Raw genomic sequence first — 57,671 nt, forward strand, 5'->3', positions numbered from 1 at the left:
ATCCAGAATCCATAGTTTCTGTTCACTTAACCATAATCTCGCCAAAGCCACACGGCGTTGCTGCCCTGCTGATAATTTAGCTACTGGAACATCTTCTCGCCCTACTAATCCAACCTGTACTAATGCTTGGTAGATATCATCTTTGTTGCTTTTCGATGAGTGAACAGATTGATAAAAATGAAGATTCTCAAATGCGGTAAGTTCACGCTTGATACCCGTTTGATGTCCCAAAAACAGCAGATCCGAATGATAGCTCTCTCTGTCTTCTTCGATATTCACGTTATTCCAATAAATCTCACCTGCATCTCGGTCAGCAAGCCCCGTGATAATACGAAGTAGCGTGGTTTTACCCGTACCATTTCGACCTTCAATCTGAACCAGTTCGCCTGCGTCAATATTGAATGATAGATGCTCAAACAGCACCTTTTCATCACGGATTGCAGTGAGATTGTTAACTTCCAGCATGAGCTTCTATATAACAAATTAGGGGTTGCTATATTAACACACCACCGTTTAGACAAAATAGAAGAAGGGTATTACGAATCACGAAACTAAGTAAGAATCTGTTAATTTTTAGCGATTTGTTTTTTCTTTTACCACTTTGTGGTTACAAATGGGTATTTGCTAAAACGAAAAAAGGAAGCTGTATGCTTCCTTTTTACTTATGAGCTCTTAATTAACGGGATTGTTTTCTGACTGGCGGTCTGTTAGGAACTACTCGTGTTTTACCTTCTGGATGACTCGATAATGGCGGAATCGCCTCTTTGCCTTGCAATTTGTTCTGCAAAGACATCATCAGCTCAGCTTCGGCTTTTGGTAACTCGCATTCTTCAATTAATTCATTGAGATCAGCGCCCAGTTTCACCATTTTGCTCGCTCTACTGTATAAGCGAGCGTCAGTGTCAGCATTTTCAAGCTCTTTCAATCTGTCGTTTAAGTGCTTAATAATGTCTTGCTGATCGTTGACTGTTTTTCCGAGTCCAATAACAACCGAGCGTACCTCTAGCATTTGTTTGCTAACTTTTTGCTGCTCTTTATCGGCATTTCGAAGTTGTTGCCTGAAATAGTCTGCTTGACGGACCATGGCTCGGCGCAGGCTAACCCATACCAAGCCAATCAGCATTACGATCAGTGCAACACCACCTGCTAACAAGGGAGATGCATAAGACATCAACTCATTCATTATAGATGAGCCATTTCATCCCATTCATCATCAGAAAGCAGTTTGTTCAGGTCAACCAAGATGAGAAGTTTGCCGTCACGGTTACTTACACCTTGAATAAACTTAGAGCTTTCATCAGTACCAACACTTGGGGTGGTATCAATTTCAGAAGAACGTAGATATACAACTTCAGCAACGCTATCTACAAGGATACCAATCACTTGACGCTCAGATTCAATGACAATAATACGAGTATTATCACTTGTTTCACCCGGCATCAGACCAAAGCGTGCACGAGTATCGATAACAGTTACAACGTTACCACGCAGGTTAATAATACCCAAAACATAATCTGGCGCACCTGGTACAGGAGCGATTTCAGTGTAACGAAGTACCTCACGCACTTGCATTACGTTGATGCCATAAGTTTCTTCTTCTAGTTGGAACGTCACCCACTGAAGTACTTCATCCTTCGAGTGTTCTTTTCTAACTTCGACTCCGTTAGCTTGAGACATACCTTTTCCTCTCTAAGTCGTTACCGACAAAATAATATTTTATCCAGAGCTATTTATCTAATGCTTTTACATCAAGCCCTGCATTTAGCATAGCTATCAATGCTTCAACATGAATCAAAGCACACATTTTTTCTTTAACCATACCAGCAAGCCAAGGGCGTTTACCTACTTGCTCTCGCCAGCGAATCTTTTCACTGCTTAGCGTTTCTGTCCCCAACAGCTGAGAACATGCTAAACCCCACATGCTCTCACCCAACATAACAATATATTGGTACGCCTCTTTATAACTGTCATCACGCAGTTTTTCAGCCATGACCCACTTGGCAGTATCTACGACATCAAGCTGAGAGTCACGGTTAGTTTGTAAACCTAAGTACCATGCTGGACGACCAATTAAATGGTTGAGTTCAGCTTTGCGATGAATTCCACCCAGCTCATCTAAAGGAACAGCGAAAGTCACACCATTTACATCAAAGTATAGAACTTGGAAATTCTGTGCTCTGATAGGCGTTTCCCATGTGCCTAACGCAGCCATACCTGATTGCGTTTGTGGTGTAACCGCAACTTGTTCTTCAACTACGATTTCAGGTGCTATATCTACACTTACTTCTGGTAATTCGACCTCAATCGTTTCAACTTTAGCTTCAAGTTCAACTTCTGTGATGTCAGTTGTCACATCCCATTCTTGAATCTCCTCAACCATAGGTTTTGGTTCTTGAATAATCTGTTGTTCTACCACAGTGGGTTGAGTAGCGACTTGAATATCAATGGTATTTTGTTCTAGCACCTGTTCGAGTTCTGCGACTGGATTGCTAGCTTCCATCTGGCTTAACAAACGCTGAACATCTTCCAGATTAGGCATATCCAGCTCTTGTAAACCGTCTAGCGGATCATCTAAATAGCTTTTTTCTGGAACAGATTGAACCATAGGAGCCAGTTCTAGCTCCTTTTCTACAGGCTGCTCTATCAGCTCTTCTTCTAGAAGAGCTGTAAAATAATCATCTAATGCTTGTTCACTTGATAGTGAATGGCTACTACTCATTGATAGCAAGCCTCTCCAAATACAATAGCAACTGTTTATAAGCAAATACGCCGCGACTACCGTCGGCGAAATGGGATGCGGGTAAGCGCTTCAGACTCGCATCTCTAAATTTTGTATCAATCGGTACTGCTGAAGACCACACTTGATCTGGGTAGTCTTTCTTTAGCTGCATCAATGTCTGCAATGACGCGCGGGTACGTTTGTCATACATCGTTGGCACTATGGTAACTTTGAATTCTCGGCTACGTGACTTTTGCATAATAGCGAGTGTACGAACCATGCGTTCTAAGCCTTTCATCGCCAAAAACTCAGTCTGTACAGGAATAAGAATACGGTCACTCGCTGCCAGAGCATTCACCATCATAACACCCAAAATCGGTGGACAATCGATGAGGACATAGTCATAACGCTGACGCAAAACCATTAGAGCGCGCTTGAGGATCAATCCCATACCGCTGCGGTTGCCCATCACTCGGTCTAATGTCGCCAATGACATGTGTGCTGGGATCAGGTCGATGCCGTCAACATCTGTTTTCAATATTAATGGTTTAACGTTTTGCTCGTTAAATTCTTTTAATTGAAACAAGTCGAATAAGCTGGTTGGAACGCTATCTGAGTCATAGCCCAGATAGGTCGTTAACGATGCATGTGGGTCAGTATCCACTAGCAATACACGTTTTCCCTGTTTACTTAACAAACCGGCTAACGTAATCGTTGTTGTAGTTTTACCTACGCCACCTTTTTGGTTTGCAACGCTCCAAACAATCATTAAATATCCTTATGCAAGACCTACTTCAACCAGCATTCTTTCAGCAATGCGGTCTAGTGGTAGATCTTCAGATGAAATACCTGACTTTGCAACAGCTTGCGGCATACCATAAACCACACAGCTTGCTTCATCTTGTGCCCAAATGGTTGAACCCGCCGATTTCAGCATGCGAGAACCTTCTCGTCCATCAGCACCCATGCCGGTCAGGATCATTGACAAGACTTTGTCGTTGTATACTTTTGCTGCTGAGCCAAACGTCACATCCACACATGGCTTGTAGTTCATACGTTCACCACCATCGAGAATACGAAGCTTTGCAGCACCAGGGCGTCCCTCTAGCATCATTTGCTTGCCACCTGGTGCCAAATAAGCAACGCCTGGACGCAACATATCGCCATCTTCTGCTTCTTTCACCTCGATTTTACACAATGAATTCAACCGACTAGCAAAAGCAGCAGTAAAAGTCGCGGGCATATGCTGAACGAGAACAATAGGATGGGGATAATTGGCAGGCAACTTAGTCAGAATCTTTTGCAACGCAACTGGTCCACCAGTAGAAGTACCAATAGCAGTTAACTGATAGCTTTTACCGGAAGATTTAAAACGTGCCGCTGTCACGGTTGGACGAGCAGCAGGCGTTGCTGGAGCTGACGTTACGGCCGTTCTTGCTTGTGTACGCTCAAATGGACTGGTGGTCGATGCCGCTGTTGAAGCTGCTGCAGGTCGAGCGGTAGCCAATGGGCGACGCATAAAACTCTTTTTCGCCGCAATTTGAATCACGCGTTGCTGCAATAAGCTCACCGCTTCATCACGGTTTCTCGCAATATCTTCAAACTTCTTTGGCAAGAAATCTAAAGCACCCGCATCTAATGCGTCTAATGTAGCTTTAGCACCTTCTTGAGTTAACGAAGAAAACATCAAAATCGGTGTTGGATTAGATGCCATGATTTGACGGACGGCTGTAATACCATCCATCACTGGCATTTCAATATCCATAGTGATCACATCTGGCTTTAGACGTTCAGCTTTTTCAACTGCCTCTTTACCGTTAGTTGCTACATCGATAACTTCAAGGCGTGATTCAGCGTTTATAATTTCGCTTACTCGGCGTCGGAAAAAACTTGAGTCATCTACAACTAATACTTTAATCGCCATAGTTTTCCTTAAATTTTATACTCTTATTTAGACTCTTGAAGCTGCTGCGTAGCGTTTCAGCAGGTCTGGAACATCAAGAATCAAAGCGATATGACCGTCACTGGTAATCGTCGCACCAGCCATACCTGGAGTACCTTGCAGTAATTTATCCAATGGCTTGATAACCACCTCTTCTTGGCCAATTAGAGTGTCGACAACGAAACCAACTCGTTGACTGCCTAACTGAACGATAACGACATGCCCGTGACCTTTACGCGCCTGCACTTTACCCGCTTGTGGTGCTAACCAGTTTTGCAGATAGAAAAGTGGGATCGATTTCTCGCGAACGATGATAGTCAATTGTCCGTCGACAACGTTAGTTCTGCTCAAATCTAAATGGAAAATCTCATTCACACTTGCCAATGGCAGAGCGAATGGATGGCCAGCGATACCTACCATCAATGTTGGTAGAATAGCTAGCGTTAGCGGTACTTTAATCGTGATCTTAGTACCTTTACCTAATTCTGAATCAATATCGATTGAACCATTTAGAGTGTTGATTGCTGTCTTAACAACATCCATCCCCACACCTCGACCTGAGATGTCAGAGATTTTCTCTTTACTAGAGAAGCCAGGCATAAAGATCAGGTTAAAACACTCTTTGTCGGTTAAACGAGAAGCCGCATCTTCATCCATCATCCCGCGCTTAACAGCGATGGAACGTAGCTTCTGAGGATCCATACCCGCACCATCATCAACGATAGCCAGTTCAATATGGTCGCCTTCTTGAGAAGCAGAAAGAATGACTTTACCCGTAGGAGATTTCCCCGACTTGGCACGCTCGTCAGGCATTTCAATACCATGGTCAACAGAGTTACGCACCAAGTGAATTAATGGGTCCGCTAGGGCTTCAACCAAGTTTTTGTCTAGATCAGTCTCTTCACCGCGCATTTCAAGCACGATATCTTTATCTAAGCTACGCGCGAGGTCACGAACCACTCGAGGGAAGCGGCCGAATACTTTCTTAATTGGCTGCATGCGCGTTTTCATCACTGCGCCTTGCAGATCTGCTGTGACTACATCGAGGTTTGCCACCGCTTTAGACATTTCTTCATCGTTGCTATTTAAGCCCAGACTCAGCAATCGGTTACGAACCAAGACTAACTCACCCACCATGTTCATGATGGTATCAAGAGTGGATGTATCCACACGGACCGTAGCTTCCGCTTGTGCCTGTGGTTTCTTAGCCGCCGCAACTTCACGTTTTTCAGCAGGTTCTTTCACTGCTGGAACTGCTGCTTTCTCTGCTGGTGCCACTTTAGGTGCCATGACTTTTGCTGCTGGAGCTTTTGCCGCAACTGCAGGGGTCACAGGCTGTGGGTTAGCAGCTGCTGGTCGAGTGGCTAAATCCAATTCTTCAACTGATGGACCTTTACCTGCACCGTGCAGTTCGTCTAACAGTTTTTCAAATTCTTCATCTGTCATTAAGTCGCCTTCAGCGCCAGCTGTACTTGATGCTGCTGGTTGAATAGGCTTACTCGGAGTGGTGGTTGGTTTAATGGGTGCTTGAGGAACGCTGCTATTGGTCGGGCTCTTACCCTTACCATGAAGTTCATCAAGGAGCTTTTCGAACTCATCATCCGTAATATCACCGCTTAAATCAGAACTCACAGCAACGCTTGGCTGAGCGGGAGTAGGTATAGCAACAGGTTCTGACTTAGCGGTTGGGCTCTTACCTTTACCGTGTAGTTCGTCCAATAATTTCTCAAATTCGTCTTGAGTAATTTCGTCGATTGAATCCGCAGACAATTTGCCCTGTTCAGAGAGAGATTGAACTGGAGCTTCCATCACTGGCTCTTCAATAACCACTTCTTCTACAATAGGCACTTCGACAATGGCCGTTGGCGCATCTTCAGATTCTGGTTTGCATAAGTCATGTAGTTCATCTAGTAACGCAGGATCGGCTGGAGTAAGTGGTTCACCATCTTGAACTGCACGGAATTGTTCATTCACTGTATCAAGTGAACGAAGCATAGTATCCATAAGGCTTGGGGTAACACTGCGTTGACCATTGCGCAGTATATCGAACACGTTTTCTGCACCGTGACAGGTTTCAACCAGTTCAGAAAGCGTTAGGAAGCCAGCACCACCCTTTACTGTGTGGAAGCCGCGAAAAATTGCGTTTAAAAGGTCTTTGTTTTCAGGGTCATTTTCTAACTCTACTAATTGCTCAGAAAGCAATTCGAGGATTTCACCTGCTTCAACCAAAAAGTCTTGAAGAATGTCTTCGTCTAAATCGTAGCTCATACGTTACCCCTAAAAACCAAGACTCGATAATAAATCATCTACTTCGTCTTGAGATGCGACTGCATCTGCTCTCTCATGAGGATTCAATATTGGTCCTTCAGCTTGAGAGGATGCCTTTTTCTCGCTAACTATTTGTTTCTGTTGTTCTGATTGTTCTTTACCAAACGCCGTCAAAATGTCGACCAAACGTTGTTCGACTTCGTTGACCAAAGTAATCACACGACGAATGATTTGACCGGTTAAATCTTGGAAGTCTTGTGCCATCAGTATTTCAGTTAATTGACCACGCAACTCGCTACTGTCACCTTCAACTTGTGACAGCAGGTCATCAACACGATGGCATAACGCTTTGAATTCACTTAACTCGATTTGACCACGCATAAGTTCGTTCCACTGAGGACGAACAAGCAATAATGTTTCATGTAAGCTGTCTGCAATAGGCATACAACGGTCAACAGCATCCATGGTTTTGTTTGCTGCCACTTCCGTTTTTTCTATTACGTAATTCAACCGAGTCCTTGCATCAGGAATCTCATCCTTAGCAATTTCTGTAATTCGATCGTCAATTTGGAACTGCTTAAGTGAATCATGCAGATCTCGGGTCAGTTCCCCGATCTCGTTAAACATCGGGTTACGTTCAGACTCAAAGACTCGCTTTAGAAGTAGATTCGCTTCGTCTTGCAATCCATTCTCTAGCAATTCAACGAGTTCTTTGGCTTGTTCTAATGAAATCATTCTGATGTAGCCTTACACGCGTTATGAATAGAGCACCTTCGTCCTAGCAAAAGTGTTTATAGACGTTCGAATATTTTTTCTAATTTTTCTTTAAGAGTTGCTGCGGTAAATGGTTTAACAATGTAACCATTAACGCCTGCTTGAGCGGCTTCGATGATCTGCTCACGTTTTGCTTCTGCAGTAATCATCAAAACAGGAAGATGCTTCAATTGGTCATCTGAACGAATGTGCTTCAACAGATCGATGCCTTGCATACCAGGCATGTTCCAGTCTGTTACAACAAAGTCAAACTCACCCTTTTTGAGCATTGGCAATGCCGTCAAACCGTCGTCTGCTTCTTGTGTATTATTGAAACCCAAATCACGAAGTAGATTCTTTACGATACGGCGCATTGTTGAAAAATCATCAACAATAAGGATCTTCATGTTTTTATTCAAAATTGCCTCCACTGAGTTCGAAATCAGTGATATTTAGTCATTTTGTGTCCAAGAACTTAACTTTGTTCTTAGACGTTGCATAGATTGGCTTAGTATTTGGCTGACTCGGGACTCACTCACACCAATTACTTCACCAATTTCTTTCAAGTTTAACTCTTCATCATAATAAAGCGAAAGCACTAAGGCTTCACGCTCCGGAAGTGATTTTATTGACTCAACCAATGCTTTACGAAACGATTCATCAGCAACACCTTTGAATGGTGAGTTGTCCTCATCATCATCCAACGGGGAAATAGCGTCGTCCGAAACACCTAAGTCATCAATGCCAACAATTCGAGAACAATTAATGTCGCTTAACACGGTATGGTACTGGTCAAGCGGCATATTTAAGTGCTTTGCGACTTCGGCATCGGTTGGATCTCGATTTAGTATTCCTTCTAATTCAGAGATCGCCTGGCTAATTTCTCGGTTGTGTCTATGAACCGAGCGCGGTACCCAGTCACCGCGTCGAATATCATCGAGCATAGCTCCACGAATTCGAATTCCTGCATAGGTTTCAAAGCTAGCGCCCTTACTCCCATCGTAATTCTTTTGAGCTTCCAGCAGACCAATCATCCCGGCTTGGATTAAGTCGTCAATCAAAACGTTGGGCGGTAATCGTCCAATCAAGTGATGTGCAATACGCTTAACCAATACAGAATATTGCTCAAGAAACAGCTGTTGGCTGTTTAAAGCTCCATATTGATTGTAAGTAAGCGCTTTATTCACCAAATGGTTCCTCTACTGTTTCTGTTCGATTAAGTAGCCGCTCAACAAAAAATTCTAAATGGCCACTCGGCGTTTTCGGTATCGGCCACGTTGTTGCTTTGTTCGCCAATGAGCTAATAGCTAAAGAAGCTGGCGAACGTGGGAATGCATCAACCACGTTTCGCTGTCTCTTCACAGCCTGACGAACATTATCGTCCAGAGGAATACATGCTACGAGTTCAAGACTCACATTCAAGAACCGTTCTGTGACTAATGTCAATTTAGCAAATAATTCTCGACCTTCACGATAACTTCTCACCATGTTTGCAACAATCTTAAATCGTCTAACGTGGTGTTCTCTACTTAAAAGTTTGATCAACGCATATGCATCAGTGATTGACGTTGGTTCATCGCACACTACCACCACTACATCTTGAGCGGCACGAGCAAAGCTGACAACCATATCAGAAATACCGGCTGCTGTATCGACTAAAAGAACATCCATCTCGTCTTCCAGCGTACCAAACGCTCGAATTAAGCCCACATGTTGGGCATGTGACAGTTCTGTCATCGACTGTGTGCCTGAGGTTGCCGGAATAATTTGAATTCCGTGCGGTCCTTCAGTTATAGCATCTTTAAGTTCGCACTCGCCAGCAAGCACGTGCCCAAGGTTACGCTTAGGACGAATACCGAGCATTACGTCGATATTAGCAAGGCCAAGGTCTGCATCCAGCACCATGACTTTCTTGCCTTCGCGAGCCATACAGATAGCCATGCCTAAGGTCACGTTTGATTTGCCCACACCACCTTTACCACCAGTCACGGTAATGACTTTAGTTAGTGATGGCTGAGATAAGCGACGTAAGCCGCTTGCTTGGTCATATATCATTTTATTCGTCATATCTGTACGCCGCCTAGAATCTCTCTGAATCACTATTCCAATAGTGAGGTTCATTTTCTGTCGACTTCTCTAGTAATTCGTTTGCCTTCGCCACCATATATTTAGGCTGAGCAAGCACAATATCTTCTGGAACACGCTGTCCATTTGCGATGTAAGCAACAGGTAATGAGTTTTGCACTACTACACTGACAAACTCGCCTAAGCTCAAACATTCATCGAGCTTAGTCATGATGCAACCCGAAAGAGGAATTCGTCTAAAGTGTTCTATGGTTTCCTGCAATACCTTTCTCTGCGCTGTAGAAGGTAAAACAAGGTAACTATGAATCACTTCTCCACTCTCTTGCATCAAAGTATCAAGCTGTTCGGATAAGCGAACATCACGTTGCCCCATACCAGCGGTATCGACCAAAACGAGTCGGCGATTTCTCAACTGATATATTACTTCGGCTAACTCTTTGGAATCTTTAGCGACTCTTACAGGACAACCCATAATTCTTCCGTAAATCGACAACTGTTCATGTGCGCCGATACGGTAGGTATCTGTCGTTACTAAGGCAACATTGTCAGAACCAAACTCCATTGCAGCACGTGCTGCGAGCTTAGCAACAGTGGTCGTTTTACCCACACCTGTCGGGCCTAGCAGTGCAACGACGCCACCACGTTTTAATATGTCTTGTTTCACCACTGGAATTTGGTCAGAAACCAAGCCTAGTAAGGCTTTCCAAGCTTTAGGTGGTGGTGTATCTTCCGGAATATAACAAGCAAGTTGGTCGGCCAAATCAAGTGACAAACCCATACGCTCTAGACGCTTAATCAGCATTGCTCGCAGAGGTTCACGACGTTCAACTTCTTGCCACATAAGACCAGAGACTTGATGTTCTAAAAGACGACGGATTGAGGTCATCTCTTCGCGCATATTTTCTAAATCTTGCGCAGAAACTTTTGCTTCGTCAGGATGCTGGCGTTCATAGCGAGACGGATCTAAACGCAGTTTGCGTTGATCACGGTTCACTTCTTCTTCCTCAGCCCAACGACTCACCTTAGATTGTGGTGAGCTGGTGTTTTCTCTTTGGCGCTGTAATAAAGCCGATAGGGAATCTTCATTTTCTGCACGGCGCTCCTCCTGCTCAGGCATAGCACCATTGCTATACTGCTTAAGCATATTAGCGAAACGTTGCGTCATCGAACGGCCTTCCGCCGCACTCGCCTGTAGGCTAACACGATCGTCTTCCAGTTCGCGTCGAGCTGGCTGTCGTGTCAAAGATTGAGAAACCTGACTGTTACTGAATCTTGGTTGGGAGCTGTAAGGTTGTTGAGTTCTCTGCTGTGATACAGCTGGAGCCGCTGCGGATGGTTCTCCATCCACTGCCGCCACGATTTCGACACCACCAGCGACTTTTTTATTCGACATGATCACCGCATCCGCACCCAACTCTTCTTTCACTTGGAGCAGCGCAGTTTTCATATCTTTGGCAAAAAATCGTTTTATTTTCAAAGCTGATATCCGTCTTTAACGTGAGGCGAACTAATTATCTAACAACAGTTAATTACCTACCGCCTGCACAATTCGAATTTGTTTCTCGTCAGGTATCTCTTGGTACGAAAGGACACGCAAGTTAGGAATGGTATTCTTCACAAACTTAGCTAGTGTCGAGCGGAGAACACCCGAAGTGAGCAATACTGCTGGCTCACCTTTCAATTCTTGTTCTTGCGTTGCGTGGCTTAATGCCATCTGCAACCTTTCAGCAAGTCCCGGTTCAATACCTGCAGACTCACCGCCAGAAGCTTGCATGGTTTGATGCAATATTTGTTCCAGCTCAGGTATCAAAGTAATAACTGGCAACTCAGGCTCTATCCCATTGATTTCCTGAACGATTAGTCGTTTCAACGATATACGTACAGCCGCTGTAAGGATGTCAGGTTCTTGACTCTTACTTGCATATTCAGAAAGTGTTTGAACGATAGTGCGAATGTCTCGAATTGGAATCGCTTCATTGAGAAGGTTTTGAAGAACTTTCACCACAACACCTAAGGAAAGCTGATCAGGTACAAACCCTTCTATCAGTTTCGGTGTTGAGCGACCAAGCATCTCAAGTAGATTCTGTACTTCTTCATGACCCAGTAACTGGGAAGCATTATTGGTTAGCAGTTGACTTAAATGTGTCGCCAGTACGGTTGATGAGTCAACAACTGTGTACCCTAGAGCCTGAGCATGTTCACGTTGCTCTTCTCGAATCCATACAGCTTCGAGGCCAAACGCCGGATCAAAGGTGCGCTCACCATCAATCATGCCGTACACTTGACCAGGATTGATCGCGAGTTCTTGATCAGGACGAATCTCCGCCTCACCCGCAGCAACACCCATTAAGGTAATGCGGTAACTGTTTGGCGTCAGTTCTAAGTTGTCGCGAATATGGACGGCTGGAATAAGAAAGCCGAAGTCTTGCGATAACTTCTTCCGCACTCCTTTCACGCGTTCAAGTAACTCACCACCTTGGTCTCTGTCCACTAGAGGGATCAGACGATACCCGACTTCTAAGCCAATGATATCAACGGGTTGAACATCATCCCAAGAGAGCTCTTTCTGCGAAGGAGCTTCGCCATCCAAGGTCGCTGGTAGTTTCGTTGATTCTTCTTTAGCTGTTTTCTGTTTGCGTTGAATCCAATACGCAGCACCACCAGCGATTGAAGCCAGTAGCAAGAAAGAAAAATGTGGCATCCCCGGTACGATGCCCATAACACCTAAGATGGCCGCCGTAATCATGAGCGCTTTAGGGTTATCAAACAATTGGAAGATAACTTGCTCACCCATATCCTCATCGGTATTTTGACGCGTTACCATGATAGCTGCGCCAATCGATAACAATAACGATGGGATCTGAGCAACCAAGCCATCACCGATGGTTAATAAGGTATAAATTTCAATAGCATCACCAAAGCTCAAACCATATTGAGCCATACCGATAGCCAATCCACCGATGATGTTGATGAACAAAATAAGGATACCAGCGATGGCATCCCCTTTTACAAACTTAGAAGCACCATCCATCGAGCCATAGAAGTCTGCTTCTTTGGTCACTTCAAAACGACGAGTACGCGCTTGCTCTTGGTCAATCAAGCCTGCGTTCAGGTCAGCATCGATCGCCATTTGCTTACCGGGTAAAGCATCCAAGGTAAAGCGAGCACTAACTTCTGAAATACGCCCCGCACCTTTGGTAACAACCATAAAGTTAATGATCATTAGGATGAGAAACACAACCAGACCAACAGCATAATTGCCACCGATCACGACACTACCAAAAGCTTCAATCACGTTACCAGCAGCATTTCCGCCTTCATGACCTTTCAGCAATACCACTCGTGTTGAAGCCACGTTCAAAGCTAAACGAAGCAAGGTTGCAATAAGAAGTACCGTTGGAAACGCAGCGAAATCCAGTGGTCTACGGGTATATACAGTTACCAATAAAACCACCATAGCCAGAGCTATGTTGAAGGTAAAAAACAAGTCCAACAAGAATGCAGGAATGGGTAACACCACCATACCCAAGGTTGCAAGCACCATAATTGGTGCACCAATCGCTGGCATGCTGCGCTGAGGAATGGAAGGTAATTTATCCGCAAATGGCAGAGTAAACTTCATAGGCCTATAAACTGTTCGCTAATACTAAAATTCAAGAATTCGATTTGCAGCCTCACTGTGCAGCTTACACATTGCACAACTCATAAAGCCGCTAAATGACAATATTTTAGCCTATAGATGCAATTTTTAGTCCATGCTTATGCGCCAAATTAATGGCTGCCCTATGTCTAAGAGCACTCAACCAACCATCGGTGCATATAAAAACAAAAAAGGCCACCTTACGGCAGCCTGATCATATTGAACTAGATTAAGGGTGAATGTTCCAGACAACCTCACCTTTTCTCGCAGCCACATCAAATTCAATACAAACTAATCCGGAAGTCGGAAACATCGGCGCTACCATTCCGGGAACAAACTCAGACACCAGATATCCAACTAATGGCAAGTGAGATACGAGCAGCACTGATTGAAGATTCTCTGATTCGACGCAAGCCGATACGTATTCAAACACATCTTCTGCTTGGCCGTATGGTGTAATGTCATCACACACTTCAACCATATCTGCAGAAAAATGGCGCGAGATCTCTTGCCAAGTTTGCTGAGCACGTAAATATGGACTCACAAACACTTTGTCTACATGTGAGATATTTTTCTGAGTCACACTGGCTCTTGCAACAGCGACAGACTCATTTCGGCCTCTATCCGTCAAGGCTCGCTCTGCGTCACTGGCAGCGTAATGCTGAGCTTCTCCGTGACGCATAATAAAAATTTTCATCTCTTTTACCTTAGTTTTAGGTGCAGTCTGTTGCTGCTTGGGCGCGATTATAATCGCCTTTCACCCAACTTCGCGACCATTTTTGCAGCAATTTGTGAGTCTCTTAAATAAGGCAACTCTCATGCCATCTATCGACTCTCTAACTCTTTTCTATCCCGATTTTTATTTTTAAAGTCGAACGTTAGCGTTAATTTCAAAACTATCAGTCTGTTAAAAAGCTAACGAAAAGACTAAAATAACTCTGAGTTACTAAAAGCTCCCTTTTTATAAAACTCTCATTTTAAAATACCTAGTTCATAAAAACCCGATCTCGTATTTGCGGTAAGTAGTATCAGCGCCATACTTAAGATCCCGTGCTACTCCGGAGATTATCAGTGCACATAAGTCCTAATGATTCAAACCGCTATCGACACTTTACTCTGCCAAATGCGCTGAGAGTTTTGTTGATCCAAGATGAAAGTGCACAAAAATCTGCAGCAGCACTGGCGGTCAATGTAGGTCATTTTGACGATCCGATGGAACGGCAAGGTATGGCTCATTATCTTGAACATATGTTGTTTTTAGGGACAAAGGCCTATCCAAAAGTTGGAGAGTTTCAAAGTTTTATTAGCCAACATGGTGGCAGTAATAATGCATGGACAGGAACAGAACACACTTGTTATTTCTTCGACGTTACAACTAATGCGTTTGAAAAAGCACTCGACCGATTTAGTCAATTTTTTGCCGCACCTTTATTTAATAAAGAGGCTTTAGATAAAGAACGTCAGGCTGTCGATTCTGAGTACAAACTAAAACTGAATGACGATTCTCGCCGGCTCTATCAGGTGCAAAAAGAAACCGTCAACCCGCTCCACCCTTTTGCTAAGTTTTCCGTTGGTAACATGGACACTTTGGGCGATCGTGACGGCAAATCAATACGTGATGAAATTATTGCCTTTCATACTGAGCAGTATTCTTCAGACATCATGACTCTGACTCTAATGGGTCCGCAAAGTCTGGATGAGATGGAACAGTGGGTAAAAGAGAAGTTTTCCAGCATTGAAAACAAACACAAACGTGGCAAATCTATTGCCGAACCATTCGTCACCTCAGAACAAACAGGCATAACCATTCGTGTAGAGCCGTTAAAAGAAATTCGTAAACTGGTGATGAATTTTCCAATGCCAAACGTGGATGCTCATTACCCTTACAAACCTTTGTCTTACTTTGCCCATTTAATCGGTTATGAAGGTGAAGGCAGCTTATTATTAGCACTAAAGGACAAAGGTTGGATCACCTCACTATCAGCCGGTGGTGGTGCTAGTGGCAGCAATTATAGGGAGTTCTCTATCAGTTGTACTCTTACTGCCAAGGGATTGAAAAAGACCGATGAAATCATTCAGGCACTGTTCCAATACATCCGACTCATTACAGAGCAAGGTTTAGATGAGTGGCGCTACCTTGAAAAAAGAGCGGTTTTAGAGTCTGCTTTTCGCTTCCAAGAAACCAATCGCCCAATGGACATCGTCAGCCATCTAGTCGTGAACATGCAGCATTACCCTGCAGAAGATACGATTTATGGAGATTATCTAATGAGAGGTTATGATGAAAACTTGCTGAGAAGTTTTCTGCCATACCTTTCGCCAGAAAACCTTCGTGTCACTATCATTGCGCAAGGGCAACAGTACGATAAAGAGGCCAATTGGTATTTTACACCTTACTCGGCCAATGAATTTACCGAGTTGCAAGCCACTATCTATCGCGCAAATAATAAAACCTGGCCACTTACACTGCCACCTAAAAACCCATTTATCTGCTACGACCTTGACCCAAAGTCAGTCGTAGATGCACAGCTACAACCGCAAATCTTGCAAGATTTGCCCGGTTTCCGTTTATGGCACATGCAAGACGCTGAGTTCCGCGTACCCAAAGGTGTTATTTACATCGCTATAGATAGCCCTCATTCAGTAGAGAATGTCCAAAACATCGTGAAAACACGCCTCTGTGTTGAAATGTTTTTGGATTCTCTGGCGAAAGAAACTTACCAAGCTGAAATCGCAGGTATGGGTTACAACATGTATGCCCATCAAGGTGGTGTGACTCTTTCTATCTCTGGGTTTAGCCAAAAGCAACCTCAGTTAATGGAAATGATTTTGTGCAAATTTGCCGAGCGCAGTTTTAGCCCAAAACGTTTTGAAACCATTAAGCAGCAACTGCTACGCAATTGGCGCAATGCCGCTCACGATAAGCCCATTTCTCAGCTATTTAGCAATATGACCGGGTTATTGCAGCCTAACAATCCACCCTACCCAGATTTACTTGAAGCGTTAGAAACGATTGAAGTTACAGACCTAGCTGAGTTCGTCGATTCAATCCTCGCGAACCTGCATGTAGAGATGTTTGTTTATGGCGACTGGCAAGCACAAGATGCTCATAACATGGCAGAAGTGCTCAAAGATGCGTTACGAGTGAAAGATCAAACTTATGAAGAGTCACTAAGACCACTTGTTATGTTGGGTAACAGCGGTACTTTTCAACGCGAACTCAATTGTGATCAAGACGATTCCGCGGTGGTAGTGTATTACCAGAGTGAAGATACAAAGCCCCGCAATATCGCTCTTTATTCACTGGCAAACCATTTAATGTCAGCGACCTTCTTCCATGAAATTCGAACCAAACAGCAATTGGGTTACATGGTAGGCACGGGCAATATGCCAATGAACCGTCACCCAGGTTTAGTGCTTTATGTACAGTCACCAAATGCAGCGCCAAGCGATCTCGTTTATTCAATTGATGAGTTTCTCAATGCTTTTTATATGGTGCTTCTAGAACTGAATGAGTACGAATGGCACAGTAGTAAACGAGGTTTATGGAATCAAATTGCTACGCCAGATCCTACACTCAGAACCCGAGCACAACGCTTATGGGTTGCAATAGGTAATAAAGACTGGAACTTCAATCAACGAGAAATTGTTCTCGATGAACTCAAACAGCTAAGTAGAACGGATATGATTCGTTTTGTGGTTAACACCCTGAAACCTAGAACGGCCAACCGATTAATAATGCATACATTAGGTAACGTTCATCAGGATTGCGAGCCCCTGCACTTAGGTTTAGAAATTGGCTCAACCGAAGAATTCCAACTTAGACCTAAAGCGTATGACATAGGTTGATCTCTTTTAGTTAAACAGGAGTTGAACCAAATAGCTCCTGTTTAACACTGGTTTGAAATAGAAACGATTACTGCTCAGATTCAATAATCTTTTTTAGTGAATGTGGATGCAGCTTAATACACACACCTTGCCATTTGAACGCTACCGTCGGGTTGTTCAATCGCTCACCTTCCCCCTTCGGACTTGATAGTTTCACTTTCATTCCTTTGTCAGCAAGATCTCCCCAGCTAGATGCTAGGCTTGGGAACAACTGTTTCAAGTATTCTAAATACTCGTCCGCAGTTTGAGCTTCAGAAGGAACCACAAATTCAGCATGTTCCCAACTTTGCTCAGGATAAATTTTACCTTCTGCGGGATAAGGCAGTTCCAAACACTCAATTTGCCAAGCATTCGCAATTAAAGGCTCGTTAAACGCGATAACAATGATCTGACGACCGTTGATCTGCGTTTGAGAAATCACTTCACCTTCTTGAGCCCAAGCTTGATGCGCCGATTTCGCCAACTCCAACTCATTGATCCGCATGGCAATATGATCAAGTTGATAGACCGATAAATCTATCTGCAATACAGCCGTTAGTTGCTGAATTTTTTCGATAAAATTTTCTAAGTTTTGTTTCATCTGATTAGGATGAAGACCTGCATCTAGCAATGGCTGAAGCATTTTACGCGTCCAAAATAATGATTTTTCACCGATACTATCAAAAGCGCGCGGAAAAGTAGTAAATTTCCCAATATCTTCCCTATAAGCGCGCTAATAAAATTGCTATTATGTGCGCCAATTTATGAACTAGATCAAGATATGCATTCACTACTGTTTGGTATTTGTTAACCTTTTAGTGATTTTTATGCATACGCAACCAATTCCCAGAATTGAAGGACACCCGAGTGAATATTCAAGCACTGATTAATGACAAAGTATCTCAGGCTCTTGAAGCCGCTGGCGCACCAGCAGGAAGCCCTGCTGCTGTTCGCCAATCTGCAAAAGCACAGTTTGGCGATTACCAAGCCAACGGAGTAATGGGCGTTGCTAAACAGTTAGGTACAAATCCGCGAGAATTCGCACAAAAAGTCTTGGATGTTCTCGATCTCGACGGTATCGCAAGCAAAACCGAAATTGCTGGCCCTGGTTTCATCAACATTTTCCTAAGCGAAGAGTTCCTAGCAGCACAAGCTGAAGCTGCACTTGCTGATGAGCGTCTAGGTGTGGCTGTTGAAGCACAACAAACTATCGTTGCAGACTACTCAGCGCCAAACGTTGCAAAAGAAATGCACGTAGGTCACCTACGCTCGACCATCATTGGTGATGCTGTCGTTCGTACTCTTGAATTCTTAGGTCATAAAGTTATTCGTGCTAACCACATCGGTGACTGGGGTACTCAGTTCGGTATGCTTATCGCAAACCTTGAGCGTATCCAACAAGAATCGGGTGAAGTATCAATGGAGCTTTCTGACCTAGAAGGTTTCTACCGTGAATCGAAAAAGCTTTACGACGAAGACGAAGAGTTCGCAGTAAAAGCACGTGGCTACGTCGTGAAACTTCAAGGTGGCGACCAGTTCTGTCTAGATATGTGGAAGAAACTGGTTGACGTAACTATGGTTCAAAACCAGCGCAACTACGATCGTCTAAACGTGTCCCTGACTCGTAACGATGTAATGGGCGAAAGTATGTACAACGACATGCTGCCAACTATCGTGGCTGACCTGAAAGAAAAAGGTTTGGCACAAGAAGACGACGGTGCTCAAGTTGTGTTCCTATACGAATACAAAAACAAAGATGGTGAGCCTATGGGCGTTATCATCCAAAAACGCGACGGCGGTTTCCTTTACACCACAACAGATATCGCGTGTGCTAAGTACCGTTATGAAACTCTCGGTGCTGACCGTGTGTTGTACTTTATCGACTCACGTCAACATCAACACCTAATGCAAGCTTGGACGATTGTTCGCAAAGCAGGTTATATCCCTGAAAATGTGTCTTTAGAACACCATGCATTCGGTATGATGCTAGGTAAAGATGGTCGCCCGTTTAAAACTCGTGCCGGCGGTACAGTGCGTCTTGCAGATCTGCTTGATGAAGCTGAGGAACGCGCAGCAACGTTGATCGAATCTAAGAACCCTGAGCTATCAAGTGAAGAGAAAGCAGATATCGCGACTACAGTTGCAATGGCAGCGGTTAAATACGCAGACCTATCTAAACACCGTACTACTGACTACGTGTTTGACTGGGACAACATGCTAGCATTTGAAGGCAACACTGCGCCATACATGCAGTATGCTTACACTCGTGTTGCTTCTATCTTCGCCAAAGCAGGCTTGTCGATGGATGAACTGGGTGGTGATATCAAAGTTACTGACGAAAAAGAAAAAGCACTGATCGCTAAACTACTTCAATTCGAAGAAGCAGTACAAGCGGTAGCTCGTGAAGGTCAACCACACATCATGTGTAGCTACCTGTTCGAGCTTGCAGGTCAGTTCTCTAGCTTCTACGAAGCATGCCCAATCCTAGTGGCTGAAGATGAGCAGGTGAAACAAAGTCGTTTGAAACTGGCTGCACTTACAGCGAAAACCATCAAACAAGGCTTGTCACTGCTAGGTATCAATACTCTAGAGCGCATGTAATACAGCAAGTTAATGCAAGAAAATTGAAAAAAGGTTGGCGAGAGGCCAACCTTTTTTGTTTTGCTTACCGTATAATCATTTTCAGTTTCTATCATGGATGTTTTATATGAGTTTTCACCTTCACCCACAACTTGCCAAAGATACCGATGTGATTGGCCACTTCCCGCTTTGTGTTGCTCTACTCCATAAAGACGATGCTGCACCATGGGTTATCTTAGTTCCGAAGAAAGCCAATTTAAAAGAACTGCACCACTTACCAATGAAAGAACAACAACAGTTTCTTGTTGAGTCTCAAGCGGTAAACCAAGCGTTGGAAGCACTGTTCCAACCTACAAAATTGAATCTAGGCGCATTAGGTAATATGGTTCCCCAACTGCATATCCATCATATTGCTCGTTTTGAAGATGATGTTGCTTGGCCTGGACCGATCTGGGGAAATACCAAAGGCATCCTTCGAGATGAAGAACTGCAAGAAGAGATGTTAGTGAAACTGCGTAGCTTACTGTCGATGAGCAAAATTTTTGTCACTGCTTAATACTGCCTAGCTCTAATACCATCCTAGATAAAAATATGATCAGATTGAGCATCGGCGAGCACCGAATGGGCGTCATATGCAAACGCGTATTCATTCGTCCCTGAAGCTCCGCCGAGCCATCCTTGGCTCGGAGGGTTTGCTTATCGACGCCCATTCACTGATCAGGAAATTTTCCAGAATGGTATAAATTTGCAATCAGTTAATGCTCAAAAGAAAGCCGCGTAATTACGCGGCTTTCTTCTTTGTTAGGTGATTACATGGTCACCGTAACTGAAAGACTGTCTGCTCGGTTCATTACATAACGAACTCTCGTTACATATTGAGCCACATTGGTATCGATCAGACGAGAAATAACGCCCTTCTTAATCCATATTCCAAGCATCGCATCAACACCATCCTCACTCATCGAAAAACGCTTTGCGAGCTCCTTACGAGAGATGCTACCTTGCTCTTCAATAGCCAGCTTCAGTTCCGTTAAAATCATGCCACTTGAACCTCAAGAATCTGTTGTTTACGCCCTGCTTTCTTAAGCATTTGGAACACGGCGTAGTACACAGCCATGATAGCGACAATCCAGCTAATACTTGATACTGGGTGGCTTGTAAAGTTTACAGCTTGATAGAAAATTGCAGAACATCCGTAAGCTAATCCCATAGTCCAAGCAGCAATAAAGTACGAATACTTTTTACCGAACTCTCGAACATACGCCCCCATCGCTGCAACACATGGAGTGTAGAGAAGGATCATAATCAGGTAAGCAAACGCTGCACTGCCACTTTCAAAGTGTGAGTTCAAGTTACCAAAGATTGAAGAATCAACTTCTTGTTCCTCCGCTACAGCTTCGTTATCAGACAAGTCACCAATTTCAATTCCTAATGGGTCAGAGAAACTTAATCCCATTAAGTTTTCAGGAATTGACATCACCGCTTCTTCCAAACTTGCCATCAAATCAAATTCAGCTTCTTCCTCGTCGCCTACAGAGGTGTAAAGGTTGTTCAGCGTGCCTACAACGGCCTCTTTGGCGAAAATACCTGTTATGATACCTACAGTCGCAGGCCAGTTATCTTGGTTTACACCGATAGGCGCAAATACTGGTGTCACTACTTGTGCAGCTTTCGATAACACAGAAGTTTCACTGTCTTCGTTGCCAAACGACCCATCAGTACCTACGGAGTTCAAGAAACTTAAGATTGCGACGACTAAAACAATAGTTTTACCTGCACCAAGCACGAAACGGTTTAGCTTTTGCCAAGTTTTGATCAATACGTTTTGCAACGTTGGTAACTCGTAGTCTGGCATTTCCATCACTAAACTGTCGCTTGAACCTGGGTAAAGTGTCTTCTTCAAAACCCAACCAGTGAACACAGCAGCAACGATGCCTAAAATATAAAGAGCAAATACGATGTTTTGACCACTTTGCGGGAAGAAAGCCGCAGCAAACAATGCATAAACAGGTAAACGTGCACCGCAAGACATGAACGGAGCCATAGATGCTGCAAGCTTACGTTCGCGCTCTTGATCTAAGGTACGAGTTGCCATGATAGAAGGTACGTTACAGCCAAAACCAAGCACCAAAGGTACAAACGCTTTACCCGGAAGACCGATTTTTTGCATCACTTTATCAAGCACAAATGCGGCACGAGACATGTAACCAGAACTTTCCAAGACAGCTAGGAACAAGTACAAACAAGCAATAACAGGAATAAAGGTCGCTACGGTTTGGATACCGCCGCCAATACCGTCCACCAGCACAGTAACAAGCCAAACAGGCAGATGATCATCAAGTAAGTAGTGCCCTCCATCAACTAGCAGTGCTCCAACACCGATATCAAAGAAATCGATAAACGCACTACCAATATTTATCGAGAACATAAACATCAGGTACATAACTACAAAGAAGAAAGGTACACCAATCCATTTATTTAATATGATTTGATCAGCTTTCTCGGTGAAACTATGGCTGAGCTTTCCTTCACTACAACGAATTTGTTTGCACTGTTCATGCAAGAAAGTGTATTTGGTATCAGCAACATGTAAATCGATATCCAGACCACACTCTCTCTGCTGTCTATAAACCTCAGCACGGTCCGCTTCGGGTAGCCCGTTAATCACCATTAAATCGTTTTCAAGAGCACGAATCGCTAGTGCACGAGCAGACACATCCTGTTCTCTAAACTGTGGCATCAAATTATGTATGGACGTTTCGAAGTCTTCGCCGTAATTCAAATCGATCTCTTTCAAAGCGATGCCTTGGATCAACTGTTTATGTAGCTTCTCTTTGAAGTGACGTACTTGATCTCTATTATTGGCTGAAAGAGTAAATACTGGGCAGCCCAACATCTGCGCTAGCAGCTTGGTATCAATACGTTGGCGCTCACGCTTAAGAGCATCCATTTTATTGAGCACAACCACCATTGGACGACCTAATTCACGCAGCTGTAATGTCATATATAGGCTGCGTTCTAAACTAGTCACGTCAACAACGTTAATAATGAGGTCTGCTGGATGAGTTAACACAGCTCTTGATGCAATTGACTCATCAATACTATTGCTATCATTACCACTATCTAAAGCATAAATCCCGGGTAAGTCAGTCAGCCTGAAATCATCACCAGAGTGAGAATAACGACCTGTTTTCTTTTCAACAGTTACACCAGCCCAGTTACCTACTTGCTGTTTTGCGCCTGTGAGGCCGTTAAACAGTGTTGTTTTACCGCTGTTAGGGTTACCTACTGTCAGCACTTGATATTGCATTATGCTTTCTCCACTTCAATAGACGATGCAATGCTTTCTCGCACTGCCAAAGCTATTCCTCTCACTTCAACTTGGAGCGGATCGCCCATAGGAGCTCTACGAATTAGCTTCACTTCTGTATTAGGCAACAATCCCATTACCATAAGCTTCTTCCTAACCTCATTAGACAAACCGTTCATCGCTAGAACAGTGCCTCGGTCGCCATCATTTAAGTCAGATAGTTTCATGATTAATTTCGCCAATCGTATTGTTAATGAGAAACATTTTTATTTAATTTAGTAAATAATACCCCTCAATAACCCAACAAATATTGCGTGAAATCAAACATTGCTAAAATGACACGGCTGTTCAATATCTCACCAATCTCGTCAAAAACGTCAATTTTTAAAATAACACTTTGATTTTTTAACATTCTTACCTTTGTTAAAAATCATCAATAAAACAAAAATAAGCCATTAGTAACAATAGGTTAAATGTTAAAAACTTGGTTGTCGGTTTTCTTATACAAAATTGTCGTTAATTTTATAAGGTTATAAGTACGGTTTGATTATAGTCCCCTCGTCTTCACACATTCTCGAAGACATTTATTCCAGAAGTGATGCTATGTCACTCCGGCAGCAAGCGAAGGTGTCTTTGACACCCGTGGTATAGTCCCCCGGCTATACCACGTTTTTTTTTATTTGTTGCAATAAAATTCAGCCCTCGTATATCGCCTTACTCGGCGGTATCTAAAAAGCTAAAGTCAGGCCACTTATTAAGAGAATTGTGATTATTTAAATACACATAAAAGAGGAATAGACACATAGCACGCGACTCATATCCAGAAAGGGAATCACTGTAAAAAGGGCTTTAGAGTGATTCAAGTAGGTCTATGATAAGAACGGAACGAGGCTAGGCAGGAATTATTCTTGGTGTTCATCGATAAATTGAGTTGGTGATAATCCAAAGTAATGCTTAAAGCGCTGGCTGAAATATGAAGGATCATTAAAACCGCATTCAAACGCGACCTGCGACACTTTTTCTCCACTTAACAAGCGTTGGCACGCTTTCTCCAATCGTACTTCGTTAAGATATTCTTTGAAGGTTTTGCCTGTAGCCGTTTTAAAACGCCGCTGAAAACTACGTTCAGACATAAATAGAACTTTGACTACATTAGCTGTGCTAAATTCGGCATCAAAGAAATTATCCATAACAAGCTGCTCAACTTTGGACAGCCAAAGAACCTCTGAGTCATCCAAGAGATTTTCATTTAACGCCTTGGAAAAAACATTCAAACCACTCTCTAATTGTTCGGGATCTGCAATAGGCCAAGATAGCTGTACAACATTCTGTTCTTTCGATACATATACATTTATCTCACCACCTGATTGTTCAACGAGATCACTAAGCTGATTCAACGCAAATCCGGAGGTTGTTGTCATCGTCTGCTCAATATTCTTAGCACTGACACCTTGATCACTCATGGTAACCAATACACGCTGATTGGTTTCATAACAGCGGACAAATAGTGTCTGATTCTTGTATAGACGTTTCATTGCATCAGAAAGCAAAGCATTAAAAATAACATCAAGATTAAACTGCTGCAGTTTTACGTAACTTTTCTTACTCTCAATCTCTGTATCCAGAGTCATTCCTGAAATAGAAAACTCATCATTCCAACTCGTCACTACCGATTCTAGAACGAGCGACAAATTATGTATTAGTGTCGACGATTCACTATCTGATCGTATATTTTTGACTTGCTGTAACTCTATTCTGGCTTCATCCATCAGAGTTTCTAACTCTATCTGATTCGCTTCATGAGCCGCATATTTTAGTTTGTCCAACCTTGGTTCAATGGCCAGCAGGATGTTTTCCAAAAGAGCATGGCGGACTTGAATCTGTTTACGAAGTTGTAAGTTGTTGCTGAGAACGATTTTGCTCTGATGTCGAAGTTGACTGGTCTTTAAATCAATTTGTTCTTTGAGTAATCGGTTGGCTCTGGTCATCATTCGAGATCGCCACCATACGATGAATATCAGCACAGATATCACACTGCAAACATATACGGAAAAAGCACTCATGGACAGATACCAAGGCTCTACAACTTGGAATGATAAATAGCTGTGCAGTTTATTGCGCTGCTCTGAGACTGAACTACGTAAATGCAATAGATAGTTCCCTGGACGTAGGCTTTCCAGAGTGAGTTGGGCGCCATCAATAGGTAGCCACGAACTATTTTCAGTTAACCTGTATTCCAAATTTAAATTCGCAGTTTGCGGTAAAGCACCAAACGTTAAGCTTAGAGAACGCCCATATTCAATGCTAAAGGTAGATGTACTACCAACCGACAGAAGTTTATCGTCTACTTTAATTTGACTAATAATGACGGGAGAATGCGGCAAATTAGATACAGATAGCTGCTCAGCAGATACTTTTACTAAACCGAGGGTCGAACCTATTACCAATTGCGGGTGTTTCGAACTTTGGCTAGATGCACAGATGCTAGGAAGAAATTCATTGTTGATTAACCCATAAGGTTCACCAAATTGTTTTTTTATCTGACCGGCATGGCTATAAAGAGTTAACCCTCTCGAAGAAGACAACCATACCCCTTCCATTGTCTCCATTAGGCATTTGGGACTAATACTGTCTTCAGCCAATGGTATGGGCTGGATTTCACTGCTTTCTTTTGATTGCTTGTATACACCATAATCACTGGCAAACCACACGCTGCCGTTTCTGTCTTCGATCACAGTGTGGTTTTGACCATATTCACTACTAGCAATGTTAAAGATTATTCTCTGTTCTTTTATCGAATAAGTGCCATGTTCGGTACCAATAATGATGCCATTGTATAGGGTCGCTTTTAATTGGGTAATGGTGGCTGGTAAGTAAGCGTCAACTATCCAGTCATCTCCATATTCTTCAAATCTATGAGTGGTCGGATTGTAAGACCATAATCTGTTACCAGAAACACCCCAAAGCACTCCTGAATTATCCATCTCGATTCGGTCTACTTTGGCGGCGCCTAAAAAAAGTGGTAAAGAGATGTTTAGTATCTTTGACTGCGCAATATCATAATTAACTAAGCCGCTATCGATTGCCAGCCACAAATAATCACCTTGTAATATGGCATCATGGGTTTGCCCCTCAAAAATATGGTCTTTTTGTCGCGGATCATTAGCGTTAATTCGATATACACCGTCGGCAGTAGTGAGTAAGAACTCATCGTTATCGGCAAGATAAGTTATGTTTTGAAGATCAGTATCCAACATATTTTTTGATAAGTACTTAGACGGCACTCGATTGAATTGTTGCCCAAACATTGAGTAGTAAAATACCCCTTTCTCTGTCGCTATCCATATCCCACCCTGCGAGTCGTTCACTAAAGAAAATATCTTATGTCCTTTGAGTGAATAACTACTATGGACATTGCTCTTTAGCTTGGTTGTACTTTGATTTAATAGTGAATGGACGAACAAACCGTTCTCTGTACCAATCCAATACTCGTTTTCTGTTTCAGCGATCGATAACACATGCGATTGAGCTATTTTCTGAGGCTCTTGAGACTTATCGTTCAAATCTATGAGCAAGACACCATCTAACGTCCCAATAAGCATCTCCCTTCGTTTTTCCGAGAAGAACAAAGTCTCTACATAATCATCACCTGAACGAGGGATATGGTTGAAGCTCTGATTTTCAGATAAGAAAACACCAGAATTGGTTGCTAATACCCACTTTGAAATACCGAATGTCGCGTCATTAACAACTACTCTTTTAGATTTATCAAAGTGAGTAAGAGATTGGAGTGAGTATGACTCAAGCAGAAGTGACTGAGTGTTGTATGTGTAAAAGTAATCTTGGCTGACCAACCAAATTGATTTTCCAGAAACACCTATCTTATCTATAACGGTTCCGACAGGAAGATCTACGATGCTGGTTCTAATATCATTAGTTGATATTTTATTAAGACTGCCATCAATGACCGTCCAGAAAGCATTATCTAAATATGTTAGTTGCTGGTAATCGTCCGACAAAATTGAACCTTGTCGAGGTAATACAGCTTGTCCATCAAAAAAGCGAACTTTGCCATGGACATCATGTAGCCATATTCCACCAGCATCGCTTACAAACAAACTCTTAGCCACATACACTTTACCTTGTGTTTGTGTTGGAAGGGGATAAAACACTGAAGGTGACTTCTCGATGGCGTTGACCGAAAACGTACCTACGTAAAAGACAGCAAAGACAATACACAGTAAGCGATACAAAATAGGCCCTTTCTACAACCATACAGCTTTTCGCATGTTAATTCGCGACGTAAAATAACCGCATTGTATATAAAAAAGACGATAGCTGTAGAAGGAAATGAAATAAAATTTGCTTTCTCAGCTCATATCACACATGAAAGGCGATTTTATTATGCCTTTCATGGTGTAAAGCTCTTTAATCGGTGGCGAATAACCATTTGATTGTTCGTTACTAATTTGAAAGGCAATTGTAAAAGCTGTCACTCATTGAGTTAAGAAAAGCGAAGTAGCTGCCTTGAGTGACTGGGATATCCATACCTAAAGGATCTAAAACTCCCGTTTTTACATCACTTCCGCGAACAACACTTGCAATTACAGCAGGTTGAAACTGTGGCTCAGAAAAAACACACTTAGCTTCATTGGCAGCTAAAGCCTTACGTATACTAATCAGAGTCTTCGCGCCAGGCTTTCTATCAGGGCTCACAGTAAAATGACCAATATTATTGAGTCCATAATGTTGTTCGAAATAATCATAAGCATCATGAAAAACGTAATATGGCTGCTGCTTTACACTAGCCAACTTCGCAGCAATCTGTACATCTGTTGATTGCAATGAATTCATGAAGTTCTTTAGATTCTTGGCATAAATATCTTTGTGCTCAACATCCATCTCGATAAGCTTCTGAGTAATAGCATTGGCGACCTGACCAACTTGTTCAACACCCAACCAAAAATGAGGATCATGAGTTCCGTGGTCGTGTCCATCATTATGATGATGTTGTTCTTCACCATAAGAACGAAGCTTCAAATCAGGAATTTTACTTAGTGTTAGAACATTCTCTTGTTGACTCAGAACTTTATCCAAAAAAGGTTCGAGATCTTTACCAAACCAGATAACCAGTGAGCTGTGGCGTATCGTTTTCACATCAGAAGGGCGCAGAGCATAATCGTGGGGCGAAGCATTTGCTGACAACAATACTTCTGGTTCTGTTACACCCAGTGTCAAATCATGAGTAATCATCTGAATAGGTTTGATACTGGTTAGAATGGTATCTGCCCAACTAGAGAACGGTATGATAGTAAGACTCAATAAAAGAATGATTCGTGAAAACATGTGACGTTATATATCCTGTAGCGCTAATTATATATAAATGTTACATTATAACACCCAGCAATAGCAAATGAGTTCCATTCATGTCAGCGCTTATTGAGTTGCAAGATATCTGCGTAGATTTCAACCAACTCCGCGTATTAGATCGCGTCAATCTTATTCTCTCGAAAGGAAAGATTACTACTCTTATCGGACCAAACGGGGCCGGAAAATCCACTTTAGTGAAAGTACTGCTAGGTCTTCATACCCCCGTATCCGGCAAAGTCCTTAAATCAAAAAATATCAAGATTGGCTACGTTCCACAAAAACTCAAGCTGAATGATACCTTACCGCTGACCGTTGAACGTTTTCTTAAACTTGCAGGCAAGTATAGCCGTCAAGAACTGACCGAAGCGTTAAGATTAGTCGGAGCCGAACATTTGGCAAAAAATGACATGCATAATCTATCTGGTGGAGAGAACCAGCGAGTGTTGCTTGCTCGATCTTTGCTACAAAGACCCGATATTCTTGTTCTTGATGAACCCGCGCAGGGTGTGGACGTTCAAGGTCAAATTGACCTCTACGACCTTATTAATACTATTCGCCTACGTTTTGGCTGTGGTGTATTTATGGTTTCACATGATCTACACCTAGTTATGGCGAAAACCGATGAAGTAATTTGTTTACATCATCACGTGTGTTGTTCTGGTACACCTGAGACCATAACAAAACACCCAAGTTATATTGAATTATTCGGTAACCGCAGCCGTGACACATTGGCGTTTTATCATCATAACCATGAACATCATCATCACGACCTTTCTGGTCAACCAGTAAAAGGCGACGCAGGTACATGTTCTCACCACTCTCATGGTCATCATCAACATGATTGAATTTCTACTTCCGTCGATTCTGGCGGGTATCGGTATTGCTATTATCGCAGGACCATTAGGTTCTTTTGTCGTTTGGCGAAAAATGGCTTATTTCGGGGACACTTTGGCGCATGCCTCGCTAATGGGGCTTGCACTTGGCTTCTTGCTCGATATCAATTTGTATTTCGCGCTGTTAATTTGCTGTCTTGGATTAGCAGTTGTTCTAGTGACTTTACAAAAGCAACAGCTCGTAGCTACAGATACTTTATTGGGAATATTGGCCCACAGCTCTTTATCTCTGGGTCTAATTGCAGTGAGTTTTCTAGATAATGTACGTATCGACCTAATGAGCTACCTATTTGGCGATCTTCTCGCGGTGAATCCTTCAGATTTAATCTTTATCTGGGCTGGCGTATTGGTCGTAGGCGCAATTCTGTACCTATTCTGGCGCCCATTGCTTTCGAGTAGCGTCAATGAAGAACTTGCGTCAGTAGAAGGCATCAACGTCGATTTAATGCGCTTGGTTTTGATGCTACTAGTGGGCTTAGTAATAGCAGTCGGTATGAAGTTTGTGGGTGCTTTAATCATGACATCACTACTGATAATTCCCGCAGCGACTGCTCGTCGCCTTTCAAGAACACCAGAACAAATGGCGTTGTTTGCTTCGTTGATTGGCATCATCAGTGTGCTATTTGGGTTAATTCTGTCTTGGCATTTTGATACCCCAGCAGGTCCTTCTGTCGTAATTAGTGCAAGCAGCATGTTTATGCTCAGCCATATAGTTAAAAGGAGCTGATACCCTTTTATCTATAATACCATTCTGGAAAATTTCCTGATCAGTGAATGGGCGTCGATAAGCAAACCCTCCGAGCCATGGATGGTATAATCCAACAAATAAAAAACCCAAGCTTTTGCTTGGGTTTTCTTTAACCGAAAGTAATGCAATTACCAGCCAGTTACTTCACGTAGAGCTTTACCGATGTCTGCTAGGCTCTTAACCGTTTTCACGCCTGCTGATTCTAGTGCAGCAAACTTCTCTTCTGCTGTGCCTTTACCACCAGAAATGATAGCGCCAGCGTGGCCCATACGTTTACCAGGAGGAGCAGTAACACCTGCAATGTAAGAAACAACTGGTTTAGTTACGTTTGCTTTGATGAATGCTGCAGCTTCTTCTTCAGCTGTACCACCGATTTCACCAATCATTACGATTGCTTCAGTTGCTGTATCTTCTTGGAACAGTTTAAGAATATCGATGAAGTTTGAACCAGGAATTGGGTCACCGCCAATACCAACACACGTTGACTGACCAAAGCCCTCATCTGTTGTTTGTTTTACTGCTTCATAAGTTAGAGTACCCGAACGAGATACGATACCTACTTTACCTTTCTTGTGAATGTGTCCAGGCATGATACCGATTTTACATTCATCTGGAGTAATAACACCCGGGCAGTTAGGGCCAATCATACGTACGCCAGTTTCTTCTAGCTTCACTTTCACATCGATCATATCGATGGTTGGAATGCCTTCAGTAATTGTTACGATTAGCTGAATGCCAGCATCGATAGCTTCTAGAATTGCATCTTTACAGAAAGGTGCTGGAACGTAGATAACAGTTGCTGTAGCGCCAGTTGCTTCAACTGCTTCGCGGACAGTGTTGAATACCGGTAAACCTAGGTGAGTTTGACCACCTTTACCTGGAGAAACACCACCTACCATTTGCGTGCCGTAAGCGATCGCTTGCTCAGAGTGGAAAGTACCTTGACCGCCAGTAAAACCTTGGCAGATCACTTTAGTATCTTTATTAATAAGTACAGACATTATTTACCCTCCGCAGCAGCAACAACTTTTTGAGCTGCGTCAGTTAGCGACTCAGCTGCAATGATATCAAGACCAGAACTTGCAAGAACTTCACGACCTAGTTCCGCGTTCGTACCTTCTAGACGAACAACAACAGGAACATCTACGCCAACTTCTTTCACGGCTCCGATAATACCCTCTGCGATCATGTCACAGCGTACGATACCACCAAAGATGTTTACTAGAACGGCTTTAACATTGTCATCCGATAGGATGATCTTAAATGCTTCAGCTACACGCTCTTTTGTTGCGCCACCACCTACGTCGAGGAAGTTAGCTGGCTTGCCTCCGTGTAGGTTAACAATATCCATTGTACCCATCGCTAGACCAGCGCCGTTAACCATACAGCCAACGTTACCATCTAGAGCTACGTAGTTCAGTTCCCATTGTGCTGCATGTGCTTCACGCTCGTCTTCTTGAGAAGGATCGTGCATCTCACGCAGTTTTGGTTGACGGTACATAGCATTTGAGTCGATGTTGATTTTACCGTCTAGGCACAATAGGTTGCCTTCGCCAGTAATAACAAGCGGGTTGATCTCCAGTAGAGCTAGGTCGTACTGAGAGAACATTTGGCCAAGACCCATAAAGATCTTAACGAATTGTTTGATTTGATCACCTTCAAGACCAAGTTTGAACGCAAGTTCACGGCCTTGGTAAGCTTGTGGACCGACTAGCGGATCAATCGCTGCTTTGTGAATTAACTCTGGTGTTTCTTCAGCAACTTTTTCAATTTCCACACCACCTTCTGTTGATGCCATGAACACAATTTTACGTGTAGCACGGTCAACAACTGCACCTAAATACAGTTCATTTGCGATGTTTGATGCTTCTTCAACCAAAATTTTAGCCACTGGCTGACCATTTGCGTCTGTTTGGTAAGTCACTAGGTTTTTACCTAGCCACTTTTGAGCAAACTCTTTAACACCTTCTTTAGTATCGTGAAGCTCAACACCGCCCGCTTTACCGCGACCGCCAGCGTGAACCTGACACTTAACTACTTTTTTCGCTGTGCTAATACGACCAGCCGCTTCGAAAGCTTCTTGAGGCGTATCACATGCATAACCTTCGGGTACAGGCAATCCAAATTCTGCAAACAGCTGTTTGGCTTGGTATTCATGCAAATTCATTTTGATATTCCGTTTGTTCTTCCTTTGAAGGAATTATTATTTCCATAACGCTACAGTCTTGGCTGCGTTTGCGTCTGTAGGGCTTTTACAAATAAGTCATTGAAACTTAAATGAAGGCCAGTCGTTGTTGAGCAGTCTAGCCTTGGGCGCTATGTACGTCTAGCTACCCAAAGGTAACTAGACGTTTTAGCGATATTAAATGTCTAATAGCAGACGTGCCGGATCTTCAAGTAGTTCCTTAACAGTAACGAGGAAACCTACTGATTCACGACCATCAATTAGACGGTGATCGTAAGATAGAGCTAGATACATCATCGGTAGGATTTCAATCTTACCGTCCACTACCATCGCGCGGTCCTGAATTTTGTGCATACCCAAGATTGCCGCTTGTGGTGGGTTGATGATTGGCGTAGACATCAGCGAACCGAATACACCACCGTTCGTGATAGTAAAGTTGCCACCCACTAATTCGTCTACAGTCAACTTACCGTCACGGCCTTTAAGCGCAAGTTCCTTGATACCTTTTTCCACTTGAGCAAAACCAAGAGTATCAGCATCTTTAAGAACCGGTGTCACCAAACCACGTGGCGTTGATACAGCAATGCTGATATCAAAGAAGTTGTGGTAAACAATGTCGTCACCATCAAGAGACGCATTCACTTCTGGGTAACGTTTTAGAGCTTCTGTTACTGCTTTCACGTAGAAAGACATAAAGCCAAGACGTATACCGTGACGCTTTTCGAACTGGTCTTGATACTGCGCACGAAGATCCATAATCGGTTTCATGTTCACTTCGTTGAACGTAGTCAACATTGCTGTACTGTTCTTAGCTTCAAGTAGACGTTCAGCGATACGCTTACGAAGACGAGTCATAGGAACTCGTTTTTCGCTACGAGCTGCGACCGGAGCAGGGGCAGCAGCTTCAGCAACAGGCGCCGTCTTGTTCGCTGCTAGGTGAGCTTCGATATCTTCACGAGTAATACGGCCACCCACACCAGATCCTTTTACATCACTAGCTTCTAGGCTGTGCTCAGCAAGTAGACGACGAACGGCTGGACTTAGTGCATCGTTGGTTTCTTCAGTCAACGTCGCTTTGTGGCGCTTGTCTGGAGATGCTTCACTAGAAACAGTCGTGTCTTTCGTTGGCTCACCCGCTACGACTCCTGGAACTAAGCGTGCAAGTAATTGTTTAGAGAGAACAGTTGCACCTTCACCTTCAAGAATCGCTTCTAGAACACCTTCTTCTGGAGCAGGTACTTCTAAAACAACTTTATCCGTTTCAATTTCAACAATGACTTCATCACGAGCAACCATGTCACCCGGTTTCTTGTGCCAAGTCGCGACAGTTGCGTCTGCTACTGATTCAGGTAAGTCTGGAACCAGAATTTCAATTGTCATATCTGTGTCTTCCTTTTACTTCTAGTTCTTAAGCTATGTTCAGAGCGTCATCAACTAACGCTTTCTGTTGCTTCAAGTGTACCGACATGTAGCCTACTGCAGGTGATGCAGAAGCAGGACGGCCCGCATATTTCAAATCGGCTCCCGCAGGGATTGCCGCACGGAAATTGTGTTGACTACAGTACCAAGCGCCTTGGTTTTGAGGCTCTTCTTGACACCAAACGTAATCAACAGCATTTGTGTATTGTTCGATAGCCGCTTGTACTTCTTCGATTGGGAATGGGTAAAGCTGTTCAATACGAACGATAGCAACATCATCTTGTTCATTACTACGGCGTTGTTCTAGCAAATCGTAGTAAACCTTACCTGAGCAGAAAACAACACGTTTAACGTTTGCAGGTTTCAAGTCGTCAATTTCACCGATTGCTGGCAAGAAGGTCCCTTGCGCGAGCTCTTCCATGCTTGACACACACAATGGGTGACGAAGCAGTGACTTAGGTGACATAACAACAAGAGGACGACGCATCTTACGTACAACCTGACGACGCAGCATATGGTAAACCTGTGCTGGTGTAGAAGGTACGATAACTTGCATGTTTTGTTCAGCACATAGCTGTAGGTAACGCTCTAAACGTGCAGAGGAGTGCTCTGGACCTTGACCCTCGTAACCGTGAGGTAACAACATAGTCAAACCACATAAACGAGCCCACTTCTGTTCACCAGAAGAGATGAATTGGTCAATAACAACCTGAGCACCATTAGCGAAGTCACCAAACTGTGCTTCCCAAATGGTTAAACCACCTGGTTCTGCCGTTGCGTACCCATATTCAAACGCAAGTACCGCTTCTTCAGAAAGTACTGAGTCTAGAACTTCAAAAGGACCTTGGTTGTCATGAATGTTCGCTAAAGGAATATAAGTGCTAGCATCCGTTTGGTTATGTAGAACTGAGTGACGATGGAAGAAGGTACCACGACCAGAGTCCTGGCCTGAGATACGAATACGCTTGCCGTTATCAACCAATGTTGCGTAAGCCAACGTTTCTGCCATACCCCAGTCAAGCATCTTCTCGCCAGTGATCATAGCTTTACGGTCGTTGTAGATTTTCTCTACACGGCTTTGAAGTTTATGACTTTCTGGGTGTGCACACGTACGGTTTGCGAGCTCTTTAAGACGCTCAAGGTCAATTTGACTATCCCAATTTACGTTCCAATCGTGACCAAGGTAAGGAGACCAATCTACAGAGTGCATAGCCATTGGGCGCCACTCTTTAACGACCACTTCACCACGATCTAATGCATCACGATATTCGTTCACCAACTGAGTGGCTGTTTCAATATCGCTCTCATTACGATCGATAAGAACATCTGCATATAATTTACGAGGAGTTGGGTGTTTTTTGATTTTTTGGTACATCAAAGGCTGAGTTGCATTTGGCTCATCTGCCTCGTTGTGGCCATGACGACGGTAACAAACTAGGTCAATCACGACGTCACGTTTGAACTCGTTACGGTAGTCCAAAGCAATACGTGTTACGAATGCAACAGCTTCTGGGTCATCAGAGTTTACGTGGAAGATTGGAGCCTGAACCATCTTAGCGATGTCAGTACAGTACATAGTAGAACGAGTATCGCGTGGGTTTGAAGTAGTGAAACCAACTTGGTTGTTCACTACGATACGAACCGTACCGCCTACACAGTAACCACGAGCCAGCGACATATTGAATGTTTCAGCCACTACACCTTGTCCAGCAACCGCTGAGTCACCGTGAATAGTAATAGGAAGTACTTTGCTGCCATCTTCGTCGCCTAGGCGATCTTGACGAGCACGCACTGACCCCATAACTACTGGGTTTACGATCTCGAGGTGAGATGGGTTAAACGCTAGTGCTAAGTGAACATCGCCACCTGGTGTTGCGAAGTCCGCTGAGAAACCTTGGTGATATTTAACGTCACCCGTACCCCATGTTTCGTCGTGTTTGCCAGCAAACTCATCAAACAAGTCTTGAGGTTTTTTACCCAAAACGTTGACAAGCATGTTCAAACGGCCACGGTGCGCCATACCAATAACCACTTCGCGCATACCGTTTTTACCGGCATGGCGAATCAGTTCTTTAGTCATTGGAATTAATGCATCACCACCTTCTAGTGAGAATCTTTTCGCGCCTGGGAATTTTGCGCCTAAGTAGCGCTCAAGGCCTTCCGCTGCAGTTAATTCATCAAGGAAAGTGCTTTTTTCTTCAAGAGAAAAAGATGGCTGGCCGACGACTGATTCAAGACGTTGTTGGATCCAACGTTTCTGCTCAGTATCTGTCATGTGCATATACTCTGCACCGATAGAGCCACAATAAGTCTGGTTTAACGATCTGTAGATGTCCTTTAACTTCATCGTTTCTGTGCCAACGGCAAAAGAACCGACGTTAAAGGTTTCGTCCATATCGTCTTCAGTAAGATTGTGGAATGCAGGATCCAATTCCGCCACAGGTGGGCGCTTCCACAAATTGAGAGGGTCTAGTTTAGCAGCTTCATGCCCGCGGAAACGGTAAGCATTGATAAGCTGTAATACTTTTACTTGTTTTGCATCGACTTCGGGGTCACTAACTTGGACATTGTAATGCTTTGTCTCTTGAGCGAGTCGTCGGAAGTAATCACGGACACGTGAATGCGGCTGTTCAACCACATTTTCAGGTTGAGCAGGCAACCCATCAAAAACACGTTTCCACTCCTCACTTACCAGATCGGGATCACTTAGATACAGTTCGTAGATATCTTCTACGTAAGTTGCATTGGCGCCAGCCAAGTGTGAAGACTCGAGCCATGCCTTCATCACGCCGTTGTGCATTATATTCCCTTAACCAGTAGTTTCACGTTTGCTGCGGTCTACGCCGAGCTACAAAGGCAGGCCCGAGGGCCTGCAATTTTGTGACTATTTTAAACAGAACGATTAATCAGCATAGATTTAATATGACCGATTGCTTTCGTCGGATTTAACCCTTTAGGACAAACACTTACACAGTTCATGATGCCATGGCAACGAAAAACGCTAAATGCATCATCAAGATTAGATAAGCGTTCATCTGTCGCAGTGTCACGGCTATCAATTAACCAACGATAAGCGGCTAATAGACCTGCAGGACCAATAAACTTATCAGGGTTCCACCAGAACGAAGGACATGAGGTTGTACAACATGCACACATGATACATTCGTACAGACCATCTAAATGCGCGCGCTCTTCAGGAGACTGTAAGTTTTCACGTGAAGGCGGTAATTCACCTTCAGAGATCAAGAACGGTTTTACTTTTGCGTAGTTGTCGTAGAACTGAGTCATATCAACGATCAAGTCACGAACAACAGGCAAACCAGGTAGTGGACGAATCACAATTTTGTCGCCTTTCAGAGCAGACAAAGGAGTGATACACGCCAGACCGTTTTTACCATTCATGTTTAAACCATCGGAACCACAAACACCTTCACGACATGAGCGGCGGAAAGCGATTGTAGGATCTTGTTCTTTCAGCAAAATAAGTGCATCTAGAACCATCATATCCGAGCCATCTTCGACTTCAAGCACATAGTCTTTCATATATGGCTTATTGTCTACATCTGGATTGTAACGATACAAAGAGAAGTTCAATTTCATTGGTTAATCCTCCCTTAGTACGTACGGATTTTTGGAGGGAACGCTTCACGATGCACAGGCGTCATGTTTACATCACGCTTGCTCATTTGTTCCGTCTCTGGGTTGTAAATAGAGTGGCATAGCCAGTTAGCATCATCACGATCTGGGAAGTCGAAGCGAGCATGTGCGCCACGGCTTTCTGTACGGTAGTTCGCTGCAACGGCTGTAGAGAATGCTGTTTCCATCAAGTTATCTAGCTCTAGACACTCGATACGTTGAGTGTTGAACTCAGAAGACTTATCCGATAGATGTGCATCTTTCAGACGCTCACGAATCACTTTCAGCTCTTCTAGGCCTTGTGCCATTGCATCACCTTCACGGAATACCGAGAAGCTGTTTTGCATGCAACGTTGTAAGTCTTTACGGATTTGGAATGGGTCTTCGCCACCTTTGCTGTTTTCCCAACGCATAGTACGAGCAAGAGATGCTTCGATATCCGATTGCGTTGCTGGACGAGCTTCAGTTTGCGCCGCTAGAGTTTCACCTAGGTGAAGACCTGTTGCGCGACCGAATACCACTAGGTCAAGCAGTGAGTTACCACCTAAACGGTTTGCACCGTGAACGGATACAGATGCAATCTCACCACAAGCAAACAGACCTTGAACTTCCATATCTCGACCAGAAGCGTCTTGTTTGATCGCTTGGCCAGAAACTTGAGTCGGTACACCACCCATCATGTAGTGACAAGTTGGGATTACTGGAATTGGCTCTTTCACTGGGTCAACGTGTGCGAAGGTACGAGAAAGCTCACAGATACCAGGTAGACGAGACTCAAGCACGTCTTTACCTAGGTGATCCAATTTCAGTTTAATGTGTGGACCCCATGGACCATCACAGCCACGGCCTTCACGAATTTCAATCATCATTGAACGTGCAACAACGTCACGACCGGCTAGGTCTTTTGCGTTTGGAGCATAACGTTCCATGAAACGTTCGCCGTCTTTATTTAGAAGGTAACCACCTTCACCACGACAACCTTCAGTAACCAGTACACCCGCACCAGCAATACCTGTTGGGTGGAACTGCCACATCTCCATGTCTTGCATAGGAACGCCAGCACGTAGTGCCATACCTACGCCATCACCCGTGTTGATGTGAGCATTAGTAGTAGAAGCGTAAATACGACCTGCACCACCTGTCGCAAGGATAGTTGCTTTAGATTTGAAGTAACAAATCTCTCCGGTTTCCATGCAAAGAGCAGTACAACCTAAGATAGCGCCATCTTGGTTCTTCACTAGATCTAGTGCGTACCACTCAGAGAAAATCGTAGTCTTGTGCTTAATGTTTTGTTGGTAAAGAGTATGCAAAAGTGCGTGACCAGTACGGTCTGCTGCTGCTGCAGTACGAGCTGCCTGCTCACCACCAAACTCTTTTGATTGACCACCAAACGGACGTTGGTAGATTGAGCCATTTTCGAAACGAGAGAATGGTAAGCCCATACGCTCTAGTTCAATCACTGACTCTGGACCATTTTTACACATGTACTCGATAGCGTTTTGATCACCGATGTAATCAGAACCTTTAACAGTATCGTACATGTGCCACTGCCAATCATCTTTGTGAGAGTTACCTAACGCTACGGTAATACCACCTTGCGCAGATACAGTGTGTGAACGAGTTGGGAATACTTTAGATAGCAAAGCACAAGATAGGCCTTGCTCAGAAATTTGCAGTGCTGCACGCATGCCAGCACCACCAGCACCGATTACTACGGCATCAAACTCACGAACAGGAATAGTCACTTACGCACCCCACAAAACAAACAGGCCAGAGAAGAAGTATCCAAATAGAATTGCAATGACGACGAGTTGAAGTCCGCCACGGAGCTTTGAACACTTTACATAGTCAGTAAGTACTTGCCATAAACCAATCCAGCCATGAATAAGTACTGAAACCAACGCCAACATTGTGAAGACTTTTGTAAACGTACCCCCAAAGAATCCAGTCCATGAGATGTACGAGATATCAGTGAACGCACAGAAGCTCACTAGATAGATCGTATAAAGAGTCATGATGATCGCGGTTGCGCGAATAAGTAAGAAATCATGAACTCCATTACGACCGAATGAAGAAACATTTTTTACCATACCAAAATCCCCGCCAATACAGATAGAACGGCCGTTGCACCAAACGCAACTTTCGCACTCATTGCTCCAGACTCAAGTTCCTCGAAATGACCTAAATCCATCAATAAATGACGAATACCACCAGCAATGTGGTAGGCCAGTGCGGTTAAAATGCCCCAAAGAATAAACTTGGCAAAAAAACCACCAACAAGATGACTCGCGTCCATGAAGCCTTGTGGCGAAGATAATGATAAGGATAATAACCAAAGCAGGATGCCGACTGCTACAAACGTAATAACCCCAGACACACGGTGAAGGATTGATGCGATTGCGCTAATCGGAAAGCTGATGGTCTGTAAATCTAAATTAACAGGTCTTGACTTTCTTTCTTTCACGGGCTTGCTCACTCAGCTCCATTGAGCATTTATAGTTATGAATGTTTTTTGGTTGTAAAGCTACAAAACTTAACATTTACTTAACAAATTATCGCTAGATTTAATGCTTAAATTGTAAAAAAAATGTTAACACCAAGAGTAAAAACATCTCGTTCTATTTGTTTCTAGCCTTGAATTTATAAGGTTTCCACCAAAAACAACTGCGCCAATATACGGCTGGCAACATTCTAATACAATTGATGTAACAATTTTTGCTACATAGAACAGATTTTTAACTTTATATGTATAAAAAATCAAAGAAAGTGCACACATCAGATGAAGAAAATTGACTTTGATGTGGATCAGACGTAAAAAAAGGCACACAAAACATCCTGGACGGATTAAATAATAAACAAAGGAGATTGTTATGGCAGATAAGAAAGCTACCCTTCATATTGAAGGTAAAGCACCAATAGAACTGCCGATTATGGACGGGAGTATCGGCCCTCAAGTAATCGACGTTCGCAAACTTGGAGCAAATGGCTACTTTACATTTGACCCAGGGTTTCTTGCCACTGCATCCTGTGAATCTCAAATCACTTACATCGACGGTGACAAAGGTGTTCTTCTACACCGCGGTTACCCAATCGATCAATTAGCCAATAACGCCGACTATTTGGAAGTGTGTTACATACTTCTTTACGGTGAAGCCCCTACTCGTGAAAAATATGAAGAGTTCAAACAAATTGTAACTCGTCACACTATGGTTCATGAGCAAATTGCGAGCTTCTTCCACGGCTTCCGTCGAGATGCTCACCCGATGGCAGTTATGTGTGGCGTAGTTGGTGCTCTTGCAGCCTTCTACCATGATTCTTTAGACATTAATAACGACCAACACCGTGAAATTGCGGCATACCGTCTACTGTCTAAAATGCCAACTTTGGCAGCAATGTGTTACAAGTACTCTGTAGGCCAGCCATTCATTTACCCACGTAATGATCTTGGCTATGCAGAAAACTTCCTGCACATGATGTTTGCAACACCTTGTGAAGAATATGACGTTAACCCAGTGGTTGCTCGCGCGATGGATAAGATCTTTACCCTTCACGCAGACCACGAGCAAAACGCATCGACTTCAACAGTACGCCTAGCCGGCTCTTCTGGTGCTAACCCGTTTGCATGTATTGCAGCAGGTATCGCATCCCTGTGGGGACCAGCTCATGGCGGTGCAAACGAAGCATGTTTACGTATGCTTGAAGAAATTGGTTCTGTAGACAAGATTCCTGAGTATGTTGAACGTGCTAAGGATAAGGATGACCCGTTCCGTCTAATGGGTTTCGGTCACCGTGTTTACAAAAACTACGACCCTCGTGCAACTGTTATGCGCGAAGCATGTCACGATGTGCTTAAAGAGCTAAACATCAAAGATCCACTATTGGATGTGGCGATGGAGCTTGAGCGTATCGCGCTGTCTGATGAATACTTCATCGAGAAGAAACTTTACCCTAACGTAGACTTCTACTCAGGTATCATTCTGAAAGCTATCGGCATTCCAGTATCTATGTTCACTGTAATCTTTGCGATGTCTCGTACTATCGGTTGGATTGCACACTGGAACGAAATGCACAGCGACCCACAAAACCGTATCGGCCGACCACGTCAGCTATATACTGGTCTTAAAATGCGTGAATTTGAGCCTCTACACGAGCGCGAGTAACTCCGTATTAATACGTACTAAAGAAAAAAGAGCGAGAATTTATCTCGCTCTTTTCATTTCATCTAAATGGGTTCATGGTCTGTTAGACCGGATTATCAATATCGATAAAAGTCACATCAAATCCGTGTTGCTCAGCCAACCATTCTCCTAACGCTTTAATACCATAGCGCTCTGTAGCATGGTGACCTGCTGCGAAATAATGGATATTTAGCTCTCTGGCTGAATAGGTTGTCCGCTCTGAAATCTCACCGGAAATAAAAGCATCCATACCTTGTAAGGCTGCCAATTCAATGTAATCTTGACCACCGCCAGTACACCACCCAACCAGCCTAATTGTCTTATCTGCAAACTCTGGTGCAATATGCAGTGGCTCGCGATTTAATACCGTCGCTATACGTTGAGCTAATTCAGCACCAGTGGTTTCCTGTTGCAATGTACCAAACATCGCCACTGATTGTGGATGCCCTTCTAAACCACCTTGAACCTCTATATCTAACAACTGTGCGAGTTGCGCGTTATTGCCAAGCTCAGGATGAATATCAAGTGGTAAGTGATAAGCAAACAAGTTGATGTCATTCTTTATCAATTGACGTATACGCTCGCCTTTCATGCCACGAATAGCTTCACTTTCACCTTTCCAAAAGTAGCCGTGATGAACCAAAATTGCATCGGCGTTGAACTTTATTGCTTGTTCGATAAGAGCTTTTGATGCCGTCACACCTGTGACAATTTTTTTTATTTCTTTTCGACCTTCTACTTGAAGACCGTTAGGGCAATAATCTTTAATTAATTGCGGAGAGAGAGTCGCGTTCAATAACGCTTCAAACTGTAAATTATTCATCTCAAATTCCATTGCTTAATGGGTATGACGAGGTTATATATACCCAAGTAACCTCAAGATGCAAGATTCAGCGCATATTGAGGTTACTTGGGTATAAAGATTTCAGAATAAATTGTCGAAATATGCTCGGGTAACTATATGGATGTAACACCATGGATATAAAACCGTTAATTGATTGGGTCACGACAACCCCATCAATATTTAAAGCTTCACCACCAATTGCAAGCAAAGTGCCGTTTTCCAAGCCAACGCAGACGAAATGGTCAGCATATCAAGGCAATCAAAGACTCGGGTTTATATACCAACATCTGTGCTCAGAACTTTTCAAATCAACGCCGACTTACAGTGCCATCGCGGAAGAAATACAGCTTGTTCATGAGGGGAAAACCTTAGGCTCTGTTGATTTCATTCTCAAAAACCGCAAAACAGAACAATTTGAACACTGGGAAGTGGCAGTGAAATTCTATTTGCTCCATCAAGGTCTTTGGTATGGTCCGAATGCTGAAGATAGGCTCGACTTAAAGCTATCCCACATGCTTAATCATCAGTTACCTCTATCGAGTACAGAGCAGTTTTCGCAAAATCACCCACTATGGTCTAACGCTTCTCAACACCTTCTGATGCAAGGCCGCTTGTATATCAACCCGTTTACGCCAGAATCGATACCCAATGAGTGTTTAGGGTTTTCTATCAACCCAGACCAGATTCAAGGTCGTTGGTGTTATCAATCACAAGCTCACTTAATTGAAGAACCACTTTATTTACTCGATAAAGCGCAGTGGTTAACTGGCAGAAACGAAACCTCAATACCTTATTCAGATCCGCAACAAGGATTTGTCCACTGCCAATCAGAGTCAGGTGTATTTTGGTTTATTTTGCCAGAAGCATGGCCAACACAAGACCAACCTAATTGACATTATCTCAAAGGTTAAAAAAAGAGAGGCGAACACATCGCCTCTCTTCGATTTTGAATCACTATAGATAGAACTATAAACCAGCGGCTTTAAACACTTGATTTACAATCTCTTGAGCTTCTTTTTCAATTTGAGCTAAATGCTCAGCACCTTTAAAACTCTCACAGTAAATCTTGTAGATATCTTCCGTGCCTGACGGACGAGCCGCGAACCAGCCAAAATCAGTCGTGACTTTCAAACCACCAATTGCGGCACCATTGCCAGGAGCATGGGTAAGACGAGCGGTAATCGGGTCACCAGCAAGTGTTTGAGCTGCAACCATTTCAGCCGACAACTTACTTAATACATCTTTCTGAGGACCGTTTGCTACGGCCTGAATACGGTTATAGCTAGATTCACCGTGTTTGGCAGCTAATTCATCGTAATACTGTTGTGGATTCTTGCCTGTTACAGCAGTGATCTCAGCAGCAAGCAGGCATAAAATGATGCCGTCTTTATCTGTTGACCAAGGAGTTCCATCCTTACGTAGGAAAGAAGCCCCTGCACTCTCTTCACCACCGAAGCCAAACTTCCCACTGTATAAGCCATCGACAAACCATTTGAAGCCTACTGGGACTTCACACAGTTCACGACCAAGATCCGCCACCACTTTATCAATAATAGCGCTTGAGACCAGAGTTTTACCTACAGCGACTTCTTGTCCCCATCCTTCACGATGACGGTAAAGGTAATCAATACATACCGCTAAGAAATGGTTTGGATTCATTAAGCCTTTTGGCGTCACAATACCGTGGCGGTCGTAGTCCGGATCATTACCGAAGGCCAGATCATATTCATCTTTAAGTGCAAGTAGGCCTGCCATCGCATAAGGTGAAGAACAGTCCATACGCACAACACCGTCTTTATCTAAAGACATGAATTGGAATGTTGGATCAATAGCTTCGCTGACTAACGTTAAATCTAGGTTGTAGGCTTTGCCAATTTGACGCCAGTAATCGATACCACTTCCGCCTAATGGATCTACACCGATTTTCAAATTCGCTTTTTGAATGGCATCTATATCGATAACATTTACTAGGTCATCAATATAAGGCTTAACCAAATCCACTTGTTTGAATAGTGGTGACAGCTTCGCTTCACTAATTGCCACCCGCTTCACATCCGTCATGCCTGCAGCGATGATTGTGTTTGCACGATCTTCAATTGCTTTGGTTAGCTGACCTTCCGCGGGGCCACCGTGCGTTGGATTGTATTTGATACCACCATCTTGAGGTGGATTGTGAGACGGAGTGATCACAATTCCGTCTGCTTTTGCATCATGCTTTAAGTTGTAAGTCAGGATTGCATGTGAAATACCTGGAGTCGGTGTATATCCGTTGTTCTCTTGAACAATCACTTCAATGCCGTTGGCAATCAGTACTTCAACCACAGAGCTAAACGCTGGCTCAGAAAGTGCGTGCGTATCCTTACCAACAAAGAGTGGACCCGTAGTCCCTTGAGCTGCGCGAACTTCAACTACTGCCTGAGCAATCGCCAAAATATGATTTTCATTGAAGGTTGATTTATCCGCAGTACCGCGGTGACCTGAAGTACCAAATTCCACTTTATGAGCTGGGTTACTTGGTTCTGGTTGGAGTAGGAAGTAATTTGCAACTAGCGCTGGAATGTTATGTAAATCTTGTTGTTGCGCTTTCTGTCCTGCACGAGGGTGCATAGCCATTGTGACATCCTTTCTATAAATTCAGACAAAAATAAAACCTCATAATACGAACTTTGTATTGTGCATTATGAGGTTTAAATCAGACTTTTTTGTTTTGCAAGTTCGAGAATTAGATCGCGTTTAACTCTATTAGTGACACTCGCCAATTTAGATGGCGTTAGTCACTTTCTCGATAATGTCTGCTGGGAAGTTCATTAGCGTCATCACTTGCTCAACCATCTGCTGCTTACGGCTCGTGTTATTGTTAGTAATAACCCAGAATGGCGTATTCGGAATCGCTTTTGGTTTCGTCGTTTGACCATTTGCTAATAGGGTCTGCTCGTTGTCAGCAAAATAAACACGTTTACGGCCTTTAACTGACATAGCATCAGAGAAACTTGCCGAATCAATACGGTAAAGAGTCGATAGGACGAGCATAAAACGATCTACCGCTTTCTTTAACTCTGCAAATTCATCAGAAATGAGTAAAGTGCGCATTTCTTTGACACTATCAACTTTCTCTTCTTGAGCGGCATCTTTACTTACCATGATACCTTGCTGAGTAACTGGAATACTTTTCGTCTCAACAGCCACAACAGGTGCTTCTGGCTTTACAGAAGATGTACTCTTACGGTTTACATCCAACAGACGGCGCAAAATATCAGACGCGCTCTCACCGATATGAAGGGTTTGACCCGCGATGTAGCGGTATAGATCCTCATCAACCTCTATTGTTTTCATTCGCTTTTCACAATCTCAATGTTTAAACTCTTGGGGATTATAGCGAGATCTTCGCCGAGACTCTACGTTAAACCAATCACTAATAAGATAAAATGTCAGCACTTCTAAATTATAAACTCGAAGGTGAGGGTCACACCGTTGTTTTGATCCACGGCTTGTTTGGTAACCTTGATAATTTAGGGTTGCTCGCCCGCGATTTGAAAACTGATCACCAAGTACTAAGTATAGACCTGCGCAACCATGGTCAATCTTTCCATAGTGACGAACACGACTATGCGTTGATGGCAGAAGATGTGAAACAGCTTCTCGAAGCTTTAAATATCGAAAAAGCGATTGTTATTGGTCATTCAATGGGCGGGAAAGTAGCCATGAAGTTGGCCGATATTGACCCAATGAGAGTGGAAAAACTCGTTGTGCTAGATATGTCGCCGGTTAAATACACCAAGCGTAAACATGATGCCGTAATTGCAGGATTAGATTCCGTTCTTGAGAACAAACCAGCATCTCGCAGTGAAGTGATGGATCTATTGGCTCAGCATATTGTCGAAGATGGTGTTCGCCAGTTCTTAGGTAAGTCTCTAACCAAAACAGATGACCATATGACTTGGCGTTTCAACGTACCAAGTATTAAAGAAAATTACTGGAATATCATCGGTTGGGAACCGATTGAACCTTCTGACGTTCCCACACTCTTTATTAAAGGTGGAAATTCGGATTATTTGACCTCTGAACATCAACCGCAAATTCAAGCCCAATTTAAGCAAGCAAAAGCACATGTTATTGCCAATACTGGACACTGGTTGCACGCAGAAAAGCCGGCAGAGGTGTTACGAGCAATTCGTAAGTTCATTGACTAACGAGTAATTAATAACCAATAAGCCAAGTAAGTGTGAATTCGGTAATGTTGCATCCATTAACTTTGCTTAATAACAATGGTATAGTGCGCGCAAGCAAATTGGCATAAAGGATAACCATGCTGTACGACTACATGAATGTGCTCGAATCAATCGGGCTCGACTTGCTTTTTGCATCTATATTTTTCTTAATCGGGATGGCGATTAAAGATGTTTTAAAACAAGGCAATGTTCCCGTTTTTGGTCGTCGTATTGTTTGGCTAGTTCTATTTTTAGGTTGTGCCGGGTTTATCGCGAAAGGTCTTATCCAACTTAGTTGGGAAGGTACAGGTCTGGGTTAACTCCCTCCCTATTTTTCGCATTCCCCTCAACCCATAACAATTTAAAGGTAAAGGTTCTATGGCAAGTGTAGGTATCTTCTTTGGTAGCGATACAGGTAACACCGAAGCGATTGCAAAGATGATTCAAAAACAACTCGGTAAAAATCTGGTTCATGTTCAAGATATTGCTAAAAGCAGCAAAGAGGACATCGATAACTTCGATCTTTTACTTCTAGGTATTCCTACTTGGTATTACGGTGAAGCTCAGTGTGACTGGGATGACTTTTTCCCAGAGCTAGAAGCAATCGACTTCTCAACTAAGCTGGTAGCTATTTTCGGCTGCGGCGACCAAGAAGATTACGCAGAATACTTCTGTGACGCGATGGGTACAGTACGCGATATCATTGAAGCAAAAGGTGCAACTATCGTAGGTAACTGGTCAACAGAAGGCTACGAGTTTGAAGCATCGAAAGCACTTGTAGATGAAAACCACTTTGTTGGTTTATGTATCGACGAAGACCGCCAACCTGAATTAACAGAAGAGCGTGTTACTAAGTGGGTACAACAAGTTTACGAAGAGATGTGTCTTGCAGAGCTTGAAGACTAAATTTTTCGCTTACGCTTAATAAGAAGCCCCTGCAAATGCGGGGGCTTTTTTATTCGTAGATTAGTCCAACTGCTTCTGTTATTTACCAAAGCAATTTCCCGATAAATGGCGCAAGCAATACTGTCACCATTCCAGCTATCATCATTGCCACACTAGAAACTACGCCTTCTGACGAACCCATTTGATACGCTTTTGCGGTTCCAGCACCATGAGCAGAAGCGCCTAAACTCGCCCCTTTCCCCATCCGAGTTCGAATAGCGCATACGGTCAATATCAATTCGCCCGTCGCCATACCTATCAAGCCCGTAATCACCACAAATAACGCAGTGAGATCACTTTGACCACCAATCGACTTTGATGCTTCAACGGCAAAAGGCGTGGTCACAGAGCGCATTGCTAGGCTTTTTTGTAGCAATTCAGACAGATTAAGCCAGCGAGCAAGCAACACGGTTGAGCTTACTGCCACAAAAACAGAAACCAACACACCGACTGATAAAGACAGCCAATGACGCTGAATCAAATATCGGTTGTCATAAATGGGGACAGCAAAGGCAACTGTTGCAGGCCCAAGCATCCATAGTAGCCAGTGAGAATCTGTCATGTAGTCTTGATAAGGAATATGGAAACCAATGACGATAGCAACCAACAGTAGTGGAGCCAGCAAAAGAGGCATCAACAAAATGGTACGCTTTCGCTTATAGAGCAGCTTACTGGCGTAATAGAAAACAACCGTTAACAGCAAGCATAAAACTCCCAATAACGAACTACTCATGGGCATTTACCACGGTATTAAGGTTACTTTTTTGACGTGCTCTTTTCAGTTCAAAGCGGTATAGCTTTTCCACCACCCACGCGGTTGAAGCAATAACTAATACTGTGCTAACCAGCAGAACAGCCATTATTCTTATCCCTTCTTGCTGTAATAAGTCCTGATAATTGACGACTGCAACAACCGCAGGAACAAAAAACAACAGCATTTCAGCCAGCAGCCAAGTTGCTCCTTTTCTTAACCACTCCACATTAACTACTTTGCTAAAGATCAGGCCAAGCAGTAATACCAACCCCAACAAATTGGCTGGCATCGGAAATTGAAATGTTTGCACAAGATAGTCAGAAACCAACCAAACCAGAGCTAACGCCACGATTTGGAACAAGGTCAATAACATTTCGCCTAACTTTTTCATCTAACCGTTCTCAACCTCAAAATAACGAATTTAAGTATATGAAGAGGCAAAACCTTCATAAAATGACTTTTTATTATCAATTTTATGCCATTATGGAATAGTCAGAATCATTGGATACTTATCATGGACATAAAAGCACTGAGATACTTTGTCGAGCTCGTAAATGAAAAAAGCTTTACGCGAGCTTCGGATAAACTGTTTGTGACTCAGCCTACCATCAGCAAAATGATCCGAAGTTTAGAAGAAGAAGTCGACCAACCCTTATTACACAGACAAGGGAGGCTGTTCTCTCTTACTGATGCTGGTGAAATTGTTTATCAACGGGCTCAAGAAGTTCTGGCTCAGATGTCTCAGCTAGACGCGGAGTTGGTCGATCTTAATCAACTAAAACGAGGCCATCTTAAACTCGGCATTCCTCCCATGGTAGGCCATGTCTACGCAGGGTTAATTCGCCAATACCGTCAGCGCTATCCAGAAGTAGAAATGACCATAGTGGAATACGGCGGTAGAAAAATAGAACAAGCTGTCACAAGCGGCGAGCTAGATGTGGCAGTTACTATGCTTTCGCTCAATCCAGCTGTAGAGCTCAATGCACTACCACTCGATACCTATCCTATCTGTGCAATATTGCCAGACAGCAAACCTTGGCGTGACCTACCCAGTGTTCACTGGCAGCAATTAAAAAATGAACCCTTTTATCTCTATACCGAAGACTTCACATTAAGCGACTACATAGATCAGATTTGCAAAAGTGAAAATATCGTTCCACATATTGCAGCCCGTAGCAGCCAGTGGGACTTTCTTGTCGCGCTTGTTAAGAGTGGGGTTGGCGTCGCCTTCTTACCTGAACCTTTATGTCATCGAATTCAAGGTGAAGGCATCATAGTTAAAAATATGACGCCGAGTATTGACTGGAAATTAGGTGCTATTTGGCATTCGGAGAGATATGTGTCGCGAACAGCAGAAGCATGGTTGGATCTATGTAGGGAATATTTAACTAAAGTCGGCTCTAATTAGCCGACTCAGTATATGCCTCTTCATCTTCTTCAGAGCGATACTTTGGTTTTTTACGAACATAGAGTTTTCGGTGGACTTCTGACACAACTTCACCTCGGGCATTTTTCACATGAATAATGAATTCAGGAAAACACTTATCTCCCGTTGCCGTCATATTAAGAATGGTATTTAACTGCTCATCGGTAATCATAAATTCCGCGAACAAGTCAGAGTGGCCAGGTTTTATGAAGTTAATACTCGCCTCTTTATCCCATACATAATACTGCTCTCCGAGAACACCCATTAACATCAACGAGTAGACGGGATCTGTTAAGGAGAAAATGCTGCCTCCATATTGGCTTCGGTTGGCATTTTTGTTCCACCAACGTAATTTCAATCGTAATTTAGCTTCACGAAAATCCACACTAATAAACTCTATTTTTATACCAGCTCCCCAAAAAGGAGGCCAACTATTCAATGCATACTTCACAATATTTGGTTTATATAGCTTCGAGAGTATTTTATTCATGCTATCCGTGCCTTAGACTCTAGATTGCTTTGCGCCTGCGCCCGCAAAAGGAATCGCATACGGCGTCAATAAAAACAGAATTAATGTTAAATAATTGTAACTGGTCTAATCACTTTTATCAGTGACATAGCACGACTTTAAGAGAAAACACTAGTAACCCCCTGAACTTCGTGGTTTATTGTTCAGTGCGAGTAACCTATAATGTTGAGCAACATTGAATTCTGTTATTTACTGCAGATCATCAACGGGAAGATATATGTCAGACAATAACCAAGCGCTAAAAGATGCTGGTCTTAAAGTAACCCTACCACGGCTAAAAATTTTAGAAGTTTTGCAACAGCCTGAGTGCCAACATATTAGTGCTGAAGAGCTCTACAAAAAGCTGATTGATCTTGGCGAAGAGATCGGTCTTGCGACGGTTTACCGAGTTCTAAACCAATTCGATGATGCAGGTATAGTAACTCGCCATCATTTCGAAGGCGGAAAATCAGTATTTGAATTATCAACTCAACACCATCACGATCACCTTGTGTGTCTAGATTGTGGTGAAGTAATTGAATTTTCTGATGAAGTGATTGAACAGCGTCAAAAAGAAATTGCACAGCAATACAACGTCCAATTGACTAACCACAGTCTGTACCTTTACGGAAAATGTGGTGATGGCACTTGTAAACAAAACCCAGACGCACACAAACTGAAAAAATAATTCCATTTGTCAGTGCAAAAATCTAAATGAAAAAGCCGAGTGAAAGGATCACTCGGCTTTTTGCATTTGCCATATTAAGTGGGATTACGCCTAAAACCACTCTAGTTAAAAAATGTGCTCAGATTAAGTATCGGTGCAACAGTGAGTAAGCATCAAACGCAAACACGCATAATTCGTCTATGATGCTCCGCAGAGCCTTCCTTGGCTCGGAAGATTTACTTATCATACCCAATCACTGAACCATATAATTTCCAGATTGGTATAAATCTACTTAGAAATAATCGCGAACCAATACTTCTGCAATTTGTACTGCGTTAGTTGCTGCGCCTTTACGTACGTTATCAGCAACAACCCATAGGTTAATACCGCTATGGTGACTGATGTCGTTACGGATACGACCAACCAGCACCTCATCAATACCGCCAGCATCGCGTACTTGAGTAGGAAAATCGTTGCCTTCAAACACACGAACGCCTTCGGTTTGTTTCAGCAGTTCAATAACTTGGCTTGCGTCAATCGGTGAACTGGTTTCAATGTGAACCGCTTCTGCATGACCGTAGAACACAGGTACACGAACACAGGTCGGGTTAACCATGATTGAAGGATCGTTGAAGATTTTTTGTGTTTCCCACACCATCTTCATCTCTTCTTTGGTGTAACCGTTATCCATAAACACATCGATTTGAGGAATACAGTTAAACGCAATTTGCTGACTAAAAGTATCATTTTCAGCGGGTATGCCATTCAACAATTTCGCCGTTTGACCAGCCAGTTCGTCAATACCAGCCTTACCTGCCCCAGAAACAGACTGATAAGTCGATACGTTGATACGTTCAATACCTACCGCATCGTAAATCGGCTTTAACGCCACCAGCATTTGAATGGTTGAACAGTTCGGGTTCGCAATGATATTGCGGTTACGGAACTCAGCAATCGCTTCTGGGTTCACTTCAGGCACAACTAGCGGTACATCGTAGTCGTAACGAAAATGTGATGTGTTATCGATAACCACAACACCCGCTTCAGCCGCAATAGGCGCCCATTTTGCAGATAAGTCACCACCTGCTGAGAAAAGAGCGATGTGTACTTGAGACCAATCGAAATTCTCTACGTTTTGAACTTCAATCGACTTACCGTTGAAACGGTAGGTCTTGCCTTCGCTACGCTCACTTGCCAACAAAAACAGTTCATCAACAGGAAACTTACGTTCCTTTAGAACTTCTAACATTGTTTCACCGACTGCGCCTGTTGCGCCGAAGATTGCTACATTAAATTGCTGGCTCATTGGTTACCTCAATTCTAAAACCTAATTTTTCAAGCGGTGCTAAGTTGGACTGTTCATCACCCACTAGCGTGATTGCGCTGTATTCGCGTCTGTCCCAATAATTCTTACGCATTAAATCAAACGCACCCGGTTGACTGATTTCACGACGAAACTGCGCATCGTCTTTTCTTACATCGTAGACGAGTTGAATCAAATTAAATAATGTTGCTTCGTCCCAAGCGCGTTCCAGTATCACTTTTGGCACTGGTGCAATTGGAAGCAAAGCTGAAGGATTTGCCCACGCGCTTGATTCAATGTACTCACAGTAACTATTGAAAATCATCGTTGTTCCGCGCGCTTTACCTTCCAAACCATAACCTGCGACGTGTGGTGTGGCGAATGCTAATAGCGGCAGCAGATCCATATCGACTGCAGGTTCAAATTCAAAGACATCCAGAGCTGCGATGAAGCCGTCTTGTTTTTGCAGACGCGCTTTCAATGCAGCGTTATCCACGATAGGACCACGAGCAGCATTGATCAGGATCTGGTCGCCCGTCAGGTTTTCTAGCACTTGTTTATTAATCAGATGATGCGTTGGCCATTCGCCGTCAGTGGTGATTGGCGTATGCAGTGTAATCACATCCGCTTTGGTTAGAAGCTCATCTAGTGGAGTAAACTCGCGCGTATCCCCTTCTGCTTGCTTAGGCGGATCGTTAAGTAAAACGTTAATCCCCATTCCCATTAAACATTCAGAAAGGTAAGTACCCACTTGCCCAGCACCGATAATACCAACGGTCTTTTCAAAAATAGAAAATCCATGTTGTTGCGACAATACCATCAGCACGCTAACTACGTATTCAGCAACGCCAACTTTGTTACAGCCCGGTGCAGCGGTAAAGAAAATACCACGCTGTTCAAGTAACGCTTGATCAACATGGTCCATACCTGCAGTCGCAGTACCAACAAAACGTAGTTTGTTTGCTTTGCCTAATAATGCTTCGTCAACTTTAGTCACGGAGCGGATCATTAACGCATCGACGTCTACTAAATCATCAGCCGTCAGTGTGCGGCCCGGTTTAAGAATTACTTCGCCTAATTGGCTGAACAACTCTTCAGCGTATGGCATGTTTTCATCGATTAAGATTTTCATTGCAGAATTTCGCCCGGAAATTAACCCCGAATAAAATCATTGGGGAGATGTTGACCTTGGTTAGCAGGCATTGTGCTAAAAAGAGCGTAAAGTGTCGAGGATAATAGACCTTGGGTTCCAAAATAAAAATACCCAGTGGCCATGATAGCCACTGGGCAATATCCAGAACAAAAGGATCTTGTCCCGCTCTCCATGGGACAAAGTCAGCGTCTGTTTGATTAGGCTAGCTAATCGGTTCTGGAAACCAACATACCAATCTAAGTAAGCATTGCCCAGATTGGTATTACCTTGCGGTAATCGGGTCTCTTAAGCTTCGTACTTCTTAATGACTAGAGTGGCGTTAGTACCACCGAATCCAAAGCTGTTTGACATAACGGTTGTCAGCTCTTGCTCACGCATTTCAGTAACGATATCTAGACCAGCAGCAGCTTCGTCTAGGTTATCAATGTTAATGCTTGGAGCAATGAAGCCGTGGTGAAGCATAAGCGTTGAGTAAATCGCTTCATGTACACCCGCAGCACCTAGAGCATGACCAGTCATTGCTTTAGTTGCAGAAATTGCAGGGCTGTTGCCACCAAACACTTCTTGGATAGCACCAAGTTCTTTCACATCACCTACAGGCGTTGAAGTACCGTGAGTATTCACGTAATCCACTTTGTCGATACCTTGCATTGCCATCTTCATACAACGCACAGCACCTTCGCCTGATGGAGCAACCATGTCGTAACCGTCAGAAGTCGCTCCGTAACCTACGATTTCACCGTAAATTTTCGCGCCACGAGCAAGTGCATGCTCAAGTTCTTCGATAACAACCATACCGCCGCCACCAGAGATAACAAAACCATCACGGTCTGCATCGTAAGTACGAGAAGCTTTGTCTGGAGTTTCATTGTATTTCGTTGATAGTGCGCCCATTGCATCGAACATCATAGTCAATGACCAATCTAACTCTTCACCACCACCTGCAAATACGATGTCTTGTTTGCCTAGTTGGATCAGTTCCATCGCGTGACCGATACAGTGTGCAGAGGTTGCACATGCAGAACTGATTGAGTAGTTCACGCCACGAATTTTAAATGGAGTTGCCAAACATGCAGAAACCGTTGAAGACATTGTACGAGGAACCATGTATGGACCAATACGCTTTACGCCTTTCTCACGTAGAGTATCTACCGCTATCACTTGGTTTAGTGATGATGCACCACCAGAACCTGCAACAATACCTGTACGATCATTAGAAACTTGTTCAGGAGCAAGTCCTGCATCAGCAATCGCTTGTTCCATTGACAGGTAAGCAAATGCAGCCGCATCACCCATAAAACGCATTTGTTTGCGGTCGATATGGTCAGCAGGGTTCATTTTCAAATTACCCCAAACTTGCGAACGAAGGCCTTGCTCTTTAAATTGCTCAGAACCAGTGATACCTGATTTGCCAGCTTTAAGAGACGATAAAACTTCTTCGACGTTGTTACCGATACTTGAAACAATACCCATACCGGTGATTACGACTCGTTTCATGTGACATTCCTATTATTCAATATTTCGCTAAATGATAACGAAGATGGACTTCAAAAGTGGTCAGCTTTCCCATAAATCCGTACAATCTCGACAATATTTCGCCGAATTTGAAAAATTTTTCCTATTATGACATCTATCACTAACGCACAACTTGGCTGGAATGATGCCGGAACTCCCGTTTCTGACCAGTTCGATGATGTTTATTTTTCCAACGTCAATGGACTGGAAGAAACTCGTTATGTTTTTCTAACACAAAATAATCTTCCCCAAAGATGGCACGATTATGACCAAAAGCGTTTTGTCATTGCCGAAACAGGATTCGGTACTGGATTAAACTTCCTCGCCGTTTGGCAGCTGTTTGAAAAGTTTAGACAGCAAAACCCTGATGCGAAACTCCAATCCTTACATTTCATCAGTTTTGAGAAATTTCCTCTGAGCAAAACGGATTTGATCAAAGCTCATGAGTCATGGCCAGAACTCACCCAATACGCACAGCAATTACATGAGTTCTACCCGATAGCGGTACCCGAATGTCACCGTATCGTGTTAGCAGATGGTTTGATCACACTGGATTTGTGGTTTGGCGACATAAAAGAATGCATGCCTAAAGTTCCTACCCTTGAGCATGGCTTGGTTGATACGTGGTTTTTAGATGGTTTCGCTCCAAGTAAAAACCCAGAGATGTGGAACCAAGAGCTGTTCAATGGCATGGAAAAACTGGCTAAACAAGATTGTACCTGCGCAACCTTTACGGCTGCAGGCTTCGTGCGCCGTGGTCTCATCGATGCTGGTTTTGATATGAAGAAAGTCAAAGGTTTTGGCACAAAGCGAGAAATGATAGCGGGTAAGCTGAAAGAGAAAGTGGCATACAGCAACATCAAACCTTGGTTTAATATCGAATCAACCGACAACCTGCACGACGTTGCTATCATCGGCGGTGGCATTGCTAGCGCGACTCTTGCTAAAACCTTGGTGGCAAGAGGTATTAACGTCTCAATCTATTGTAAAGATGAAGCGCCTGCAAATGGCGCATCTGGTAATCGACAAGGCGCAGTATATCCGCTGCTAAATGGCGAGCACTTCGGCGTATCACGCGTGTTTGCTCCAGCATTTCTGTTTGCCCGTCAGTTTATCGACCAAGCCGCGAAAACAATTTCTTTTGACCATAACTGGTGTGGCGTGACCCAATTAATGTGGGATGACAAATCGGCGAACAAATTAGACGCGATATTTGAAGCTGACTTTTCATCAGAGCTGGTTTGCAAGCAAGGCATTGAACAGACCAACCAGACTGTTGGATTACCCGTCGATGTTGAAAGTGTTTTCTACCCTTTAGGCGGTTGGCTGTCACCGGCTCAACTCACTCAAGGCTTGATGGATAACTTAGCGCACCAAGGCAAGCTCAATATTCACTATCGACACAAGATTGATGCACTTGAGTGGCAAAGCGAAGATAAGCAATGGCTACTGACTTGTGACGATAGCTTGTCAGGTGATAGCTGCTCAGAGGAAAGAAAGCTAAAACACCAAGCTGTAGTAATTGCTACCGGACATTTGTTTGATGCTTTTACTCAGACTCAATATGTACCACTTGGTAAAGTGAAAGGTCAGGTGAGCCATATCCCTACCAATAATGAACTTCAACAGCTAAACACTGTACTTTGTTATGACGGTTATATGACGCCATGTAACCCGAATAATAAGCATCACTGTATTGGCGCAAGCTACGACAGATCTCATTTAGATCAAGAGTTTGACCCACAAGCACAAATTGAGAACGCTCAGCGTTTGAAAAACTGTTTACCTGAACAAACATGGCCAGACAGTGTTGATGTGAGCGAAAACCAGTCACGTCAAGGAATTCGCTGCGTCAGCAGAGATCATCTACCGTTTGTCGGGAATGTTGGTAAATTTGAAACTATCACTGAGCAATACGCTGAACTTAGTATGCAGGACGAACACAACGCCCCTGCCGTTGCTCAATATCCACAGCTGTATTCGTTTATCGGCTTAGGCTCTCGTGGTTTAAGTTCAGCACCGCTAATGGCAGAATTGCTGGCATCTCAAATGAGTGGTGACCCATTGCCTCTACCTAATGATGTGCTGGAAACACTTCATCCAAGCAGAATGTGGGTAAGAAAGCTGCGTAAAGGCAAATCATTAACTGAAAAGTAATACCATTCTGGAAAGTTTCCTGATCAGTGAATGGGCGTCGATAAGCAAACCCTCCGAGCCATGAATGGCTCGGCGGAGCTTCAGGGACGAATGAATACGCGTTTGCGTTTGACGCCTATTTGCTGTTCGCCGAAGCTCAGTCTGATCATATTTTTATCTAGGATGGTATAATTCCCTTGCGTTCAGGATTTCGCCGGTTCTAAAACAACAAAGCCTCGCAATTGCGAGGCTTTTTAATGAATGCGCTATTTGAGATTAAGCTGCGATTTTTGCAACTGCATCTTTAAGTTGAGCCGCGACTGTTTCGTTTGTTACAACGCCAGCTGCTAGGTCAAAATTGTCGTAGAAGCTTGGTACTGAAACTGTTGCTTTCACGTTGCCACCAAAGTATGCCGCTGAGCCAGAAGCTGCTGCTAACACAGATGTCGCACCACCAGGACCAGGAGAAGTTGCTAGATAAACTGCTGGTTTGTTTTTAAATACTTCACGATCGATACGAGTCGCCCAGTCGAACAGGTTTTTATATGCTGCTGGGTAATGACCATTGTGCTCTGCGAAAGAGATAACAAAAGCATCTGCTTGTGCTAAATCACGTAAG

General features: G+C 43.4%; 50 protein-coding genes and 2 pseudogenes (2 of these 52 cut by a window edge). 13 read left to right on the top strand and 39 right to left on the bottom strand.

All coding sequences use genetic code 11. The features are described 5' to 3' along the window. The 15 genes and pseudogenes from ccmA to sixA all read right to left on the bottom strand — a co-directional run. Positions 1-465: the 5' portion of a cytochrome c biogenesis heme-transporting ATPase CcmA gene (gene ccmA, locus G5S32_RS10265; protein ID WP_165311926.1), read on the bottom strand. It extends 156 nt beyond the left edge of the window; 465 of the gene's 621 nt are visible here — the first part of the coding sequence; it begins with the start codon at positions 463-465; the stop codon falls past the left edge of the window. A 211-nt stretch (positions 466-676) separates the two neighbouring features. Next, positions 677-1,183, bottom strand: a complete 507-nt coding sequence (locus G5S32_RS10270; protein ID WP_165311927.1) for a DUF2802 domain-containing protein — start codon at positions 1,181-1,183, stop codon at positions 677-679. Continuing rightward, entirely contained in the window at positions 1,183-1,677 is a 495-nt protein-coding gene (locus tag G5S32_RS10275) for a chemotaxis protein CheW (RefSeq protein WP_165311928.1), read from the bottom strand. The genes G5S32_RS10270 and G5S32_RS10275 overlap by 1 nt, the downstream gene beginning before the upstream one ends. Before the next feature lie 49 nt (positions 1,678-1,726). After that, entirely contained in the window at positions 1,727-2,719 is a 993-nt protein-coding gene (locus tag G5S32_RS10280; protein WP_165311929.1) for a chemotaxis protein CheW, read from the bottom strand. Beyond that, the gene (locus G5S32_RS10285; protein ID WP_165311930.1) at positions 2,712-3,488 is read right to left on the bottom strand and encodes a ParA family protein; all 777 of its coding nucleotides are present in this window, start codon (positions 3,486-3,488) and stop codon (positions 2,712-2,714) included. The genes G5S32_RS10280 and G5S32_RS10285 overlap by 8 nt, the downstream gene beginning before the upstream one ends. A gap of 9 nt (positions 3,489-3,497) precedes the next feature. Continuing rightward, a complete protein-coding gene (locus G5S32_RS10290; protein ID WP_165311931.1) occupies positions 3,498-4,643 on the bottom strand; it encodes a protein-glutamate methylesterase/protein-glutamine glutaminase in 1,146 nt (381 codons plus the stop codon). A 27-nt stretch (positions 4,644-4,670) separates the two neighbouring features. Further along, the gene (locus G5S32_RS10295; protein ID WP_165311932.1) at positions 4,671-6,929 is read right to left on the bottom strand and encodes a chemotaxis protein CheA; all 2,259 of its coding nucleotides are present in this window, start codon (positions 6,927-6,929) and stop codon (positions 4,671-4,673) included. 9 nt (positions 6,930-6,938) lie between these two features. Continuing rightward, positions 6,939-7,664, bottom strand: a complete 726-nt coding sequence (locus G5S32_RS10300; protein WP_165311933.1) for a protein phosphatase CheZ — start codon at positions 7,662-7,664, stop codon at positions 6,939-6,941. A gap of 56 nt (positions 7,665-7,720) precedes the next feature. Continuing rightward, entirely contained in the window at positions 7,721-8,089 is a 369-nt protein-coding gene (gene cheY / locus G5S32_RS10305; RefSeq protein ID WP_042483844.1) for a chemotaxis response regulator CheY, read from the bottom strand. Between the two features lie 45 nt (positions 8,090-8,134). Further along, positions 8,135-8,869: an RNA polymerase sigma factor FliA gene (locus tag G5S32_RS10310; RefSeq protein WP_165311934.1), complete on the bottom strand. Its 735-nt coding sequence runs from the start codon at positions 8,867-8,869 to the stop codon at positions 8,135-8,137. After that, a complete protein-coding gene (locus tag G5S32_RS10315) occupies positions 8,862-9,749 on the bottom strand; it encodes a MinD/ParA family protein (RefSeq protein ID WP_165311935.1) in 888 nt (295 codons plus the stop codon). Before G5S32_RS10315 ends, G5S32_RS10310 begins: the two co-directional genes overlap by 8 nt. Positions 9,750-9,762: 13 nt before the next feature. Then, positions 9,763-10,800 (bottom strand): annotated as a pseudogene (gene flhF, locus G5S32_RS10320) (flagellar biosynthesis GTPase FlhF); the annotation flags it as partial. 9 nt (positions 10,801-10,809) lie between these two features. Further along, positions 10,810-11,244, bottom strand: a pseudogene (locus tag G5S32_RS21690) (flagellar biosynthesis protein FlhF); the annotation flags it as partial. A gap of 48 nt (positions 11,245-11,292) precedes the next feature. Further along, positions 11,293-13,389, bottom strand: a complete 2,097-nt coding sequence (flhA, locus tag G5S32_RS10325; RefSeq protein WP_165311937.1) for a flagellar biosynthesis protein FlhA — start codon at positions 13,387-13,389, stop codon at positions 11,293-11,295. 247 nt (positions 13,390-13,636) lie between these two features. Further along, positions 13,637-14,104 carry a phosphohistidine phosphatase SixA gene (sixA, locus tag G5S32_RS10330; protein ID WP_165311938.1) on the bottom strand — a complete coding sequence of 156 codons (468 nt, stop codon included), beginning with the start codon at positions 14,102-14,104 and terminating at the stop codon, positions 13,637-13,639. 374 nt (positions 14,105-14,478) lie between these two features. Here sixA and G5S32_RS10335 point away from each other — a divergent pair, with 374 nt between their 5' ends. Beyond that, complete coding sequence (locus G5S32_RS10335; RefSeq protein ID WP_165311939.1) at positions 14,479-17,256, top strand: insulinase family protein; 2,778 nt, start codon at positions 14,479-14,481, stop codon at positions 17,254-17,256. Positions 17,257-17,323: 67 nt separating this feature from the next. Here the strand turns inward: G5S32_RS10335 and G5S32_RS10340 are convergent, their stop codons facing one another. Next, positions 17,324-17,917, bottom strand: coding sequence for a VOC family protein (locus G5S32_RS10340; RefSeq protein WP_165311940.1), 594 nt, complete (start codon positions 17,915-17,917; stop codon positions 17,324-17,326). Between the two features lie 224 nt (positions 17,918-18,141). Here G5S32_RS10340 and argS point away from each other — a divergent pair, with 224 nt between their 5' ends. Together argS and G5S32_RS10350 are read left to right on the top strand one after the other, a co-directional pair. Beyond that, complete coding sequence (gene argS / locus G5S32_RS10345; RefSeq protein ID WP_165311941.1) at positions 18,142-19,875, top strand: arginine--tRNA ligase; 1,734 nt, start codon at positions 18,142-18,144, stop codon at positions 19,873-19,875. 106 nt (positions 19,876-19,981) lie between these two features. Then, on the top strand, positions 19,982-20,410 hold the full coding sequence (locus G5S32_RS10350; protein ID WP_165311942.1) for an HIT domain-containing protein: 429 nt from the start codon (positions 19,982-19,984) through the stop codon (positions 20,408-20,410). A gap of 253 nt (positions 20,411-20,663) precedes the next feature. Here the strand turns inward: G5S32_RS10350 and G5S32_RS10355 are convergent, their stop codons facing one another. From G5S32_RS10355 to znuA, 5 genes are all read right to left on the bottom strand, one after another. Next, entirely contained in the window at positions 20,664-20,894 is a 231-nt protein-coding gene (locus G5S32_RS10355) for a FeoC-like transcriptional regulator (protein WP_165311943.1), read from the bottom strand. After that, the gene (gene feoB / locus G5S32_RS10360) at positions 20,891-23,164 is read right to left on the bottom strand and encodes a Fe(2+) transporter permease subunit FeoB (RefSeq protein WP_165311944.1); all 2,274 of its coding nucleotides are present in this window, start codon (positions 23,162-23,164) and stop codon (positions 20,891-20,893) included. Before feoB ends, G5S32_RS10355 begins: the two co-directional genes overlap by 4 nt. Beyond that, positions 23,164-23,391 (bottom strand): FeoA family protein, encoded by a 228-nt coding sequence (locus G5S32_RS10365; protein ID WP_165311945.1) that lies wholly within the window; start codon positions 23,389-23,391, stop codon positions 23,164-23,166. Before G5S32_RS10365 ends, feoB begins: the two co-directional genes overlap by 1 nt. 675 nt (positions 23,392-24,066) lie before the next feature. Then, positions 24,067-27,294 (bottom strand): helix-turn-helix domain-containing protein, encoded by a 3,228-nt coding sequence (locus tag G5S32_RS10370; protein WP_165311946.1) that lies wholly within the window; start codon positions 27,292-27,294, stop codon positions 24,067-24,069. Between the two features lie 334 nt (positions 27,295-27,628). Continuing rightward, complete coding sequence (gene znuA / locus G5S32_RS10375; RefSeq protein WP_165311947.1) at positions 27,629-28,510, bottom strand: zinc ABC transporter substrate-binding protein ZnuA; 882 nt, start codon at positions 28,508-28,510, stop codon at positions 27,629-27,631. A gap of 80 nt (positions 28,511-28,590) precedes the next feature. Here znuA and znuC point away from each other — a divergent pair, with 80 nt between their 5' ends. Together znuC and znuB are read left to right on the top strand one after the other, a co-directional pair. Beyond that, positions 28,591-29,379 (top strand): zinc ABC transporter ATP-binding protein ZnuC, encoded by a 789-nt coding sequence (znuC, locus tag G5S32_RS10380; RefSeq protein WP_165311948.1) that lies wholly within the window; start codon positions 28,591-28,593, stop codon positions 29,377-29,379. After that, a complete protein-coding gene (znuB, locus tag G5S32_RS10385) occupies positions 29,372-30,154 on the top strand; it encodes a zinc ABC transporter permease subunit ZnuB (RefSeq protein WP_165311949.1) in 783 nt (260 codons plus the stop codon). The genes znuC and znuB overlap by 8 nt, the downstream gene beginning before the upstream one ends. Before the next feature lie 149 nt (positions 30,155-30,303). On the opposite strand, the gene sucD is transcribed toward znuB, so the two are convergent. The 8 genes from sucD to sdhC form a co-directional block, all read right to left on the bottom strand. Further along, entirely contained in the window at positions 30,304-31,176 is an 873-nt protein-coding gene (gene sucD, locus G5S32_RS10390) for a succinate--CoA ligase subunit alpha (RefSeq protein ID WP_165311950.1), read from the bottom strand. Further along, a complete protein-coding gene (sucC, locus tag G5S32_RS10395) occupies positions 31,176-32,342 on the bottom strand; it encodes an ADP-forming succinate--CoA ligase subunit beta (RefSeq protein ID WP_165311951.1) in 1,167 nt (388 codons plus the stop codon). The genes sucD and sucC overlap by 1 nt, the downstream gene beginning before the upstream one ends. A gap of 195 nt (positions 32,343-32,537) precedes the next feature. After that, on the bottom strand, positions 32,538-33,740 hold the full coding sequence (gene odhB / locus G5S32_RS10400) for a 2-oxoglutarate dehydrogenase complex dihydrolipoyllysine-residue succinyltransferase (RefSeq protein WP_165311952.1): 1,203 nt from the start codon (positions 33,738-33,740) through the stop codon (positions 32,538-32,540). A 28-nt stretch (positions 33,741-33,768) separates the two neighbouring features. Then, positions 33,769-36,579 (bottom strand): 2-oxoglutarate dehydrogenase E1 component, encoded by a 2,811-nt coding sequence (gene sucA / locus G5S32_RS10405; RefSeq protein ID WP_165311953.1) that lies wholly within the window; start codon positions 36,577-36,579, stop codon positions 33,769-33,771. Positions 36,580-36,668: 89 nt separating this feature from the next. Continuing rightward, positions 36,669-37,379, bottom strand: coding sequence for a succinate dehydrogenase iron-sulfur subunit (locus G5S32_RS10410; protein WP_165311954.1), 711 nt, complete (start codon positions 37,377-37,379; stop codon positions 36,669-36,671). Positions 37,380-37,393: 14 nt separating this feature from the next. After that, a complete protein-coding gene (sdhA, locus tag G5S32_RS10415; RefSeq protein ID WP_165311955.1) occupies positions 37,394-39,160 on the bottom strand; it encodes a succinate dehydrogenase flavoprotein subunit in 1,767 nt (588 codons plus the stop codon). Next, on the bottom strand, positions 39,161-39,505 hold the full coding sequence (gene sdhD, locus G5S32_RS10420) for a succinate dehydrogenase, hydrophobic membrane anchor protein (protein ID WP_165311956.1): 345 nt from the start codon (positions 39,503-39,505) through the stop codon (positions 39,161-39,163). It abuts the gene before it with no gap. Next, entirely contained in the window at positions 39,499-39,891 is a 393-nt protein-coding gene (gene sdhC / locus G5S32_RS10425) for a succinate dehydrogenase cytochrome b556 subunit (protein WP_042483914.1), read from the bottom strand. The genes sdhD and sdhC overlap by 7 nt, the downstream gene beginning before the upstream one ends. Positions 39,892-40,285: 394 nt before the next feature. Between sdhC and G5S32_RS10430 the strand changes: the two genes are divergently transcribed. Next, complete coding sequence (locus G5S32_RS10430) at positions 40,286-41,575, top strand: citrate synthase (protein ID WP_165311957.1); 1,290 nt, start codon at positions 40,286-40,288, stop codon at positions 41,573-41,575. Positions 41,576-41,657: 82 nt separating this feature from the next. Here the strand turns inward: G5S32_RS10430 and G5S32_RS10435 are convergent, their stop codons facing one another. Then, positions 41,658-42,416, bottom strand: coding sequence for a Nif3-like dinuclear metal center hexameric protein (locus G5S32_RS10435; RefSeq protein WP_165311958.1), 759 nt, complete (start codon positions 42,414-42,416; stop codon positions 41,658-41,660). A 152-nt stretch (positions 42,417-42,568) separates the two neighbouring features. Here G5S32_RS10435 and G5S32_RS10440 point away from each other — a divergent pair, with 152 nt between their 5' ends. Next, positions 42,569-43,330, top strand: coding sequence for a DUF1853 family protein (locus G5S32_RS10440; protein ID WP_165311959.1), 762 nt, complete (start codon positions 42,569-42,571; stop codon positions 43,328-43,330). Positions 43,331-43,403: 73 nt separating this feature from the next. Here G5S32_RS10440 and pgm read toward each other — a convergent pair whose 3' ends face one another. Together pgm and seqA are read right to left on the bottom strand one after the other, a co-directional pair. Beyond that, entirely contained in the window at positions 43,404-45,050 is a 1,647-nt protein-coding gene (gene pgm, locus G5S32_RS10445; RefSeq protein ID WP_165311960.1) for a phosphoglucomutase (alpha-D-glucose-1,6-bisphosphate-dependent), read from the bottom strand. A gap of 147 nt (positions 45,051-45,197) precedes the next feature. Next, on the bottom strand, positions 45,198-45,770 hold the full coding sequence (gene seqA / locus G5S32_RS10450; protein ID WP_165311961.1) for a replication initiation negative regulator SeqA: 573 nt from the start codon (positions 45,768-45,770) through the stop codon (positions 45,198-45,200). Positions 45,771-45,862: 92 nt separating this feature from the next. On the opposite strand from seqA, the gene G5S32_RS10455 reads away from it, so the two are divergent. The 3 genes from G5S32_RS10455 (at position 45,863) to fldA (ending at position 47,551) form a co-directional block, all read left to right on the top strand. Further along, positions 45,863-46,627: an alpha/beta fold hydrolase gene (locus tag G5S32_RS10455; protein ID WP_165311962.1), complete on the top strand. Its 765-nt coding sequence runs from the start codon at positions 45,863-45,865 to the stop codon at positions 46,625-46,627. A 116-nt stretch (positions 46,628-46,743) separates the two neighbouring features. Further along, the gene (locus tag G5S32_RS10460) at positions 46,744-46,965 is read left to right on the top strand and encodes a DUF2788 domain-containing protein (RefSeq protein ID WP_117233393.1); all 222 of its coding nucleotides are present in this window, start codon (positions 46,744-46,746) and stop codon (positions 46,963-46,965) included. 58 nt (positions 46,966-47,023) lie between these two features. Continuing rightward, the gene (fldA, locus tag G5S32_RS10465; protein WP_165311963.1) at positions 47,024-47,551 is read left to right on the top strand and encodes a flavodoxin FldA; all 528 of its coding nucleotides are present in this window, start codon (positions 47,024-47,026) and stop codon (positions 47,549-47,551) included. Positions 47,552-47,633: 82 nt separating this feature from the next. Here the strand turns inward: fldA and G5S32_RS10470 are convergent, their stop codons facing one another. Both G5S32_RS10470 and G5S32_RS10475 read right to left on the bottom strand, forming a co-directional pair. Continuing rightward, positions 47,634-48,323, bottom strand: a complete 690-nt coding sequence (locus G5S32_RS10470; protein WP_165311964.1) for an LrgB family protein — start codon at positions 48,321-48,323, stop codon at positions 47,634-47,636. Continuing rightward, entirely contained in the window at positions 48,316-48,735 is a 420-nt protein-coding gene (locus G5S32_RS10475; protein WP_165311965.1) for a CidA/LrgA family protein, read from the bottom strand. Before G5S32_RS10475 ends, G5S32_RS10470 begins: the two co-directional genes overlap by 8 nt. Before the next feature lie 123 nt (positions 48,736-48,858). Here G5S32_RS10475 and G5S32_RS10480 point away from each other — a divergent pair, with 123 nt between their 5' ends. Then, entirely contained in the window at positions 48,859-49,752 is an 894-nt protein-coding gene (locus G5S32_RS10480) for a LysR family transcriptional regulator (protein WP_165311966.1), read from the top strand. Here the strand turns inward: G5S32_RS10480 and G5S32_RS10485 are convergent. After that, positions 49,745-50,260: a DUF4442 domain-containing protein gene (locus G5S32_RS10485; RefSeq protein WP_165311967.1), complete on the bottom strand. Its 516-nt coding sequence runs from the start codon at positions 50,258-50,260 to the stop codon at positions 49,745-49,747. The two genes, G5S32_RS10480 and G5S32_RS10485, sit on opposite strands and share 8 nt — an antisense overlap. Before the next feature lie 256 nt (positions 50,261-50,516). On the opposite strand from G5S32_RS10485, the gene fcrX reads away from it, so the two are divergent. Then, complete coding sequence (gene fcrX / locus G5S32_RS10490) at positions 50,517-50,966, top strand: ferric iron uptake transcriptional regulator FcrX (RefSeq protein ID WP_165311968.1); 450 nt, start codon at positions 50,517-50,519, stop codon at positions 50,964-50,966. A gap of 271 nt (positions 50,967-51,237) precedes the next feature. On the opposite strand, the gene G5S32_RS10495 is transcribed toward fcrX, so the two are convergent. From G5S32_RS10495 to fabB, 3 genes are all read right to left on the bottom strand, one after another. Then, the gene (locus G5S32_RS10495; RefSeq protein ID WP_165311969.1) at positions 51,238-52,251 is read right to left on the bottom strand and encodes an aspartate-semialdehyde dehydrogenase; all 1,014 of its coding nucleotides are present in this window, start codon (positions 52,249-52,251) and stop codon (positions 51,238-51,240) included. Continuing rightward, entirely contained in the window at positions 52,235-53,380 is a 1,146-nt protein-coding gene (locus tag G5S32_RS10500; RefSeq protein ID WP_165311970.1) for a 4-phosphoerythronate dehydrogenase, read from the bottom strand. Before G5S32_RS10500 ends, G5S32_RS10495 begins: the two co-directional genes overlap by 17 nt. Positions 53,381-53,686: 306 nt before the next feature. Further along, positions 53,687-54,898, bottom strand: a complete 1,212-nt coding sequence (gene fabB, locus G5S32_RS10505) for a beta-ketoacyl-ACP synthase I (RefSeq protein WP_165311971.1) — start codon at positions 54,896-54,898, stop codon at positions 53,687-53,689. A 126-nt stretch (positions 54,899-55,024) separates the two neighbouring features. Here fabB and mnmC point away from each other — a divergent pair, with 126 nt between their 5' ends. After that, positions 55,025-57,073, top strand: a complete 2,049-nt coding sequence (gene mnmC / locus G5S32_RS10510; RefSeq protein ID WP_165311972.1) for a bifunctional tRNA (5-methylaminomethyl-2-thiouridine)(34)-methyltransferase MnmC2/FAD-dependent 5-carboxymethylaminomethyl-2-thiouridine(34) oxidoreductase MnmC1 — start codon at positions 55,025-55,027, stop codon at positions 57,071-57,073. Positions 57,074-57,328: 255 nt separating this feature from the next. Here the strand turns inward: mnmC and G5S32_RS10515 are convergent, their stop codons facing one another. After that, positions 57,329-57,671, bottom strand: the 3' portion of a protein-coding gene (locus G5S32_RS10515) for an NADPH-dependent FMN reductase (RefSeq protein ID WP_165311973.1). The gene runs 185 nt beyond the window's last position; the window shows 343 of its 528 coding nt (coding positions 186-528); the start codon falls outside the window, past its right edge — the gene reads right to left on this strand; its stop codon occupies positions 57,329-57,331.

This window comes from Vibrio ziniensis, from assembly GCF_011064285.1.
Taxonomy (GTDB): Bacteria; Pseudomonadota; Gammaproteobacteria; order Enterobacterales; family Vibrionaceae; genus Vibrio; species Vibrio ziniensis.

Bases quoted from the DNA above. Each gene is read 5' to 3' on its own strand.
- G5S32_RS10410 (WP_165311954.1), bottom strand. From the start codon at position 37,379: ATGAAATTGAACTTCTCTTTGTATCGTTACAATCCAGATGTAGACAAT.
- fabB (WP_165311971.1), bottom strand. From the start codon at position 54,898: ATGAAACGAGTCGTAATCACCGGTATGGGTATTGTTTCAAGTATCGGT.
- feoB (WP_165311944.1), bottom strand. From the start codon at position 23,164: ATGCAATATCAAGTGCTGACAGTAGGTAACCCTAACAGCGGTAAAACA.
- sixA (WP_165311938.1), bottom strand. From the start codon at position 14,104: ATGAAAATTTTTATTATGCGTCACGGAGAAGCTCAGCATTACGCTGCC.
- znuB (WP_165311949.1), top strand. From the start codon at position 29,372: ATGATTGAATTTCTACTTCCGTCGATTCTGGCGGGTATCGGTATTGCT.
- G5S32_RS10285 (WP_165311930.1), bottom strand. From the start codon at position 3,488: ATGATTGTTTGGAGCGTTGCAAACCAAAAAGGTGGCGTAGGTAAAACT.
- G5S32_RS10430 (WP_165311957.1), top strand. From the start codon at position 40,286: ATGGCAGATAAGAAAGCTACCCTTCATATTGAAGGTAAAGCACCAATA.
- G5S32_RS10475 (WP_165311965.1), bottom strand. From the start codon at position 48,735: ATGAAAAAGTTAGGCGAAATGTTATTGACCTTGTTCCAAATCGTGGCG.
- G5S32_RS10300 (WP_165311933.1), bottom strand. From the start codon at position 7,664: ATGATTTCATTAGAACAAGCCAAAGAACTCGTTGAATTGCTAGAGAAT.
- G5S32_RS10495 (WP_165311969.1), bottom strand. From the start codon at position 52,251: ATGAGCCAGCAATTTAATGTAGCAATCTTCGGCGCAACAGGCGCAGTC.
- G5S32_RS10315 (WP_165311935.1), bottom strand. From the start codon at position 9,749: ATGACGAATAAAATGATATATGACCAAGCAAGCGGCTTACGTCGCTTA.
- G5S32_RS10480 (WP_165311966.1), top strand. From the start codon at position 48,859: ATGGACATAAAAGCACTGAGATACTTTGTCGAGCTCGTAAATGAAAAA.
- sucD (WP_165311950.1), bottom strand. From the start codon at position 31,176: ATGTCTGTACTTATTAATAAAGATACTAAAGTGATCTGCCAAGGTTTT.
- G5S32_RS10470 (WP_165311964.1), bottom strand. From the start codon at position 48,323: ATGAGTAGTTCGTTATTGGGAGTTTTATGCTTGCTGTTAACGGTTGTT.
- G5S32_RS10295 (WP_165311932.1), bottom strand. From the start codon at position 6,929: ATGAGCTACGATTTAGACGAAGACATTCTTCAAGACTTTTTGGTTGAA.
- odhB (WP_165311952.1), bottom strand. From the start codon at position 33,740: ATGACAATTGAAATTCTGGTTCCAGACTTACCTGAATCAGTAGCAGAC.
- G5S32_RS10355 (WP_165311943.1), bottom strand. From the start codon at position 20,894: ATGATTTTAACGGAACTGAAGCTGGCTATTGAAGAGCAAGGTAGCATC.
- G5S32_RS10275 (WP_165311928.1), bottom strand. From the start codon at position 1,677: ATGTCTCAAGCTAACGGAGTCGAAGTTAGAAAAGAACACTCGAAGGAT.
- sucA (WP_165311953.1), bottom strand. From the start codon at position 36,579: ATGCACAACGGCGTGATGAAGGCATGGCTCGAGTCTTCACACTTGGCT.
- G5S32_RS10280 (WP_165311929.1), bottom strand. From the start codon at position 2,719: ATGAGTAGTAGCCATTCACTATCAAGTGAACAAGCATTAGATGATTAT.
- sdhD (WP_165311956.1), bottom strand. From the start codon at position 39,505: ATGGTAAAAAATGTTTCTTCATTCGGTCGTAATGGAGTTCATGATTTC.
- pgm (WP_165311960.1), bottom strand. From the start codon at position 45,050: ATGGCTATGCACCCTCGTGCAGGACAGAAAGCGCAACAACAAGATTTA.
- G5S32_RS10365 (WP_165311945.1), bottom strand. From the start codon at position 23,391: ATGAAACTATCTGACTTAAATGATGGCGACCGAGGCACTGTTCTAGCG.
- seqA (WP_165311961.1), bottom strand. From the start codon at position 45,770: ATGAAAACAATAGAGGTTGATGAGGATCTATACCGCTACATCGCGGGT.
- znuA (WP_165311947.1), bottom strand. From the start codon at position 28,510: ATGTTTTCACGAATCATTCTTTTATTGAGTCTTACTATCATACCGTTC.
- G5S32_RS10270 (WP_165311927.1), bottom strand. From the start codon at position 1,183: ATGAATGAGTTGATGTCTTATGCATCTCCCTTGTTAGCAGGTGGTGTT.
- G5S32_RS10460 (WP_117233393.1), top strand. From the start codon at position 46,744: ATGCTGTACGACTACATGAATGTGCTCGAATCAATCGGGCTCGACTTG.
- znuC (WP_165311948.1), top strand. From the start codon at position 28,591: ATGTCAGCGCTTATTGAGTTGCAAGATATCTGCGTAGATTTCAACCAA.
- G5S32_RS10350 (WP_165311942.1), top strand. From the start codon at position 19,982: ATGAGTTTTCACCTTCACCCACAACTTGCCAAAGATACCGATGTGATT.
- fcrX (WP_165311968.1), top strand. From the start codon at position 50,517: ATGTCAGACAATAACCAAGCGCTAAAAGATGCTGGTCTTAAAGTAACC.
- G5S32_RS10290 (WP_165311931.1), bottom strand. From the start codon at position 4,643: ATGGCGATTAAAGTATTAGTTGTAGATGACTCAAGTTTTTTCCGACGC.
- mnmC (WP_165311972.1), top strand. From the start codon at position 55,025: ATGACATCTATCACTAACGCACAACTTGGCTGGAATGATGCCGGAACT.
- G5S32_RS10440 (WP_165311959.1), top strand. From the start codon at position 42,569: ATGGATATAAAACCGTTAATTGATTGGGTCACGACAACCCCATCAATA.
- G5S32_RS10435 (WP_165311958.1), bottom strand. From the start codon at position 42,416: ATGAATAATTTACAGTTTGAAGCGTTATTGAACGCGACTCTCTCTCCG.
- sucC (WP_165311951.1), bottom strand. From the start codon at position 32,342: ATGAATTTGCATGAATACCAAGCCAAACAGCTGTTTGCAGAATTTGGA.
- G5S32_RS10485 (WP_165311967.1), bottom strand. From the start codon at position 50,260: ATGAATAAAATACTCTCGAAGCTATATAAACCAAATATTGTGAAGTAT.
- cheY (WP_042483844.1), bottom strand. From the start codon at position 8,089: ATGAAGATCCTTATTGTTGATGATTTTTCAACAATGCGCCGTATCGTA.
- flhA (WP_165311937.1), bottom strand. From the start codon at position 13,389: ATGAAGTTTACTCTGCCATTTGCGGATAAATTACCTTCCATTCCTCAG.
- fldA (WP_165311963.1), top strand. From the start codon at position 47,024: ATGGCAAGTGTAGGTATCTTCTTTGGTAGCGATACAGGTAACACCGAA.
- G5S32_RS10500 (WP_165311970.1), bottom strand. From the start codon at position 53,380: ATGAAAATCTTAATCGATGAAAACATGCCATACGCTGAAGAGTTGTTC.
- G5S32_RS10340 (WP_165311940.1), bottom strand. From the start codon at position 17,917: ATGCTTCAGCCATTGCTAGATGCAGGTCTTCATCCTAATCAGATGAAA.
- G5S32_RS10455 (WP_165311962.1), top strand. From the start codon at position 45,863: ATGTCAGCACTTCTAAATTATAAACTCGAAGGTGAGGGTCACACCGTT.